49 protein-coding genes, 1 tRNA gene and 3 pseudogenes (1 of these 53 running past the window's edge) are annotated in these 54,891 nt (G+C 68.2%); 30 read left to right on the top strand and 23 right to left on the bottom strand.

All coding sequences use genetic code 11. The annotated features are described in order from the left end of the window. The first annotated feature begins 155 nt into the window (after nucleotides 1-155). From AC07NI_RS20330 to AC07NI_RS20315, 4 genes are all read left to right on the top strand, one after another. Nucleotides 156-386 (top strand): CC0731 family SpdR-regulated protein, encoded by a 231-nt coding sequence (locus tag AC07NI_RS20330; protein WP_492837214.1) that lies wholly within the window; start codon nucleotides 156-158, stop codon nucleotides 384-386. Beyond that, nucleotides 383-1,030, top strand: coding sequence for a TetR/AcrR family transcriptional regulator (locus AC07NI_RS20325; RefSeq protein WP_494622466.1), 648 nt, complete (start codon nucleotides 383-385; stop codon nucleotides 1,028-1,030). The genes AC07NI_RS20330 and AC07NI_RS20325 overlap by 4 nt, the downstream gene beginning before the upstream one ends. A gap of 79 nt (nucleotides 1,031-1,109) precedes the next feature. Next, complete coding sequence (locus AC07NI_RS20320) at nucleotides 1,110-1,718, top strand: TetR/AcrR family transcriptional regulator (protein WP_494622464.1); 609 nt, start codon at nucleotides 1,110-1,112, stop codon at nucleotides 1,716-1,718. Nucleotides 1,719-1,863: 145 nt separating this feature from the next. Then, the gene (locus tag AC07NI_RS20315) at nucleotides 1,864-2,133 is read left to right on the top strand and encodes a hypothetical protein (RefSeq protein ID WP_494622462.1); all 270 of its coding nucleotides are present in this window, start codon (nucleotides 1,864-1,866) and stop codon (nucleotides 2,131-2,133) included. 3 nt (nucleotides 2,134-2,136) lie between these two features. On the opposite strand, the gene AC07NI_RS20310 is transcribed toward AC07NI_RS20315, so the two are convergent. Beyond that, entirely contained in the window at nucleotides 2,137-4,296 is a 2,160-nt protein-coding gene (locus AC07NI_RS20310; RefSeq protein ID WP_494622460.1) for a TonB-dependent receptor domain-containing protein, read from the bottom strand. A 103-nt stretch (nucleotides 4,297-4,399) separates the two neighbouring features. On the opposite strand from AC07NI_RS20310, the gene AC07NI_RS20305 reads away from it, so the two are divergent. Together AC07NI_RS20305 and AC07NI_RS20300 are read left to right on the top strand one after the other, a co-directional pair. Beyond that, nucleotides 4,400-4,768 (top strand): BlaI/MecI/CopY family transcriptional regulator, encoded by a 369-nt coding sequence (locus tag AC07NI_RS20305; RefSeq protein WP_494622458.1) that lies wholly within the window; start codon nucleotides 4,400-4,402, stop codon nucleotides 4,766-4,768. Next, entirely contained in the window at nucleotides 4,761-6,251 is a 1,491-nt protein-coding gene (locus tag AC07NI_RS20300; RefSeq protein WP_494622456.1) for a M56 family metallopeptidase, read from the top strand. The genes AC07NI_RS20305 and AC07NI_RS20300 overlap by 8 nt, the downstream gene beginning before the upstream one ends. On the opposite strand, the gene AC07NI_RS20295 is transcribed toward AC07NI_RS20300, so the two are convergent. After that, on the bottom strand, nucleotides 6,248-7,870 hold the full coding sequence (locus AC07NI_RS20295) for a serine hydrolase (protein ID WP_494622454.1): 1,623 nt from the start codon (nucleotides 7,868-7,870) through the stop codon (nucleotides 6,248-6,250). The two genes, AC07NI_RS20300 and AC07NI_RS20295, sit on opposite strands and share 4 nt — an antisense overlap. Nucleotides 7,871-7,926: 56 nt before the next feature. After that, nucleotides 7,927-9,615, bottom strand: coding sequence for an acyl-CoA dehydrogenase family protein (locus AC07NI_RS20290; RefSeq protein WP_494622452.1), 1,689 nt, complete (start codon nucleotides 9,613-9,615; stop codon nucleotides 7,927-7,929). 103 nt (nucleotides 9,616-9,718) lie between these two features. Here AC07NI_RS20290 and AC07NI_RS20285 point away from each other — a divergent pair, with 103 nt between their 5' ends. After that, nucleotides 9,719-10,345 carry a glutathione S-transferase family protein gene (locus AC07NI_RS20285; RefSeq protein ID WP_494622450.1) on the top strand — a complete coding sequence of 209 codons (627 nt, stop codon included), beginning with the start codon at nucleotides 9,719-9,721 and terminating at the stop codon, nucleotides 10,343-10,345. On the opposite strand, the gene AC07NI_RS20280 is transcribed toward AC07NI_RS20285, so the two are convergent. Continuing rightward, a complete protein-coding gene (locus tag AC07NI_RS20280) occupies nucleotides 10,342-10,665 on the bottom strand; it encodes a DUF2322 family protein (protein WP_494622448.1) in 324 nt (107 codons plus the stop codon). The genes AC07NI_RS20285 and AC07NI_RS20280 overlap by 4 nt on opposite strands. 168 nt (nucleotides 10,666-10,833) lie before the next feature. Between AC07NI_RS20280 and AC07NI_RS20275 the strand changes: the two genes are divergently transcribed. After that, nucleotides 10,834-11,391, top strand: a complete 558-nt coding sequence (locus AC07NI_RS20275) for an SH3 domain-containing protein (protein WP_494622446.1) — start codon at nucleotides 10,834-10,836, stop codon at nucleotides 11,389-11,391. Nucleotides 11,392-11,564: 173 nt separating this feature from the next. Here AC07NI_RS20275 and AC07NI_RS20270 read toward each other — a convergent pair whose 3' ends face one another. Beyond that, nucleotides 11,565-12,077 (bottom strand): CPBP family glutamic-type intramembrane protease, encoded by a 513-nt coding sequence (locus AC07NI_RS20270; RefSeq protein ID WP_494622444.1) that lies wholly within the window; start codon nucleotides 12,075-12,077, stop codon nucleotides 11,565-11,567. A gap of 8 nt (nucleotides 12,078-12,085) precedes the next feature. On the opposite strand from AC07NI_RS20270, the pseudogene AC07NI_RS20265 reads away from it, so the two are divergent. After that, nucleotides 12,086-12,206: pseudogene (locus AC07NI_RS20265) on the top strand (hypothetical protein); the annotation flags it as partial. A 4-nt stretch (nucleotides 12,207-12,210) separates the two neighbouring features. Here AC07NI_RS20265 and AC07NI_RS20260 read toward each other — a convergent pair. Further along, the gene (locus AC07NI_RS20260) at nucleotides 12,211-13,332 is read right to left on the bottom strand and encodes a Rieske 2Fe-2S domain-containing protein (RefSeq protein ID WP_494622442.1); all 1,122 of its coding nucleotides are present in this window, start codon (nucleotides 13,330-13,332) and stop codon (nucleotides 12,211-12,213) included. Nucleotides 13,333-13,506: 174 nt separating this feature from the next. Continuing rightward, entirely contained in the window at nucleotides 13,507-14,982 is a 1,476-nt protein-coding gene (locus tag AC07NI_RS20255) for a M20 family peptidase (protein ID WP_494622440.1), read from the bottom strand. Between the two features lie 142 nt (nucleotides 14,983-15,124). Here AC07NI_RS20255 and AC07NI_RS20250 point away from each other — a divergent pair, with 142 nt between their 5' ends. After that, a complete protein-coding gene (locus AC07NI_RS20250; RefSeq protein WP_494622438.1) occupies nucleotides 15,125-15,661 on the top strand; it encodes a hypothetical protein in 537 nt (178 codons plus the stop codon). 53 nt (nucleotides 15,662-15,714) lie between these two features. On the opposite strand, the gene AC07NI_RS20245 is transcribed toward AC07NI_RS20250, so the two are convergent. The 4 genes and pseudogenes from AC07NI_RS20245 to ccrA all read right to left on the bottom strand — a co-directional run bounded on the left by AC07NI_RS20245 (nucleotide 15,715) and on the right by ccrA (nucleotide 19,353). Then, a complete protein-coding gene (locus AC07NI_RS20245) occupies nucleotides 15,715-17,241 on the bottom strand; it encodes a tryptophan halogenase family protein (protein WP_494622436.1) in 1,527 nt (508 codons plus the stop codon). A gap of 66 nt (nucleotides 17,242-17,307) precedes the next feature. After that, nucleotides 17,308-17,946: a glutathione S-transferase family protein gene (locus tag AC07NI_RS20240; protein WP_494622434.1), complete on the bottom strand. Its 639-nt coding sequence runs from the start codon at nucleotides 17,944-17,946 to the stop codon at nucleotides 17,308-17,310. 12 nt (nucleotides 17,947-17,958) lie between these two features. Beyond that, nucleotides 17,959-18,082, bottom strand: a pseudogene (locus AC07NI_RS20235) (hypothetical protein). A 14-nt stretch (nucleotides 18,083-18,096) separates the two neighbouring features. Beyond that, entirely contained in the window at nucleotides 18,097-19,353 is a 1,257-nt protein-coding gene (gene ccrA, locus AC07NI_RS20230; RefSeq protein ID WP_494622432.1) for a crotonyl-CoA carboxylase/reductase, read from the bottom strand. Nucleotides 19,354-19,542: 189 nt separating this feature from the next. Here ccrA and AC07NI_RS20225 point away from each other — a divergent pair, with 189 nt between their 5' ends. Continuing rightward, nucleotides 19,543-20,274, top strand: coding sequence for an enoyl-CoA hydratase/isomerase family protein (locus AC07NI_RS20225; RefSeq protein ID WP_494623325.1), 732 nt, complete (start codon nucleotides 19,543-19,545; stop codon nucleotides 20,272-20,274). 7 nt (nucleotides 20,275-20,281) lie between these two features. Here AC07NI_RS20225 and AC07NI_RS20220 read toward each other — a convergent pair whose 3' ends face one another. Continuing rightward, entirely contained in the window at nucleotides 20,282-22,363 is a 2,082-nt protein-coding gene (locus tag AC07NI_RS20220; protein WP_494622430.1) for a multicopper oxidase family protein, read from the bottom strand. A 20-nt stretch (nucleotides 22,364-22,383) separates the two neighbouring features. Then, nucleotides 22,384-23,946 carry an FAD-binding oxidoreductase gene (locus tag AC07NI_RS20215; RefSeq protein WP_494622428.1) on the bottom strand — a complete coding sequence of 521 codons (1,563 nt, stop codon included), beginning with the start codon at nucleotides 23,944-23,946 and terminating at the stop codon, nucleotides 22,384-22,386. Nucleotides 23,947-24,145: 199 nt separating this feature from the next. Here AC07NI_RS20215 and AC07NI_RS20210 point away from each other — a divergent pair, with 199 nt between their 5' ends. Then, nucleotides 24,146-26,134 (top strand): methylmalonyl-CoA mutase family protein, encoded by a 1,989-nt coding sequence (locus tag AC07NI_RS20210; protein WP_494622426.1) that lies wholly within the window; start codon nucleotides 24,146-24,148, stop codon nucleotides 26,132-26,134. On the opposite strand, the gene AC07NI_RS20205 is transcribed toward AC07NI_RS20210, so the two are convergent. Continuing rightward, the gene (locus AC07NI_RS20205) at nucleotides 26,131-27,507 is read right to left on the bottom strand and encodes an MFS transporter (protein WP_494622424.1); all 1,377 of its coding nucleotides are present in this window, start codon (nucleotides 27,505-27,507) and stop codon (nucleotides 26,131-26,133) included. The genes AC07NI_RS20210 and AC07NI_RS20205 overlap by 4 nt on opposite strands. A 126-nt stretch (nucleotides 27,508-27,633) precedes the next feature. On the opposite strand from AC07NI_RS20205, the gene AC07NI_RS20200 reads away from it, so the two are divergent. Beyond that, nucleotides 27,634-28,386 carry an extensin-like domain-containing protein gene (locus AC07NI_RS20200; RefSeq protein WP_494622422.1) on the top strand — a complete coding sequence of 251 codons (753 nt, stop codon included), beginning with the start codon at nucleotides 27,634-27,636 and terminating at the stop codon, nucleotides 28,384-28,386. Between the two features lies 1 nt (nucleotide 28,387). Here AC07NI_RS20200 and AC07NI_RS20195 read toward each other — a convergent pair whose 3' ends face one another. Continuing rightward, a complete protein-coding gene (locus tag AC07NI_RS20195) occupies nucleotides 28,388-28,885 on the bottom strand; it encodes an SRPBCC family protein (protein ID WP_494622420.1) in 498 nt (165 codons plus the stop codon). A 205-nt stretch (nucleotides 28,886-29,090) separates the two neighbouring features. Here AC07NI_RS20195 and AC07NI_RS20190 point away from each other — a divergent pair, with 205 nt between their 5' ends. The 4 genes from AC07NI_RS20190 to AC07NI_RS20175 all read left to right on the top strand — a co-directional run bounded on the left by AC07NI_RS20190 (nucleotide 29,091) and on the right by AC07NI_RS20175 (nucleotide 33,785). Then, a complete protein-coding gene (locus tag AC07NI_RS20190; protein WP_494622418.1) occupies nucleotides 29,091-30,011 on the top strand; it encodes an alpha/beta fold hydrolase in 921 nt (306 codons plus the stop codon). Between the two features lie 91 nt (nucleotides 30,012-30,102). Further along, nucleotides 30,103-30,285 (top strand): hypothetical protein, encoded by a 183-nt coding sequence (locus AC07NI_RS20185; RefSeq protein WP_494622416.1) that lies wholly within the window; start codon nucleotides 30,103-30,105, stop codon nucleotides 30,283-30,285. An 85-nt stretch (nucleotides 30,286-30,370) separates the two neighbouring features. Next, complete coding sequence (locus AC07NI_RS20180) at nucleotides 30,371-31,135, top strand: SDR family oxidoreductase (protein ID WP_494622414.1); 765 nt, start codon at nucleotides 30,371-30,373, stop codon at nucleotides 31,133-31,135. Between the two features lie 97 nt (nucleotides 31,136-31,232). Further along, nucleotides 31,233-33,785 (top strand): hybrid sensor histidine kinase/response regulator, encoded by a 2,553-nt coding sequence (locus AC07NI_RS20175; RefSeq protein WP_494622412.1) that lies wholly within the window; start codon nucleotides 31,233-31,235, stop codon nucleotides 33,783-33,785. Here the strand turns inward: AC07NI_RS20175 and AC07NI_RS20170 are convergent. Continuing rightward, entirely contained in the window at nucleotides 33,782-34,942 is a 1,161-nt protein-coding gene (locus tag AC07NI_RS20170) for an aminotransferase (protein WP_494622410.1), read from the bottom strand. The two genes, AC07NI_RS20175 and AC07NI_RS20170, sit on opposite strands and share 4 nt — an antisense overlap. An 87-nt stretch (nucleotides 34,943-35,029) precedes the next feature. On the opposite strand from AC07NI_RS20170, the gene AC07NI_RS20165 reads away from it, so the two are divergent. After that, entirely contained in the window at nucleotides 35,030-35,275 is a 246-nt protein-coding gene (locus AC07NI_RS20165; protein WP_494623323.1) for a GlsB/YeaQ/YmgE family stress response membrane protein, read from the top strand. 139 nt (nucleotides 35,276-35,414) lie between these two features. On the opposite strand, the gene AC07NI_RS20160 is transcribed toward AC07NI_RS20165, so the two are convergent. The 4 genes from AC07NI_RS20160 to AC07NI_RS20145 all read right to left on the bottom strand — a co-directional run bounded on the left by AC07NI_RS20160 (nucleotide 35,415) and on the right by AC07NI_RS20145 (nucleotide 43,147). Continuing rightward, nucleotides 35,415-37,811, bottom strand: a complete 2,397-nt coding sequence (locus AC07NI_RS20160; RefSeq protein WP_494622408.1) for a putative bifunctional diguanylate cyclase/phosphodiesterase — start codon at nucleotides 37,809-37,811, stop codon at nucleotides 35,415-35,417. A 282-nt stretch (nucleotides 37,812-38,093) separates the two neighbouring features. After that, the gene (gene typA / locus AC07NI_RS20155; protein ID WP_494622406.1) at nucleotides 38,094-39,929 is read right to left on the bottom strand and encodes a translational GTPase TypA; all 1,836 of its coding nucleotides are present in this window, start codon (nucleotides 39,927-39,929) and stop codon (nucleotides 38,094-38,096) included. 572 nt (nucleotides 39,930-40,501) lie between these two features. Next, a complete protein-coding gene (locus AC07NI_RS20150; RefSeq protein WP_494622404.1) occupies nucleotides 40,502-42,118 on the bottom strand; it encodes an amino acid permease in 1,617 nt (538 codons plus the stop codon). 105 nt (nucleotides 42,119-42,223) lie between these two features. Next, on the bottom strand, nucleotides 42,224-43,147 hold the full coding sequence (locus AC07NI_RS20145) for an N-formylglutamate amidohydrolase (protein ID WP_494622402.1): 924 nt from the start codon (nucleotides 43,145-43,147) through the stop codon (nucleotides 42,224-42,226). A 157-nt stretch (nucleotides 43,148-43,304) separates the two neighbouring features. Between AC07NI_RS20145 and cpdR the strand changes: the two genes are divergently transcribed. From cpdR to AC07NI_RS20130, 3 genes are all read left to right on the top strand, one after another. After that, entirely contained in the window at nucleotides 43,305-43,661 is a 357-nt protein-coding gene (gene cpdR / locus AC07NI_RS20140) for a cell cycle two-component system response regulator CpdR (protein ID WP_004616083.1), read from the top strand. A gap of 102 nt (nucleotides 43,662-43,763) precedes the next feature. Then, nucleotides 43,764-43,838, top strand: a tRNA-Val gene (locus AC07NI_RS20135). A 117-nt stretch (nucleotides 43,839-43,955) separates the two neighbouring features. Further along, on the top strand, nucleotides 43,956-44,324 hold the full coding sequence (locus tag AC07NI_RS20130; protein ID WP_494622400.1) for a hypothetical protein: 369 nt from the start codon (nucleotides 43,956-43,958) through the stop codon (nucleotides 44,322-44,324). Between the two features lie 6 nt (nucleotides 44,325-44,330). Here the strand turns inward: AC07NI_RS20130 and AC07NI_RS20125 are convergent, their stop codons facing one another. Continuing rightward, the gene (locus tag AC07NI_RS20125; protein WP_494622398.1) at nucleotides 44,331-45,191 is read right to left on the bottom strand and encodes a 3-keto-disaccharide hydrolase; all 861 of its coding nucleotides are present in this window, start codon (nucleotides 45,189-45,191) and stop codon (nucleotides 44,331-44,333) included. Nucleotides 45,192-45,314: 123 nt separating this feature from the next. On the opposite strand from AC07NI_RS20125, the gene AC07NI_RS20120 reads away from it, so the two are divergent. After that, nucleotides 45,315-46,079 carry a 3-keto-disaccharide hydrolase gene (locus AC07NI_RS20120; protein ID WP_494622396.1) on the top strand — a complete coding sequence of 255 codons (765 nt, stop codon included), beginning with the start codon at nucleotides 45,315-45,317 and terminating at the stop codon, nucleotides 46,077-46,079. On the opposite strand, the gene AC07NI_RS20115 is transcribed toward AC07NI_RS20120, so the two are convergent. After that, nucleotides 46,076-47,083, bottom strand: a complete 1,008-nt coding sequence (locus AC07NI_RS20115; RefSeq protein WP_494622395.1) for a LacI family DNA-binding transcriptional regulator — start codon at nucleotides 47,081-47,083, stop codon at nucleotides 46,076-46,078. The two genes, AC07NI_RS20120 and AC07NI_RS20115, sit on opposite strands and share 4 nt — an antisense overlap. Nucleotides 47,084-47,219: 136 nt before the next feature. Here AC07NI_RS20115 and AC07NI_RS20110 point away from each other — a divergent pair, with 136 nt between their 5' ends. The 7 genes and pseudogenes from AC07NI_RS20110 to AC07NI_RS20080 form a co-directional block, all read left to right on the top strand. Beyond that, the gene (locus tag AC07NI_RS20110) at nucleotides 47,220-48,461 is read left to right on the top strand and encodes an MFS transporter (RefSeq protein WP_494622394.1); all 1,242 of its coding nucleotides are present in this window, start codon (nucleotides 47,220-47,222) and stop codon (nucleotides 48,459-48,461) included. Between the two features lie 24 nt (nucleotides 48,462-48,485). Beyond that, complete coding sequence (locus AC07NI_RS20105) at nucleotides 48,486-49,409, top strand: sugar phosphate isomerase/epimerase family protein (RefSeq protein ID WP_494622393.1); 924 nt, start codon at nucleotides 48,486-48,488, stop codon at nucleotides 49,407-49,409. Beyond that, nucleotides 49,409-50,542: a Gfo/Idh/MocA family protein gene (locus AC07NI_RS20100; protein WP_494622392.1), complete on the top strand. Its 1,134-nt coding sequence runs from the start codon at nucleotides 49,409-49,411 to the stop codon at nucleotides 50,540-50,542. Before AC07NI_RS20105 ends, AC07NI_RS20100 begins: the two co-directional genes overlap by 1 nt. After that, on the top strand, nucleotides 50,539-51,594 hold the full coding sequence (locus AC07NI_RS20095; protein ID WP_494622391.1) for a sugar phosphate isomerase/epimerase family protein: 1,056 nt from the start codon (nucleotides 50,539-50,541) through the stop codon (nucleotides 51,592-51,594). The genes AC07NI_RS20100 and AC07NI_RS20095 overlap by 4 nt, the downstream gene beginning before the upstream one ends. A 26-nt stretch (nucleotides 51,595-51,620) precedes the next feature. Then, entirely contained in the window at nucleotides 51,621-51,980 is a 360-nt protein-coding gene (locus AC07NI_RS20090; RefSeq protein WP_494622390.1) for a c-type cytochrome, read from the top strand. 24 nt (nucleotides 51,981-52,004) lie between these two features. Then, nucleotides 52,005-52,487, top strand: a complete 483-nt coding sequence (locus tag AC07NI_RS20085) for a cupin domain-containing protein (protein ID WP_494622389.1) — start codon at nucleotides 52,005-52,007, stop codon at nucleotides 52,485-52,487. A gap of 31 nt (nucleotides 52,488-52,518) precedes the next feature. Next, nucleotides 52,519-52,638 (top strand): annotated as a pseudogene (locus AC07NI_RS20080) (hypothetical protein); the annotation flags it as partial. 10 nt (nucleotides 52,639-52,648) lie between these two features. On the opposite strand, the gene AC07NI_RS20075 reads toward AC07NI_RS20080, so the two are convergent. Beyond that, nucleotides 52,649-53,467: a 3-keto-disaccharide hydrolase gene (locus AC07NI_RS20075; RefSeq protein ID WP_494622388.1), complete on the bottom strand. Its 819-nt coding sequence runs from the start codon at nucleotides 53,465-53,467 to the stop codon at nucleotides 52,649-52,651. Between the two features lie 178 nt (nucleotides 53,468-53,645). On the opposite strand from AC07NI_RS20075, the gene AC07NI_RS20070 reads away from it, so the two are divergent. After that, nucleotides 53,646-54,891: the 5' portion of an FAD-dependent oxidoreductase gene (locus AC07NI_RS20070; RefSeq protein WP_494622387.1), read on the top strand. The gene runs 503 nt beyond the window's last position; 1,246 of the gene's 1,749 nt are visible here — the first part of the coding sequence; it begins with the start codon at nucleotides 53,646-53,648; the stop codon falls past the right edge of the window.

Here is a 54,891-nt window from a genome sequence, read left to right as displayed (position 1 = left end):
TTTAGTTCGTTTTCGCGGTTGCAAAGCTCTTCCCCTAGCGTTATTGCGCCCGCTTCCTATTTTACAGTGCGCGTTCGTTGAACATGATCAACCTCCCCCACCGCGGATCGTTCAACGCCTTTCACTCACCCCAGCGGGGGTAGGAGTTAACTGCAATGGCCCAGAGCGCTCTGCTCTCGACCAACGCTGCGCTTTCCGCGTCCGATCGCGAAGAAGCCATGGCCGAAGTCCGCCAACTGATCACCGACCTGCGCGACGCCGCGCAGGATGGCCGCCAGCTGGCCCGTCGTTACGCCGACGTCCTTCAGAACGTCGTCGATGAGTACTGCATTGAATTCGAGAAGCGGGCCGAAGCCGCTCTCGCCCGCCTGGAGGCCGCCGCATGAGCTTTGTGTCCGTAAACATCGAGTCCGCCACCGACTCTCCGGTGAAGCTGACTCGCCGGGCCCTGGCCAAGCAGCGCACGCGTGAACGCGTCCTGGCCGCCGCTCGCCAGCTGTTCAGCGAGCGCGGCTACGAAGGCGCCACGATCCGTGACATCGCCCAGGCCGCCGGCATGTCGACCGGCGCCGTGTTCGCCAGCTTCGCCGACAAGTCGGAACTCTTCGAAGAGATCCTGACCGCCGACTACGAAGTCATCTACGCCCAGATGGTCCAGGCCGCGCGCAACGCCAAGACGATCGACGAGGCCCTGCTGGGCCTGTTCGCGATCGGCTACGGCTTCCACGTCGAGCAACTGCCGCTGCTGCGCGCCAGCATCGCGGTGTCGTGGACCCGTTCGGAAGCCGCCGAGCGTCGCGCCCGCGCCGACATCAAGCACATCTTCCGTCTGATCGCCGACGCCCTGCAGCGCGGCATCGATCAAGGCCAGTTGAAGGCCGATATCGACGGCAAGCTCTTGGCTGAAATGACCTGGGACGTGTATGTCGCCAACTATCGCCGCGCCGTCTATGACGGCTGGTCGGTGGAAGCTCTGCTAGCGCGTCTTTCGGATCAACTGAAAGTCATCTTCGCAGGCGCTCGCGCCTGACGAACGAAACTGGGCGCTCCGTTCGGGGGAACGGAGCGCCTTTGTAACAACGACGCTAGCGTGTTCGAGGGGGACGTGCGTGGGCGTAAGAGATGATCAGAAGGCGGCGACCCGGGAACGGGTGCTTGAGGCCGCCAGGGATCTCTTCAATGAGGTCGGCTACGAGGAGACCACCATCCGCGCCATCGCGGAACGGGCTGGGGTCTCGGTCGGTAGCGTGTTCACCACCTTCGCCTCCAAGGCCGAGGTGCTGAGCCATGTCATGAATCACCGGCTGGCCGAGCTCTATGGCGAGTTCGACCGGGTGGTGCCGTTCCTGCGCGGCAGTACGGCCGACAAGCTGTGCTCGATCTTCGCGATCCACTACGAGTTCGAGACCCGGCGGGTGAAGCTGTTCCTCGCCCACGTCGCGGCCTCGTACAATCCGAACAACGATCCGGGCGTCACGCCCTATGGCCGCAATCCGCGCCTGAACCAGATGCTGCTCGACATCCTGGACGAGGGCGTGCGCAAGGGCGAGGTGCGCGGCGATCTTGATCTGCAGCTGGCCGTCGACACTCTGAAGGCCTCGTACGCCTGGAACTACCGCATGGCCGCGGCGGCCGGCGGGAACATGCCGGCGGCCGAGATGTCGGCGGTGATGGACAAGCAGATCGGCATGATCGCCGAAGGCTGGAAACCGCGCTGAACGCCGTAAGTCGGACTACGGGCGTACCCAAGACGGGCAACCTTCACGGGGTGTTCTTAAAAATGCAATTTCCAAGAACGTTTTAGTTCTCCACTGTCCTCGTCCAAGGGCGGAGGGGAGAACGCCGCCCCAGTATCGTGGGAGTGTGCGTAGCGTGACGGAAGAGGGGCGTGAAATCCGGCTCGCCGAGGCGGCGAACCTGAGATCACAGGTCAACGAGAAACTGCTGCAGGCTCTTCTGGGTCTGCTGGCCTTGAAGGACGAACACTTCCTGCAGGAGCTGTGCATCGTGTTCGACGCGGCCCAGCAAGGCGAAGGCGCGATCCCGCCGGAGGTCTGGCGCGGCGTCCATCAGCACCTGGGCGCGCTGAAGGCGCTGGCCGTCGCCGACGACGACGACCAGGCCACGCACTAGGGTCTACTGCGGTCCCGCGCCCGGGGCGCCGAAGTCGAAGCCCGGGTCCTTGCGGCCTTTGCCGGTCCCGAAGGTCCAGGCCAGGGTGGCGCGGATCATGCGGGCGTCGGGATCGCGGACGACCAGGCTCTTCAGCGAGGGCGTGTCGATCACCTGCTTCTCGCGGAAGATGCCCAGGGCGTCCTGGACGGTGACCAGCAGCGACAGCTGCTCGTTGACCTTGCGGCGATAGCCCAGATCGACGCCGGCGAACGGCAGGGCGTAGCCCTGCGGCGTCAGGCGCTTGCCGACCATGAAACCGTTGACCTGCAGCAGGTCCTTGGGCGTGGCCTGCCAGCTGAGGCTTGCGCGGCCCTGGGCCGTCGTGCCCGTGCGCTTGTCGGTGAAGCCCAGGTTCGAGCCGTCCAGCTGCGCCCAGAACAGGGTGCTGCTGAGATTGTAGGTCAGGGTCTTCGTCATCTTGCCGTTCAGGACCAGTTCCAGGCCGCCGTTGCGGGTGTTGGCGACATTGGCCTTGGTGGTGACGAAGACGCCGCCGCCCTGGTCGGTGACCACGTCGGTCACGACCTTGTCGTTCTCGCGGTAGAACAGGGTGGCCAGGGCCATGACCGGCGCCTTGCGGTACTGCCAGCCCAGTTCGAACGAGTGGGTCTGCTGGGGTTTGAGGTTCGGATTGCCGATCCGGTAGTTCAGCGGGTCCAGCAGGAACGGCACGGGATTGAGGTCGAACGGCCCGGGGCGCTGCAGGCGCTCGCTGTAGCTGGCGGTCAGCTTCTGCTGGTCGTTCAGCTTGTACGACAGGTGCAGGCTGGGCATCAGCTTGGTGGTGTCGTTGTCGTTCTTGCCGCCGGTCGAGGTCAGATCCAGCTTCGACTGCTCGTAGCGCAGGCCGGCCAGCGCCGTCAGCTTGCCGCCCAGTGGCCGCTCGTAGGTGACGTAGGCTTGGCTGAGCTGCTGCTCGTAGAAGAACTTGTTGGTCAGGCCGGGATCGACGACCAGGCCGCCCAGCGAGCCGCCGCGCAGGCCGACATTGTCATAGACGTTGTCGTCGAACTGCAGGTCGAAACCCATCTTCAGGGTCTGGCCTGGGCCCATCGGCCGGACATAGTCGCCCTTCAAGTCGGTCTGGCGGGTGTCGTAGCCCAGCCGCTGCTGGTCATAGGCGCTGGAGGCCGTCGGCACGGTCGCCGTCGTGTGGCCCGTCCGCGTGCGGTTGTCGTCCGTGACATCGTAGCTGAGCCGCAGCGACAGCTCATGGCCGTCGCCGCCGAACTTGCGGCGCAGGCTGCTGACGATGGCGGCGTTGTCGCGCTGCTGGCGGATGGTCAGGTCGCGGCCATAGGCCTGGATCAGGGCGCCGGTGGCGTTCTCGCGCGTGGTGCCGGCCGTGCTGTCGATCGCCAGGTTGAAGCGCGATAGCCGCGCCTCGCCGCCGATCCGCAGCTTGTCGGAGACATCATAGTCGACCGTGGCCTGGCTGGTGACGCCATCGAAGTCGAAGTCGGTGGTCCCCTTGGTCTCGCTGTCCAGATTGGCCTGCTGGCGGCGCTCGTAGTCTTCCTGGTTGAAGACGTCGCGACGGTAGTTGATGTCGCCCGAGGCCGACAGTTTGCCGGAGTTGTAGCCGATATTGCCCGACAGGCCGTTGCGGCCGTGGTCGCCGCCGGTGACGCGGATCGAGCTGGTGCGGCCCGCGCCCTTGGCCTTCTTGGTGATCAGGTTGATGACGCCGCCGGTGCCGTCGGCGCGGAACTCGGCCGAGGGGTTGGTCATGACCTCGACGCGGTCGATGCGCTCGGCCGGCATCTGCTGCAGCGCCTGGCCGCGGCTGTCGCCGCTGAACAGGCCCGAGGGCTTGCCGTCGATCAGGATGGTGACGTTGGGATCGCCGCGCAGGCTGACCTCGCCCGACACGCTGACCTCGACCGAGGGGACGTTGCGCAGGGCGTCGGCGATGCCGCCCGACTGCGCGCCCAGGTCGCCCGACACGCTGTAGCTACGACGGTCGATCGAGGTGCGCACGGCGGGCGCGTCGGCGGTGATGGTCACGGCGCTGACGCCGTTGGTGGCCTCGGCGGGTTTCTTGGCCGGAGCCTGCGGGGCGGGGGAAGCGGCTGCGGCGGCTTGCGCGGCCAGCGCGATCGAGACGGCGACGATAGACACTTGAACTCCCCCATAAGTCGCTGGCGTCGGCGACGGACTGAGGTAGGATACAGCTGTATTCTCGCGTAGAATACAAATGTAATTTCGGTAATGGAGTGGGCGCATGCGGATTTCCGGCGCCGAGAGCCAGATCATGGAAGCGCTGTGGCGCCAGGGTCCCCTGACGCCCGAGGGCGTGGTCGCCGAGGTCGGCGAGGCCCATGACTGGGCGCCCGGGACGGTGAAGACCCTGATCACCCGCCTCTTGAAGAAGGGCGCCATCGCCGGCGCGCGCGAGGCGGGCGGCTATCTCTATCGGCCGCTGGTGTCGCGTGACGACTACGTGCAGTCCGAGAGCCAGAACCTGGTCGATCGCCTTTTCGGCGGCGAGGTAGCGCCGTTGGTCGCACACTTCGCGCAGCACCGGTCGCTGACGGCTAAGGACGTCAAGCTGCTGAAGGATCTGATCGCGGACATCGAGGACGATGGCTGATCTGTTCACCGACCTGCTGAACCTCAACCTCGCCCTGGCCGTCGCGGTCGCGGCGGTGATGGCCCTGCGCCTGCCGGCGCGGCGATTGTTCGGAGCGCGGGTCGCGTACGGTCTGTGGAGCCTGCCGCTGCTGGCGGGGCTGGCCATGCTGCTGCCGGCGCGGGTGATGACGGTGCGGATCCCGGCGGCGACGGCGACCGAGGCAGGGCCGGCGACGGTTGCGGGCGGAGCGGCTCTGGCCAGTGCGCCGGTCGATATCCGGCCCTATCTGGTGGCGTTGTGGCTGCTGGGCGTGGTCGCCAGCCTGGCCTGGCTGGTCTGGAACCAGGCGCGGTTCGCGCAGGCCGCCAAGGCCGGGAAGGCCGGGCCGGCTGTGGTCGGCGTGCTGCGCCCCCGCGTGGTGGTCCCCGACGATTTCGAAGGCCGCTACACGCCGCGCGAGCGTGAGGTCGTGTTGGCGCACGAGCAGACGCACCTGAAGCGCCGCGACCCGCCGGTCAACGCCCTGGTGGCCGTGGCGACCTGCATCAACTGGTTCAACCCGGCCGTCCATGTGATGGGCCGCTGGCTGCGCATCGACCAGGAGCTGGCCTGCGACGCCGGTGTGGTCGCCGCCTATCCCAAGGCTCGCCGGGCCTATGCCGAGGCCATGCTCAAGACCCAGCTGGCGGCGCGGCCGCTGCCGCTGGGCTGCCACTGGGCGAGCCATCCGCTGGCCCAGCGCGTGAAGCTGTTGTCGCGTCCGACGCCCAGCCGCTTCCGCCGTCTGGCCGGCCTCTACTGCATCGCCCTGCTAGGCCTGGGCGGGGCATCGGCCGTCTGGGCCTCGCGTCCGCCGGAAGTGGTGATGGCGGTCGACCCGCCGCGCTTCGTCGAGGCTCCGCCGGCAGCGCCGCGTCCGCCGCCAGCCCCGGTCGCCCCGCGCGCGCCCAAGGCCTCGCCGCATCGCGCCGTCGTGGCTCCGGCCCAGGTCGCCGTCGCCGAGCCTGTCCTGCAGCCGATCGCCGAGCCGCCGCCCGTCGTGATCCAGCCGCCGATGCAGATGCGCCGCGCCCGATTCGTCTACGCCATCGCCGACCGCTCGCAGGTCCAGCCCGGCTCGGCGGTGCAGGTCGTGGCCAGTGGCGTCGCGCCCGATGGCGGCCTGCTGTGGGCGGACTTCACCGCCTTCGGCTCGCAACGCCTCTACCGCAAGGGCGCCTACGAGCGGGACGGCAGCCGCTATTCGCTGTTCACCAGCGTGGTCCAGCACGGTGGCCACCTGCTGGTCACGGTCAGTCTGGGGCGGAGCTTCCGGCCCGAGCAGACCGCCTCGATCGACCTGCTGCCCAACCAGACCGGCGTCGTGCGCCTGCCGAGCGGCCAGGACATCGTCGTCACCGCCAGCGTCCGCGCCGAGACGCCGGACGAGATCGAGGAAGGCCGCCAGCTGACGGCCTACCAGACGATGTTCGAGGGGATGCGCCGCTCCGAAAGGGGCTAGGCCTCCTTCGCCAGGCGCAGGTCCTGGTAGTCGTAGCTGAAGTCGGCCAGCGGCGAGACCGCCTTGACCAGGCACGAGACGACCTTGCCGTCCTTCAGGTCGAAGGTGAAGAAGGCGTCTTCCTGGGTGCGGTCGTCGAAGACGGTCTTGAAGGTCTCGCCGTCGAAGACCTCCAGCTTGCCCTTCAGCAGCGGGGTCTTGTCGAACGAGACGTGCAGGCCTTGGGTCTTGCCCTTGTCCCCTTTTTTGGGCCCGACCACGCTCACCGTCACCGTGCCGTACCAGGGATCGCGATAGACCCCGGCATAGGCCGCCAGCGGCAGGCTGGGCTTCGCGCCCGACGAGGGCGTCGTGGCCTTGGCCGCGTCCTTGATGGTGTCGGCGTCGTTCTGGGCCTGGACGCGCTTGGACGAGGCGATCCAGTCGAAGTCGCTGCGGCCTTGCAGGCGGTCCGGTCCGCCGTAGCGCATCGAGCGCAGGACCGGGTTCTCCTCGGCGTTGGTCATCACCATGATGCCTGACTTCCGGCCCGGCAGCAGGCCCGTATACGAGATGAAGCCGGCCAGGCCCCCGGTGTGCCACAGCAGCCGCTCGCCGCGGTGGTCCTGGACGAACCAGCCTAGGGCGTAGGCCTGGATCGACGGGCGCGAGGGGTTCTCCGTGATCGGACCATCGCTGGAGGCGGTGATGGTCTGCGGCTTCCACATCTCCTTGGCCGACTCCTCGCTCCACAGCCGCTTGCCGTTCGGCGACTGGCCCAGGCCCAGCTGGACCAGCAGCCACTGGGCGATGTCCTTGGGCGTGGAATTGACCCCGCCGGCCGGACCGGCCGCGTCGAAGCTTGAGTCGAACGGCAGGACGGTCTGGGGGCCCAGGCCGCGCACGGGCGGACCCAGGCGGCAGTGCGGCTGGGCGCGATGGGCCAGGTTGACCAGGGCCGGGCTGGAGACGGTGTCGGCCATGGCCAGCGGCTGGAAGATGCGGGTCTTGATGACCTCTTCCCACTTCTGGCCGGTGACGGTCTCGATCAGCACGCCGGCGGCGACATAGAGCACGTTGTCATAGGCGTAGCCGCCCCGGAACTGGCCGCCGATCGGCAGGTACTTCAGCCCCGCCACGATGTCGGCGCGGGTGTGGGTCGGCGAGGGCCAGATCATCAGGTCGCCGGCGCCCAAGGTCAGGCCGCTGCGGTGGACCAGCAGGTCGCGGACGGTCATCAGCTTGGTGATCACCGGGTCGCTCATCTGGAACGACGGCATGTACTTCGTAACCGGCGCGTCCCAGGCCAGCTTGCCTTCCTCGACCAGCATGGCGATCAGGGCGGCGGTCATGGCCTTGGTGTTGGAGGCGATGCCGAAGGCGGTGTTCTCGTCGACCTTGTCCTGGGTCCCGAGCTTCTTGACGCCATAGCCCTTGGCCAGGGTGACCTTGCCGTTCTCCACCACCGTGACGCCCAGGCCCGGCTGGTCGGGGAAAGCGGCCATGACGTCCTGCGCAAACTTGTCGACGGCCGCGCCGACGGCCCCGGTCTCCTGGGCGAAGGCCCGGTTGCCGAACGCCGCGAGACCTCCCGTCGCCAGAGCCGAGACGAGGGCGGTGCGGCGAGTGGTGGCGAGCATGGAGGCGTCCTTGTTGGGGCGCGAAGCTAAGCCTAGCGTCGGCCTAGGGACAAGCCTCAGTTACCCCCGTCCAGCAGCCTTCTCGCGATCACCTGCGCCTGGATCTCACCGGCGCCCTCGAAGATGTTCAGGATGCGGGCATCGGCGAGCAGGCGGCTGGCCGCGTACTCCATCGCGAAGCCGTTGCCGCCGTGGATCTGCAGCGCGTTGTCCGCCGCCGCCCAGGCGACCCGCGCCGCGATCAGCTTGGCCATGCCGGCCTCCAGATCACACCGCTTGCCTTCGTCCTTCTGGCGGGCGGCGTAATAGGTCAGCTGGCGCACGCCCATGATCTCGGCGGCCATCATGGCCAGCTTGTTGGCCACGCGCGGGAAGTGGAAGATCGCCTGGCCGAACTGCTGGCGATCTAGGGCGTAGCCCAAGCCGGTCTCCAGCGCGGCTTGCGCGACGCCGATGGCGCGGGCGGCGGTCTGGATGCGGGCGCTCTCGAACGTCGCCATCAGCTGCTTGAAGCCCTGGCCCGGGACGCCGCCCAGCAGGTTCTCGGCGGGCACGGTGAAGCCGTCGAAGCCCAGTTCGAACTCCTTCATGCCGCGATAGCCGATCACCCCGATCTCGCCGCCGCTCATGCCGTCGGCGGGAAAGTCGTCGCCCTCGACGCCGCGCGGCTTGGGAGCCAGCAGCATGGAGAGGCCGCGATAGTCGGTGGTGGCCGGGTCGGTGCGGACCAGCAAGGTCATGACGTCGGCGCGGGCGGCGTGGGTGATCCAGGTCTTGTTCCCGGTCACGACGTAGTTGTCGCCGTCCAGCGTCGCCCGTGTGCGCAGCGAGCCCAGATCGCTGCCCGTGTTCGGCTCGGTGAAGACGGCGGTCGGCAGGATCTCGGCGCTGGCGATCTTTGGCAGCCAGTATTCCTTCTGGGCCTCCGTGCCGCCGGTCAGGATCAGTTCGCCGGCGATCTCCGAGCGGGTGGCCAGGGAGCCGACGCCGATCCAGGCGCGAGATAGCTCTTCGGACACCACGCACATGGCGGTCTTGCCCATGCCGCTGCCGCCGAACTCCTCGGGGATGGTCAGGCCGAACACGCCCAGCGCGCCCAGCTCCTCGACCAGCTCGATCGGAATCAGTTCGTCCTTCAGGTGCCATTCGTGGGCGAAGGGCGTGACCTTCTCCTCGGCGAAGGCGTGGAACTGGTCGCGGATCATCTCGAAGGTCTCGTCGAGACCGGTCTGTTCGAGCGTCGGCTTTCCGCGTGCGTCGGCCAGCAACTGGGCGACGCGGGTCTTCACCGCCTGTGTCCCGCCCTCGACCATCAGCTTCATCAGGCCGTTGGAATAGAGCCGGTTCAGCACCGCGCGGTCTTCCACGAGGTGCGCCGGGCGGACGATCTCGCCCTGGTTCATCGGCACGCCGCCGACCAACTGGGCGCAGTATTCGGAGAACAGCAGCTGGGCCAGCAGGGCCTCGATCTCACCGAACTTGCCCTCGTCCTGGAGCCGCTCGGCCCAGCCGGCGACCTGGTTCATCAGCTCGGCATAGGCCGCGTACCAGCCATAGCCGTGGACGCGGTGCTGGTGGATGTCGGCCAGCTTGCGGTCGATCTTGCCGCCATCGGCGGCGATGTGGGCCAGCACCTGCGGCTTGGCCTCGGCGACGAACAGGCTAGCGGCGTCGGCGGCCTCTCGGAGAAGGCCCAACAGGCCGGGCAGGATCAACGTCTCGGACGGGCTTGCCGTATGCGTCATGCTTGCTCCCCTGCGCCAAACAGTTGTTTTCTTTCACCCTGGCGCTTTTCGCATCTGCGAGCAATGCCGCAGCGCAGCGTAAAATCATAAAAGGGGAAGAGACATGCTGACGGTTCACCACCTCAACGAGTCGCGCTCGCAGCGGATCCTGTGGCTGCTGGAGGAGCTGGGCGTTCCCTACGAGATCGTCTTCCACACCCGCGATCCCAAGACCCGCCTGGCTCCGCCGTCGCTGACGGACATCCACCCGCTGGGCAAGTCGCCAGTCATCGTCGATGGCGATCTGACGGTGATCGAGTCCGGCGCGATCATCGACTACATCATCCGCCGTCATGGCGAAGGCCGTCTGGCCCCCGATCCGGCCAGCGCCGACTACGACCGCTACCAGCAGTGGCTGCACTATGCCGAGGGCTCGGCCATGCTGCCGCTGATGCTCAACATGTATGTCGGCCGGCTGGGCGAAGGCGGCGCGCCGCTGCATCCGCGTATCCAGTCGGAGATCACCAACCACCTGTCGTTCGTCAACGACCACCTGGCGGGGCGTGCGTTCTTCGTCGGCGACAGCCTGACCGGCGCCGACATCCAGATGAGCTTCGTGCCCGAGGTCGCCAAGGCGATGGGCAAGTTGCCGGAATACCCGCACATGGCCGCCTGGATCGAGCGGATGCACGCGCTGCCTGCCTGGAAGGCGGCGCTGGAGAAGAGCGGCCCCTACGCGCTGGGGGCCTAAACGATCTCGATAGCCAACGGCGCGCCGCCGGCCGCGATCGCCAGCAGGCGGTCGATGTTCGGATGCGCGCCCGGACGCTCGCGGGCGTCCGCCGTGTGCTCGCCGAACACCAGCAGGCCGTGCTCGGCCGCCTTGGCGTCCAGCGCGCCGAAGGCCTGCTTCAGGTACTGATAGACGGCCAGCGAGCCCTGCTTGCCCGGCTGGTTCTCGATGCTGGCGACCACCGCGCCCTCGGCGTCGACGAGGTCGATGCGCTGCACGCCGTCGATCGGCGGCAGGTGCTGAAGGTTGTCCTTGAAGGTCGCGCCAGGTTGGATCATCGCCAGCTTTCCGAAGTCGTTGCGGGCGGCCTGTAACACCCCGAACGAACTTTTTTCAACATGAACGAAATCTGCTGAACGGGTCCGCGCAACCGTTCAGCTTGCCCCTGTCATGGTCTGTCTCACGGGGTTGCTGACCCCGAAGACTTTTCAAAGGGACATACGACCATGACCATCTCGATGAAGATCAAGACCATCACCCTGACCCTGGGCGCCGCCGCCGCCGCTCTGTCGCTGGCCGCCGCTCCGCAAGCCAGCGCCGGCGTCGTCGGCTGCAAGGCCTCGGGCTCCAAGCAGGAAGTCGGCGCCGTCGTCGGCGGTCTGCTGGGCGCCTTGGCCGGCAACAAGATCGCCGGCAAGGGCGATCGCGGCACGGGCACGGCCATCGGCGCCGTGGTCGGCGCGGGCGCCGGTTCGGCGGTCGGCTGCGGCATGCAGAAGAAGGACGCGGCCCAGGAGGTCGGCGGCATCTACAAGTCGGGCGGCTATCGCTACGCCCAGACGGTCCAGGCCGCCCCGCTGGTCAAGATGGACAAGAAGTACGTCGCCCGCTCGACCCTGAACCTGCGCTCGGCCGCCTCGGCTCGTGGTGAACGTCTGGGCGCGGTCAGCTCGGGCAGCACCTTCCAGGCCCTGGGCCGCACCGGTGACGGCAAGTGGATCCTGGTCGGCCAGGACGGTGTCGGCGTCGGCTATGTCAGCAGCGCCTACGTCTACCGCGCCTAACTTTTAGCTTTCGAGGGTGACGGGCGCCGAAACCGGCTTCCACTTTCGGCTGTCACCCTCGCCGAGCTTTCGGGGCGCGTCCGCTCCGTCCCTCTGGCCGCGCTTCGAAAAGAGAGCCCGTTCGGTCGCCCCCATGACCGGACGGGCTTTTTCGTTGTTACGAGAGGGGGCGGCTAGCTGAGCGCGCTGACCCCGCCCAGCCAGGTCTGCCAGACCACCACCAGCGTCCAGTGCAGGATCACCGCCGGCCAGATCGAACCGGTCTGCCGCTTGGTGATCGCGCAACCCAGGCCGAGGACCGCGCAGCACAGCAGGAAGTCCGGACGCAGGAAGATGCCGGCGGCGGACTTCAGGAAGGTCACGGCCTCGAAGACGTGCCAGACGGTGTAGAGGGCGGTGGAGGTGGCGATCTCGAGCTTTGGCCGGTTGCTCTCGCTGGGTCCGGGTGTCAGCACGCCCCGGAACGGCAGCTCCTCGCCAAGGGCGGGGACGAAGAAGACCACGAGCATCCGCAGTGGTAGGCCCGGTTCGGTCGGCTGGAGCTTGTAGAGGCCCGTCACGAAACCGATGACCATCATCAGCGCCAGAGTCGCGGCGGAGACGGCGAGACAGAACAGCCAGCCGCGCGCGGTGGGCAGGGTGCGGAGGCTGTTGAGGAGGCGGTGGCGGTAAATCGTGAAAGTCATCGCACCCCTCTTGTCATCCCGGCCGTAGCGTAGCGGAGAGCCGGGACCCAGGGGCCGCCGCACGGGGCTTGGCCCCTGGGTCCCGGACAAGCGCTGCGCGCTTTCCGGGATGACAAGCTTTTGGGCTGAACCCCTAAGTCCGCCACCGCAGTGTCTGATCCTTCACCGGGTTCACAAACGCCCGGCCCTCGCGCCGGCTGGCCGTCCATTCCCGCTTGCACTGGTGGTACCAGCGCGCCTGCTGGTCGGCGTCGCCCACCCACATCAGCGGCGGGTTCTGCTGCAGCCCCGGCGTCTGGGCCGCGACGATGGCGCCGTCCTGGCGCAGGAACGCCCGGGCCGCCACGCGGATGATCGGATAGAAGGCCGTGAAGGCCCAGTGATCCGACCACATGATCTGGTTCATCCGGGTCTTGCCGGCGTTGATCGGGGTCATGGCCGACAGGGCCAGCACCTGCTTGTCGCCGACCGTCACGTGCTCCCAGCGCAGGCCCGGCAGGCGGAAGGTGATCTCGGTCAGCGGCTCGCCGCCCAGGATGGCGTAGGCCTTGGAGTTCTTGGAAGGCTCGTGCCGCACCATGGTGAAACCGGCCTCGGACGGGCTGAAGGTCTTCTTCTTCTCGTGCTGGCTGGTCTTGGTCCGCCACCACCACTGCTGGTGCACGAACGGGCCGTGCGCGGGGTCGATCAAACCGAGCACCGCGTGGTCGATGTGGATGTCGTAGTCCAGGTGGTCGACCAGCTTGGGCTTGCCGCCCACCACGCCGGGGATGGTCGGCGGCGGCTCCGGCGGCTGGCCGTCGAAGCGCGGGTCCGAGGCCATCCAGATCCAGACGAGGCCCTGGGCCTCGACCGTCGGATACTTGCGCACCCGCACCTTGGAGATGTCGAAGTCGCTGTCGGCGGTCAGGGACGGGATCGACTTGCAGGCCCCGTCCGGCCCGAAGCGCCAGCCGTGATAGGGGCACTCGATGCTGTCGCTGCCGTCGGCCTCGCGGTGCACGCGGCCGGCCGACAGGGCGGCGGCGCGGTGGGGGCAGATGTCGCGGATGGCGTAGACCTCGCCCTTGCGGGTGCGGCCCAGCAGGATCGGCTCGCCCAGGTATTCGCGCTTCTCGGCCTTGCCCGGCTTGATGTCCGGCGACAGGCAGGCGACGTACCAGGCGTCCCAGACGAAGCCCTCGCCGAACTTGTCGGTGAGGGGCTTGGCCGTGGGTTTGGCCTTCAGGAGCGAGGCGTCGTCGGCGGGCGGCATGGGGTCGCTTCTAACGGTCTTGGGTGAACGCTGTAACTTGAGGCGCAGTGTCGCAGTGATCTGCGACAGCCGTACACGGACTCAGAAAAGCGCCAGCCAGCGGCCTGGGCGGACTGTCACCGCCAGACCCCTTGACCGAATTCCCCCGAACTCACGCCCCGCCCGGGACAGGCCTCACCGCGACGCGGCGGTCTCCACCAGGCGCTGATAGAAGCGCACCATTCGCCCGACATTGTCCAGGCTGATGTGCTCGTCGGTGCCATGGATGATCTTGGTCTCGTCGACTTTGAGCACCAGCGGCTGGAAGCGGTACACGTCGCTGGCGACGCCGCCGAGATAGCGGCTGTCGGTGCCGGCGGTGACCAGGCCCGGCACGACCGGGGCCTTGCTCTCGTCGGCGGCGAGGCCGGCCAGGGTCTTCCAGGCATCCGAGCTGGTCGAGGAGACGGCCGAGGGCTCGTCGGTCTTGGTCCAGGACAGTTCGACCGGCAGCTTGCCGACCGCGTCCTTGGCCCGCGCCATCACCTTGGCCGAGCTGTCGCCCGGCGCGATGCGGTAGTTGATCCAGGCGGTGGCGTCCTGCGGCAGGACGTTTTCCTTGGGCGAGCCCTTCAGCATGGTCGGGGCGATGGTGGTGTGCAGCATGGCCGCGCCAGCCGGGGTCTTGGCCGTGACCTTCACCAGCAGCGGCGCGAACAGCCAGGTGTTGGCCGCGAAGATCTTGACCACCGGCGAGGCGTGCGGGGCGATGGCCTTCAGCATGTCGGCGCCCGGACCCTGGAACTTCATTGGGGCCTGGTGCTCGTCGATGGCCTGCACCGCCTTGGCCAGGGTGACGACGCCGCCGCCGTCGGCCGGCGGGGCCGAGGAGTGGCCGCCGACCGCCGGGGCCACGACCTTCATGGTGCCGTAGCCCTTCTCGGCCGTGCCGATGATGGCGGCGGGCTTGCCGGTGACCGGGTGGTCGGCGACCACGGCCATGCCTTCGTCCAGCACGAACTGGGCCTTGATGTTGCGCGATTTCAGCAGGGCGGCAGCGGCGCGGGCCCCGACGCCGCGCACCTCCTCGTCATGGCCGCTGACCACGATGACGGTGCGTACGGGCTTGAAGCCGCTGGCGGCCACCGCGTCGATCGCCTCGAACAGCGTGACCAGCGAGCCCTTGTCGTCGATCGAGCCACGGCCCCAGACCGCGCCGTCGGCGACCACGCCGTCGAACGGCGGGTGGGTCCAGGCGCCCTCGCTGCCCGGGGTGACCGGCACCACGTCCTGGTGGGCCATCAGCACGATCGGCGGCAGGGCCGGGTTCGAGCCGGGCCAAGTGTAGACCAGGGTGTGCTCGGCGATGACCTCGCGGGTCATGACCTTGTGGGCTTCGGGATAGGTGACCTGCAGCCAGGCGTGCAGCTTGTCCCACTCGGCCGGCTGGTCCTCGGCCTTGTCCTGGTGGCTGATGGTCTGGAAGCGGACGGCTTCGGCCAGGTGGCCGGCGACCTTGTTGACGTCGACAGGACGGGCGGAAGCCAGCTTGACGCTGGCGGGATCGACAACGGCCGGCGCCTTGAAGGTGGCGGTCCGCACCGCGACCACGGCCGTCACGGCCAGGACCAGACCCACGGCCGTCAGCGCGACCTTACCCCCGACACCCATCACGCAACTCCCTAAACGCTTGTTGGGAAGGACTGTGCGTCGGCCAAGCTCGGCTGGCAATGCTGCCGTAGCGTGGGGCTTGCAAAACGGATGCTCATGGCCAGCATGGGCAAGCGGCGAAGGAGCCGCTGAGGGGGAGAAGATGAAGACAAGGGCCATCATCGCAGGGGCTTTGCTGGCGGCCGCCGGCTCGTCCGTTCTGGCCAAGGACAGCGAGACCTACGCCGACGTCGGCGGGTGGTCCGTGATGAGCACTGAAGGCGCCTGCAGTATGATGACGACCTATGAAGACGGCTCGGCGCTGTACTTCAGATATACGGTCGGGAAAAATCAGGTGAAGGCCGTGGTCAATGATCAGGCCTTCAAGTCGATCAAGGACGGCGAGGAATACCCCCTCACGGTGTACTTCAGGAAGAGCGGGAAGCTCGATAGCGGTTGGGGCGAGGTGAAGGCCGTCGGAATCGTGTCGGAAACGGTTCGCGCCATCAGCATGAATTTCAACGCGACCGAGTTCCTGAAGGATATCAAGGCGTCCACCACCTTCGCCCTGATGCGGGACAATGACCGCGTGGTCGTCACCAGCCTCAGCCTGTCGGGCAGTGCGGCCGCCGCCGCCAAGCTTGAGCAATGCGCGCGTGAGGCTCACCGGATGAATCCCGGCGACCCCTTCGCGAACTGAGGGGCGTCATCCGGGCTCTCCGCTTCGAGGCCTCCCGGGGTGACAAGTGTGGGTCAGGCCGCGCCGTTCCGCCCGAACCGCTCCAGCGCCTTCCCATGCGGCGGCATCCGTTCCGCTGTCTGACGATAGAGCGCGCGGATCTGCTCCAGGCGCTCCAGCATGGCTCCCTCGTCCATCAGCTCGGCCAGCGGATCGTAGCCCTCCGGCTCGGCGCTCTGGCCGATCATCACCGCCAGCCAGTTGGCTTCCTGGAAGATCGACGGGTGCGGGAAGATGGTCATGCCGCGCGTGCGGAACAGCGCCATCTTGTGACGCAGCGAGTCCGGGACCTCCATGTGCCGCATCCGGTCCCACAGCGGCTGACCGACGCGCTGGTTGGCGTGGTAGTGGAACACCAGGAAATCCCGGATCTGCTCCATCTCCTCGGCCATCATGTCGTTGTAGAGCTCGGCCGCCGCCGGGTCGTTCCTGGCGCGCGGGAAGCTGCCGGCCAGCTTGATCAGGCCGTGCTGAATCAGGTGGATCGAGGTCGATTCCAAGGGCTCCATGAAGCCGCTCGACAGGCCCAGGGCCGCGCAGTTCCTGAACCGCGACTTCTTTCGCCGCCCGGTGGTGAAGCGCAGGAAGCGCGGATCGGCCAGCACCTTATTGTCGGGATGCTCGGCGGCCAGGCTCTTGAGCAGCACGTCGGCGGCGTCGTCGTCGCCGATGTGGTCGCTGACATAGACATAGCCGTTGCCGGTGCGGTGCTGCAGCGGGATCCGCCAGCGCCAGCCGGCGGTGTCGGCGATGGCGCGGGTGTAGGGGACGGGGTCCTCGTAACGCGCCGAGGGGACCGCCACCGCCCGATCGGCCGGCAGGAACGACGACCAGTCCTCGTAGCCGACGCCAAGCGCCTTGCCGATCAAGAGGCCCCGGAAGCCCGAGCAGTCGATGAAGAAGTCGCCTTCCAGGGCTTGGCCGTCGTCCAGGGTAACCGACGCGATGGTCCCGTCCAGCGGGTCGAGGTTCACACCCTTGATGGTCTGCTCGATGCGCCGCACGCCCCGACCCTCGGCCACCTCCCGCAGCAGCTTGGCGTAGAGCGCCGCGTCGAAGTGATAGGCATGAGCCATGGTCGCGCGCGGATCGCGCGGGTCGTCCGTGCGCCAGTCGAACCGCCCGGCCTTGGCGGCCATGTTGCTGAGCGAGAACTCTTCGAGCCCGGCCTGGTAGCCCAGCTTCCGCGCCCGCAGCCAGTACGAGTGGAACGACACCCCGCCGCCCATCGGCCCGCCGAAATTGCCGAACGGATGCAGGTAGCTCTTCGCCGGATCGCCCCAGCCGACGAACTCGATGCCCAGCTTGAACGAGCCTTCCGTGGCCGCCAGCATCCGGCCTTCATCGACGCCGACGATCTGGTTGAAGAAGGTGATAGGCGGGATCGTGGCCTCGCCCACGCCCACCGTGCCGATCTCGGCCGACTCCACCAGGGTGATGCGCATCTGCGGGGCTGCGAAGATCTTCGAGAAGAACGCCGCCGCCATCCAGCCGGCCGTACCCCCGCCGACGATCACCAGGTGTGAGATCTTGCCGTCCATGTCGTCCCCCCGCCGACTCCCCAGTCAGCGGGCAGGAGCCAAACACTCCCTGGGCGGATCGTCCAGCTAGGGTTTCAGGCTCTCGACCCAGCCCCGGGTGGCGTGGCAGGCGGCCATGGCCCGCTGGTAGCCCTCGCGGGCGGTGGTGCGGGCGACGTAGGCCCGCTCGGCCTCGCCCAGGGCGTAGCCATGCCGCTGGGCGAACTCCAGGGCGTAGGTCACCGAGATGTCGGCCGCCGTGAACGCCTCGCCAGCCATGTAGGGCGCGCGGGCCAGCTGACGGGTGACCAGGCCAAGGCGGCTCTCGAACACCGACCGGGCCTTGCGAGCCCCCCAGTTGTCGCGCTCGGCCGGCGGCGCGAGGTTCTTGCTGACGACCACGAAGTACCAGGACGCCGCCAGCCCCGCCTCGCCCAGGTGCAGGAACTGCAGGTATTGGCCGAAGCGCGGATCGTCCGGGTCCGGCGCCAGCGGCGTCGGGCCGTGACGGGCGGTGAGGTACTCCATGATGGCGATCGACTCGACCAGCGTGGTGTCGCCGTCCCGCAGCGCCGGGATGAAGCCCGCCGGATTGATCGCCAGATATTCCGGATCGTGCTCGACCCCGACCAGCAGGTCCACGGGCCGCAGCCGATAGGGCAGCGCCATCTCCTCCAGCAGCCAGACAACCCGGAACCCCCGGCCTTCGCCATAGACGGTGATCATGCGCGGGGCTCCTTATGCTTCTCCCTCTCCCCTTGCGGGAGAGGGTGGCCGCCGAAGGTGGTCGGGTGAGGGGTTTCTCGGCGTGTCCGGCGCGACCCCTCATCCGTCATCCTGCGGATGACACCTTCTCCCGCAAGGGGAGAAGGAGAGCTAGAGGCCCTCGCTGAGCTCCTGCACTTCCTCGAACGTCCGCAGGCCCGGACGCTGGGCGCAGACCAGCACCGCCATGTTCCCGGGCAGATGCTGATTGGCTAGCATCTTCTCGTGGGCGGCGGGGATGTCGTTCCAGGGGAAGACTTCCGACAGGCACGGGTCCACGCGCCGGTCGACGACCAGTTGGTTAGCCGCTGAAGCCTGCATCAGGTTGGCGAAGTGCGACCCCTGCACGCGCTTCTGGCGCATCCACAGGAAGCGAGCGTCCATGGTCAGGTTGAAGCCGCTGGTGCCGGCGCAGATGGCGACCATGCCGCCGCGCTTGACCACGAACACGCTGACCGGGAACGTCGCCTCGCCGGGGTGCTCGAACACCAGGTCGACGTCGCGGTTGCCGGTGATCTGCCAGATGGCTTTGCCGAACTTGCGGCTCTCCTTCATGTAGTCGGTGAACTCGGGGCCATTGACCTTGGGCAGTTGGCCCCAGCAGTCGAACTCGTTGCGGTTCAGCACCGCCTTGGCCCCCATCGACAGCACGAACTCGCGCTTGTCCTCGGAGGAGACCACGCCGATGGCGTTGGCCCCGGCCACGGCGGCCAGTTGCACGGCGAAGACGCCCAAGCCTCCGGACGCGCCCCAGACCAGCACGTTCTGGCCGGGCTTCAGCTCATGCGGCTTGTGGCCGAACAGCATGCGGTAGGCGGTGGCGAGGGTGAGGGTGTAGCAGGCGGCCTCTTCCCAGGTCAGGTGCTTGGGACGCGGCAACAGCTGGCGCGACTGCACCCGGCAGAACTGGGCGAAGCTGCCGTCCGGCGTCTCATAGCCCCAGATGCGCTGGCTGGACGAGAACATCGGGTCGCCGCCGTTGCACTCCTCGTCGTCGCCGTCGTCCTGGTTGCAGTGGATGACGACCTCGTCGCCCAGCTTCCAGCGCTTCACCTTCGAGCCGACCGCCCAGACGATGCCCGAGGCGTCGCTGCCGGCGATGTGGAAGGGCTGCTTGTGGCCGTCCAGCGGGCTGATCGGCTCGCCGAGCGCGGCCCAGACGCCGTTGTAGTTGACGCCGGCGGCCATCACGAGGACCAACACCTCGTCTTCGCCGATCTCCCAGGTGGGGACGACCTCGACCTGCATGGCCGTGGACGGCGGCCCGTGGCGCTCCTTGCGGATGCTCCAGGCGTACATGGACTTGGGCACGTGGAAGGCCGGCGGGATCTCGCCGATCTCGTAGAGGTCCTTCAGGACAGCGCTCATCTCACTCCCCGTTCCTGCCGCGTTGCAACAACGCGCGAGCGTCAAACTCGGCTATGCGCGCCCGATTGTTTCCGGGTCTCGGAAGCGAGGCTGAGACAACTGTTTGAAACTGGCAAGGGAAATCTTGTGCGGCGCAGCATGGCGCTGCGGAAGGTTGCCCGGCGCGGCGGCGCGGGCCACGCTGGCGGCATGATCCACCTGTCGCATCCCGATCCCGCCATCGCCCTGGTCGAACTGGACACCGCTCCCGCCAACGTCCTCGCCATGGCCGAACGGGCCCGGCTGCTGGAGGCCTTCGCCGAGATCGAGGCGGCCAAGGCGGTCCGGGTTGTGGTGCTCACAGGCCGCAACGCCGCGTTCTGCACGGGCGACGACCTAGCCGAGTCCCTCATCCGCGACGTCGAGACCCAGAGCGCGGCGATCCTCCACTTCCTGGCCATGGCCGACACGGTCGCCGCAGCCCGCGTCCCGGTGATCGCGGCCATCGACGGCTGGTGCATCGGCGGCGGCCTGGAACTGGCCCTGGCCTGCGACATCCGCCTGGCCAGCAACCGCGCCAGCTTCGCCTGCTCGGCGGTGCGGATGGGCCTGACCGCCTCGGCCGGACGGCTGACCCAGCTGATCGGCGAAAGCCGCGCCAAGCCGCACCTGCTGACCGGCGCGCCGTTCGACGCGGCGCGGGCGCTGGCCGACGGGACGGTGGCCGAGGTTCATCCGGCCGACGTCCTGCTGGACGCCGCGATGGCCATGGCCCGCACCATCGCCTCCCGCGCCCCGCTGGCCATCGCGGCGACCAAGCGCGTGGCCTCGGGGGTCTCGACCACCGAGGCCGAGACGCCTGGCCTCGCCGCCACCGCCGACCACGCCGAGGCGCGGGCGGCGTTCATGGGCAAGCGGGCGGCGGTCTTCTCGGGGCGCTAGGCCGCCCCTAGTGCTCGTGCGTTTTCCCGGGAGCCGCCGGCGCGTGGGCGCTGGCGATGCCGCCGAAGCCGTCGGGAATGCCGATCGAGATGTTCTGCATCATGCCCTGGTCCTCGTGGTCCAGGATGTGACAGTGCAGGACGAACTCGCCGATATAGCGTTCGTAGCGGGTGCGGGTGGTGACGATCAGGCCCGGCTTGACGAACAGGGTGTCCTTCCACTGGCCGACCATGCCGCCGTAGTCGGCGTCGAAGGACCCGCCCTTGGGATCGGTGACGTCGACGCCGGCCTTGGTCTTCACCGAGACGACCTGGAACGGGTTCACGTGGATGTGGAACGGGTGGCTGGCGGTGTCCGAGGTCAGATGCCACTCCTGCACGTCGCCCAGCTTCAGCTTGCGATCGACGCGGGCCGGGTCGTAGGGCTCGCCATTGACCTCGAAGCGGGTGGTCTTGGGTGTCGAGACGATGTTGAACACCAGCTCCTCGTCCGGGGCGTTCAGCTCGGCCTTGTCGATCGTCTTGTGCCAGACGAAGGCCGACAGGGTCAGGGTGGCCAGGTCGGCGACAACTTTGTCTTGGGTCGGCCCGGTCGGGATGTTGCGCTTGGCCGCGGCGACCATCATGTCGCGCAGCGCCTTCTCCGTATCGATACCCTGAACCGACGGATCGTCCTCGACCTCGGCGATGGCCAGCACGCGGGCGGCCTCGGGCAGCTGCGAAGGGCTGCCGACGGCGGGGGCGGCGACGTCGATGACGCAGTAGCGGCCGCCGGTCGGGAAGTTGACCACCAGGTCGGAGCGGTAGCCGGGCTGCAGGCGCGTGTCGCTGGTGCGGCGCACGGCCTGGCGGGTCAGGCCGTCCAGCGCGATCTCGAACAGCGGCACGGGCTTGGCCGTCTCGCAGTACTTGGCCATCCACGCGGCCTGGTCGGCGGCCTTCACGGCCCGGAAGTCCGGCGCGCCGGCCTTCAGCGGGAAGATCGAGAAGTCGACCGCCTCGCGCACGCCGCCGTGGATCAGCCGCCAGCGTTCGAAGCGGCCTGCCTTCAGGCCGCCGATCATCGGCTGGACGACGCCGTTGATCGAGGTGAAGCGGCCGGAATTGATCCAGGTCGAGCTGGGCGCGAACTGCTGCTTGTAGTCGCGGATCTCGCCCACCTGGTCCGGATGGCAGACCCAGGGCTGCTTGCCGTCGGTGGTCTGGATCTTCCCGTCCTTGTCGAAGCAGGCGTACTGCACCTGCTGGAACAGCAGCACCTTGTCGGCGATGGCGCGGTTGTCGGCGTCGGTCAGCAGGATGTCGATGTCGCCCGGCGTGACGGCGGTCGGCACGCGGTCATCCTTGATGATCAGCGCGCCGTCCATGCCGCTGGACACCTGCAGCGCCGTCGAGCCGTGCTTGTGCGGGTGGTACCAGAAGGTGCCCGCCGCGTGGTCGGCCGGGACGTTGTACTCGTACTCGAAGGTGACGCCCGGATTGATCGAGATCAGTACGTTGTCGCTGTTGCCGGTCGGCGAGACCCACAGGCCGTGCGAGTGCAGGTTGGTCTCGTTGAAGCAGTGCGGGACGTTGACGTCCTCGTGGGTGCAGGGCTTGGGCGGCAGCGGCTTGCCGTCGGGACCCAGGTCGAACAGCTCGTTGGCCAGGCTGATCCGCACCGTCTGGCCGGGGCGCATGGTGATGGTCGGGGCCAGGAACGGCGTCTTCTGGTCGACCTTGGCGCCGCGATAGGACCGCAGCCGGACCTTGTCGTTGCTGAGCGTCCAGGGGTTGTAGATCTCGCCGTCGGTGAAGCGGATCTGGAAGCGGTACTGGATGGTGTCGCGCGGGTCGACATAGCTGTCGACCGCCTTCAGCGCCTCGCTCACGCTGGTCGAGGCGACCGCCTCGGTCAGGCGCGGCGGCGTCGCGGCCGGGACCGCGTCGTCGGGCCGCTCGGCCGGCGGGTTGGCGAAGGACCGGTCGGCGGGCGAGCCGGCCTGGATGGCGGCGGGCTTGGCCGGCTTCTTGTCGGCGGCCTGGGCAACGCCGGCGGCGGTGATCGCCAGGGCGGCGACGCCCAGCAGGAGGAAGGTGCGCGAGCGCATGCTACGGCCTTTCGTGCGGGTCAGATGGATTGCGGGAAGCGGAACAGGTCGGCCGGGTCGGCGCGACGCTTGATGTCGGCCAGGCGATCCAGGTTCAGGCCGTAATAGGCCTGCCGGTAGTCGGCCAGGGACGGGTCGGTGAAGTTCTGATAGGCGCCGCCGCCGGCCAGCGGCCGCATGCGGTCATAGAGGGCGTCCTGCCAGGCGTGGGCGCGGGCCATGCGCCGCGCGTCCTCCTGGTCGTTCTGGTCCCAGTAGAGCCCGACCACCATCAGCCAGCGGCTGTCGCGGTGGACGAAGGCGGTGTCGCGCGCCTTCGGGGCGTTGACCGCCCCGCCGGTCTGGAAGAACCGCAGGTCGCAATAGCCGCTGACCGGCGGCTTGGACCGCAGGTACTGCAGCGCCGCGCCCAGGTCGTCCTCGCCGAACGCGCCGGTCACGAAGGCCGAGCGTTCCTGGTACCAGGTCGTCTCGCCGTCCTCGTGCAGGAATTCCTGGGCCGGCCAGTAGTCGAATTCCTTGATCCCCCGGCCGCCGTTGGGCGGGCACAGGGCGATGACCGGGGCCAGGATGGCGTCCAGCTCGGCGCGCGGGCCGGCATATTGGCCCAGCACGCTGATATTGACGTCGAAGCCGTTGTCGAGCTCGGCGGCCTTGACCGCCTCGAACGACACCCGCGAGCCCAGGCTGGTCGGCGCGGCGTCCAGGGTCGCCATCAGCCGGGCCCCCAGCCGCTCGACCGGGACCTTGCAGGGCGTCTCGGGATCGCGCGTCCATTTCAGGTCAAAGACGGTGACGCGCTGGCCCCGGATGTCGAAGGTCTGCAGGTCGAACGACGTGGTGACGCCGAAATTGCCGCCGCCGCCGCCCTGGCTGGCCCAGTGCAGGTCGCGGTCCAGCTTGTCCTGGGCCTTGGCCGAGGCCCGGCGCAGGCGCGCGTCCGACAGCACGATCTCCGAGCCCAGCACCTGGTCGCCGCCCAGGCCGTGGGCGCGCATGTTGAAGCCGATGCCGCCGCCCAGCAGGAAGCCGGCCGCGCCCACCGACGGACAGCGGCCGTGGGTCATGGCCCGACCGTGCTGGCCCAGCAGGCGATAGAGGTCGCGGTTGCGCGCGCCAGCCCCGACCCGCAGCACGCCCCGGGCCGGATCGTAGGCGGCGCGGCTGATCAGGCTCGTCTCGAGCATCAGGCCCTGGGTGGTGGAATAGCCGGCGTAGGAATGGCCGCCGCCGCGGGTGACCAGCGGCACGTGATGCTCGCGCGCCCAGGCGATGGCGACCGCGACGTCGGCGGCGGATCCGCACCGGGCCACGCCCTGCGGCAGCACGTCGTCGTAGCGAAGGTTGTTGGGCCGGACGATGGCGTGGAAGTCGGGGTCGTCGGGACGCAGCAGTTGGCCGTTGCGCAGGGCCTTGGCCAGTTGGCTCCAATCCGTCGGGGACGCGCCCTCGCCCTTGGGGCGATGATGTTCGCGCCAGGCCCGGGGCGCGGCGGCCGCCGCCTGGCCCGCGAGCAGCAGTCCCGAGGCGCCGACGAGAAAGCCGCGGCGCGGTAGCGTCAGGTGCGATTGTGCTTTGGCCATGTTTCCCCCTTGAGGCGAGCATGGCCGATCCCTTGCGAGATTAAAAGCGGCATAGTTGTATTTTGATCGAATTCTCCCTTATCGAGAATGTGAGCCGAGGCGCCCTCGTTCGCACGCGCGAACCTCATATTGCGTCGCAGCAAGAGCGGGCTCATGATCGTTGGTAATCAAGAACGATAAAGCGCCCCGGGAGCCCGCCATGTCCTCGACGCCGTACCAGCATGCGCCGGATCCGCCGTGGATCTTCCGCACCTATGCCGGCCACTCGACGGCGGAGAAATCCAACGCGCTGTATCGGGCCAACCTGTCCAAAGGCCAAACGGGTCTGTCGGTGGCCTTCGATCTGCCGACCCAGACCGGCTACGACCCCGACCACATCCTGGCGCGGGGCGAGGTCGGCAAGGTGGGCGTGCCGGTCAGCCATCTGGGCGACATGCGCCAGCTCTTCAGCGACATTCCGTTGGAGAAGATGAACACCTCCATGACCATCAACGCCCCGGCCGCCTGGCTGCTGGCGATGTACGTGGCGCTGGCCGACGAGCAGGGGGCGGACCGGGCGTTGCTCCAGGGCACCACGCAGAACGATCTGATCAAGGAGTATCTGTCGCGGGGGACCTACATCTTCCCGCCTGAGCCCAGCCTGCGGCTGATCGGCGACATGATCGCCTGGTGCTATCGCGAGGTTCCGAAGTGGAACCCGATGAACGTCTGCAGTTACCACCTGCAGGAGGCGGGCGCGACGCCGGAGCAGGAGCTGGCCTTCGCCCTGGCCACGGCGATCTCGGTGCTCGACACGGTCAAGGCCGGCGGCCAGGTCCCTGACGAGGACTTCGAGATCGTCGCCTCGCGGATCAGCTTCTTCGTCAACGCCGGCGTGCGGTTCGTCACCGAGCTGTGCAAGATGCGGTCGTTCACCAAGCTCTGGGACCAGATCCTGCTGGAGCGCTACGGCGTGCAGGACAAGAAGGCGCGGCGCTTCCGCTACGGGGTGCAGGTCAACAGCCTGGGCCTCACCGAGCCGCAGCCCGAGAACAACGTCTACCGCATCCTCATCGAGGCCCTCGCCGTCACGCTCAGCAAGGACGCTCGCTGCCGGGCCCTGCAGCTGCCGGCCTGGAACGAGGCGCTGGGGTTGCCGCGTCCGTGGGACCAGCAGTGGTCGCTGCGGATGCAACAGGTGCTGGCCTACGAGACCGACCTGCTGGAATACGAGGACCTGTTCGATGGCTCCCATGTGGTCGAGGCCAAGGTCGCGGAGCTGTCGAAGGGCGCGCTGGAGCAACTGGCGCTAATCGACGCGATGGGCGGAGCGTCCAGCGCCATCGACTACATGAAGGGCGAGCTGGTGGCCTCGAACGCCAAGCGGGTGCGCTCGGTCGAGACCGGTGACTTGACGGTGGTCGGCGTCAACCGCTGGACGGACACCGAGGTCTCGCCGCTGTCGGCCGGCGAAGGTTCGATCGAGACTGTCGACCCGCGCCTGGAAGCCGATGTCGTCGCTCGCCTGAAGGCCTGGCGCGAAGCCCGCGACGACGGCGCGGTGCAAGCCGCCCTGGCCGCCCTGCAAGCCGCCGCCCGCGACGGCCGCAACGTCATGGAGCCCTCGATCGCCGCCGCCAAGGTCGGCGTCACCACCGGCGAATGGGCCGGGGCCCTGCGCGAAGTGTTCGGCGAATATCGCGGCCCGACCGGCGTGGCGATCGTGGTCTCCACCAACGAGGCCGAGGACGTCGAGGCGGTGAAAGCGGAGGTCGAGCGCGTCTCCGAACTGCTGGGCCGCACGCTCACCTATCTGGTCGGCAAGCCCGGCCTGGACGGCCACTCCAACGGCGCCGAACAGATCGCCACCCGCGCCCGCGCCGTCGGCATGGAGGTGATCTACGACGGCATCCGCTCGACGCCGGAGGAGATCGTCCGCCGCGCCAAGGAAAGCCGCGCCCACGTGGTGGGCCTGTCGATCCTGTCGGGCTCGCACCTGGACCTCGTGCAAGAGGTCATCCGCGTCATGCGCGCCGAGGGCCTCGAGCACATCCCGGTCGTCGCCGGCGGCATCATCCCCGAGGCCGACGCCCTGATCCTCAAGCAGATGGGCGTGGCGCGGATTTACACGCCCAAGGACTTCAAGATCACCGAGATCATGGGCGATGTGGTGCGACTGGTGGAGGCGACGGCGCTGGCGGAAGCCTAGGCTCGCGTCAGCCGCCACGCCGCCCACAGCCCCACCAGGGCCAGCGGGGTAAAGGCTCCGAACAGCAGCAGGCCGTCGGTCTGCGCCAGCACCGGGTCGACGCCGTGGCCGAAGCCCAGGAGGTTGGCGAGCGCGCCCGCGCCGGCCGAGCCGACGGCGCCGCCGATCAGCAGGGCGGTGGGGACGGCGGAGGCGGCCATGCCTTGCTCGTCGGCCGGGGCGGCCGCGATGGCGCGGCGGGCGACGAAGGCGTGGGCGAGGCCAAAGCCGCAGCCCAGGACGAGGAAGGCCAGGGCGTTCTCGATCAGCGTCCCGCGCGCCGTGGCCCAGGCGCTGGCGAAGGCCCCCAGGACGATCACGGCCGCACCCAGGCGGATCATGCGGCCATCCTTGTCGGCCGGGACATTGCCGGCGGGCAGGGCGGCCAGGGTCCAGCCCGCGGCGATGGCGCCGGTGACATAGCCGGCCGTCAGCGGCGAGGCGCCGTGACGGGCCTGGATGAAGGCCGCGCCATAGACCGTGAAGCCGATGATCGCCGCCTCGCAGGCGAAGATGTGCGTGAGGCCAAGGCCCGTGGCGGTGCGCAGGTCGGCGACCGTGCGGGGGAGCAGACGGTCCTGCGTGCGGGCGTTAGCGGCCAGCATGGCGGCCATGCCGACGACCCCGCCCACCGCCAGGATGGCCGAGACGGTCGGCGAGGCGACGATGCCGGCGCCGCCGATCAGGGTGACGCCGATCACCAGGAGGATCAGCTGCAGGGTGGGGATGCGGCTACGGCCCTTGTCGGTGTGGTCGCTGGGCAGCATGACCATCACCGCCCCGACGAAGATCAGCGCCTGGACGACGAAGAACCAGAACGTCCCGCGCCAGAAGTGGGCCTCGGCGAACAGGCCGCCCAGCAGCGGGCCCAGCAAGGTGGCCGCGCCCCAGACGCCGGCCACCGCGCCATAGACGCGCGGCCACAGGCTTTCGGGGAAGAGGGCGGTGATGGCCACGTAGCACAGCGCCACGACGGCGCCGGCGCCCAGGCCCTGGATCAGGCGGCCCAGGATGAAGGTGACGAACTCCGGCGCCAGCGCGCTCATCGCGCAGCCGATGGCGTAGACGAGCCCCGTCAGCGCCGTGGCGGTGCGCAGGCCCAGCGCCATCGACAGTTTGCCCGAGCAGGCCCCGGCGACGATCGAGCCGGTCAGATAGGCCGCCACCGACCAGCCGAAATACTGGTAGCCGCCGATCTCCCTGGCGACGCTGGGCATGATGGTCGCCGTCACCAGGGTGTCGGCGGCGTTCAACCAGATGCCCAGGCACAGCAAAGCAAAGCGCGGGGCGAGCGTCCTGTCGACCAGGCGTCCGGAGGGGGCGGGCGTGTTCATGTCGGGGCACATGGCCTTTTTCCGCGCCGTAGCCAAGCCTGCTGGCGCTCGACGGTTGAACCTGTCGCGGAGCTTGTGCTTGGTGAGCGGCGTTAACCTTTTCAGCCTGAGGCCCTTCCGCGTTCCATGCGCTATCGCGTTCCGCACAACCCGCGCATCGAGCACGAAGTCCGGCATCGGGCGCGCCTGGCGCGTTACGCCGGCCTGGTGATCCTATGGTTGATCGTGCTGCTGATGACCTTCGTGGCCGAGCGCAAGATCCCCGACCAGCACCTGCCATGGAAGCCGCTCAGCGTCGTCGATCCGGTCGGCCTGGCCACCCGGGTCAAGGCAGCGCGGGCCGGGGCCGATCCCAAGCTGTGCCGGGGGATCATGGCCAAGGCCGGGGTGGTCTATGCCGAGGTCCCCGAGCGCACCGAGGGCGAGTTCTGCGAGCTGCGCGACGCCGTGCAGCTGGAGTCGGGCCTTGCGCGGTTCGAACCCGCTTCCGCGCCGCTGGCCTGCAAGGAGGCCCTGGCCGTGACCATCTGGGAGCGCCAGGTGGTCCAGCCGGCCGCCGACGAGCTGCTGGGCCAGGGCGTGGTCGGCATCGAGCACTTCGGCAGCTACGCCTGCCGGCGGATGTACGGCCAGAAGGACGGCCCGGTCAGCGAACACGCCCGCGCCGACGCCATCGACATCTCGGGGTTTCGGCTGACCGACGGCCAGGTGGTCAGCGTCGCGTCCGACTGGACCGATCCGGGTCCGCGCGGCCAGTTCCTGCGGCGGGTGCGCGATGGCGCCTGCCGCGTGTTCCTGACCACGCTGAGCCCGGACTACAACGCCGAGCACCGCGACCACTTCCACCTCGACATGAGCGGGTGGACGAAGTGTTCGTGAGCTAGAGCGTCGCCGCCAGCGCGGCCAGTTGGTCCGCCACGATCCCCCAGCCCTCGTGGAAGCCCATCTGCTCGTGGGCGGCCTTGTCCTCGGCGCTCCAGTGACGGGCCACGGCGCGGTAGCGGGTCTTGCCGTCGCCCAGGTCCTCGAAGGTGACGATGGCGACCATGAACGGCTTGGCGGACGGCTGCCAGGTCTCGGTGAAGGCGTCGGTGAAGACGATCTTCTCGTTGGGCACGACTTCCAGATAGACGCCCGGCTGCGGCATGACCTCGCCGTTGGGACCGTTCATCTCGAGATAGGTGTTGCCGCCGGTGCGCACGTCCATGCGGACGTTGGAGACGGTCCAGGGCTTGGGGCAGAACCACTGCGGCATCAGTTCCGGCGTGGTCCAGCACTTGTAGAGCTTCTCACGCGGCACATCGATGATCCGTTCCAGGACCAGTTCCCTATCTTCGGGAAAATTGGCGGCGGGGAAGTTCGCGGTGTCGAGGGGCATCGGGGTGTCTCCGTGTTTGATCAAGTTCTCGCCTCAAGGACGGCCTTGATCCAGTCGTCCCGACAGTCGTCACGAAAAATTCTGACGAACGGCGTTCCGCGATGGAATTCGCCAAATCCCGGTGGCTCCAGCACAGAGGCGCGAGCCCGAAACACCGATGTTGGCCTTCGACGGTCGGACGGTCCGACCTACCAAGGAAACGACCATGACCCGCAAGCTCGCCGGCGCGCTCGCCGCCCTCACCCTCTCCACGCTCTTCGCCTCGACCTCGGCCCACGCGGTCGAGGCCTTCCCGGCCGGCTTCAAGGCCAGCGACATCGCGGTCAACGGCACGACCCTGCACGTCCGCGTCGGCGGGACCGGCCCGGCGGTGGTGCTGCTGCACGGCTTCGCCGACACCGGCGACATGTGGGCCCCGGTCGCCAAGGCGCTGGCCAAGAACCACACCGTCATCGTGCCCGACCTGCGCGGCATGGGTCTGTCGGCCCACCCGGCCGGCGGCTACGACAAGAAGAACCAGGGCGAGGACATCGCCGCGGTGATGGACGCCCTGAAGGTCCAGAAGGCCCAGCTGGTCACCCACGACATCGGCAACATGGTCGGCTACGCCCTGGCCGCCGAGCATCCCGACCGCATCAGCAAGTGGGTGGTGATCGACGCCCCGCTGCCGGGCATCGGCAACTGGACCGAGATCCTGCAACTGCCGATGCTGTGGCACTTCAACTTCCGCGGCCCGGACATGGAGCGCCTGGTCGCCGGCCGTGAGCGCATTTATCTGGACCGCTTCTACAACGAGCTGTCGTTCACCCCGGCCTCGATCACCGAGGACACCCGCCAGCACTATGCCGCGCTCTATGCCCGCCCCGGCGCGATGCACTCGGCCTTCGAGCAGTTCAAGGCCTTCACCCAGGACGCCGAGGACAACAAGGTCTTCGCCGCCAAGGGCAAGCTGCCGATGCCGGTGCTGGCGATCGGCGCCGACCACTCGTTCGGCGCGGCCCAGGGTGAGGTGCTGCGCCTGGTGGCCAGCGACGTCACGCCCAAGATCCTGCCGAACTCGGGCCACTGGGTGATGGAAGAGCAGCCCGCCGCGACCACGGCCCTGATCACCGGCTTCCTCGACTAGGCTTTCGTTCAAGACGTGTCGGTCCGGCTGCGGAACTTTCGCCGGGCCGACGCGTCGTTGGCGTCTAGGACTACAGCCAGGAGCGACCGTGATGCCCGAACGTGAAGACGCTTACGAACCGACCAGCGTCGAGGTCGAACGCAACATCCAGCAAGGCGGCGGCGTCGGCGCCCGAGACCTGGCCCGCCAGGCGGAGCCCAGCGTCGTGGTCCCCGAGGATGATGAAGACGAGGCGGCCGCCGAGCCGATCGGCCGGGCGCATCCGCACGAATAACCTCAGGCGCGCTGCCCGCTTGACCGTTTGAAGCGCTCGCCGCACTGTGGCGGAAATTCAAACAAACGTTTTAGGGTGGCGCGCCATGAGCCTCTTCGACCTCACCGGCAAGGTGGCGATCATCACCGGGTCCTCGCGCGGCATCGGCAAGGCCATCGCCGAGCGGATGGCCGAGCACGGCGCCAAGGTGGTGATCTCCTCACGCAAGCTGGAGCCGTGCGAGGAGGTCGCCGCCACCCTCAACGCCAAGCACGGGGCAGGCACGGCCATCGCGGTCCCGGCCAATATCGCCTCCAAGGACGACCTGCAGCACCTGGTCGACGAGACCCGCAAGGCCTTTGGCCAGGTCGACATCTGCGTCTGCAACGCCGCCAGCAATCCCTATTACGGCCCGCTGGCCGGGATCAGCGACGACCAGTTCCGCAAGATCCTGGACAACAACATCATCAGCAATCACTGGCTGATCTCGATGGTCGCGCCCGAGATGCAGGCTCGCAGGGACGGCTCGATCATCATCGTCTCGTCGATCGGCGGCCTGCGCGGCAACGCCATCATCGGGGCTTACAACATCAGCAAGGCCGCCGACTTCCAGCTGGCCCGCAACCTGGCCCACGAGTTCGGGCCCGACAACGTGCGGGTCAACTGCATCGCCCCGGGCCTGATCAAGACCGACTTCGCCAAGGCGCTGTGGGACAATCCCGAGACCCTGGAACGCTCGACCCGGACGGTGCCGCTGCGCCGCATCGGCGAGCCGGACGAACTGGCGGGGGCGGCGGTCTATCTGGCCTCCAAGGCCGGCAGCTTCATGACCGGCCAGGCGCTGGTGGTTGATGGCGGGGCGACCATCTAGGCGGGTCAAACCCGAAGTCGCGCAACCCGCGCGATGTGCTTAACCCGTCCTACATCTCTCGCCTTGAAGGGTGGCCGCAGTTCCCAGGAAACCGGATTTGCGGCGCCTCCTCGTCTTTCTTGCCTTGATCGGGTCCCTCGTGGCCGGCGCCGCGCAGGCGCAAGGCAATGCGCCCCTGTCTCAGCGTCTCGACCAACTGGCCCAGGAGATCGGCGCCCACGAGGTCCGCAACCCGCCGCGCGACAACGAAGACATCGAACGCGCCGGCCGCCGCGCCCTGCGCGATCGCGGCCAGGCCCGGCTCTACGGCCTGTGGCGCGTGCTCTACGCCTACAAGAGCAACCAGATCGAGGGCCGCTTCGACGAATGGGCCAAGCTGGCTCGTGAAGCCGCCAAGCGCGACCACGACAAGCCGCTGGAGACCCTGGTCGAGCTGGAGACCCTGGCCTATCGCCACGAGACCCACGGTTTCCGCGCCTTCACCGACGGCGACTGGCGCAGGTACCTGACCCAATCGGGTCCCGACATCCGGGTGATGGCCGGGATCGAGCGCGTCCGTCACCTGGGGCAGGTGGGGCGCTGGGCCGAGGCCGCGCGGATGGCCGCCGACCTGACCGTCGACATCGAGCGTCGGGGTCGCGTGGCCCAGCCCGTGCTGGCCGAGCTGCACCAGGTGCACAGCTACACGCTGTCGGACATCGGGGACAAGGAAGGCTCCCTGGACCACATGGCCCAGGCCGTGCGGCTGGACGAGCGCGACGCCTTCCACATCCGCAAGATCGAGCGGATCTACGACATCGCCTACACCGCCGCCGACCTCGGCGAGATGGGCGCGGCCCAGCGGATGGCCGACCTGCACCACAGGATGGTCGTGGCCGACGGCGACAAGGACCTGCTGACTTGGGACCAGCATCTGTGCGGCCGCATCGCCCTGATCCTGAACCAGCCGCGCAAGGTGCTGGACTGCCTGCAGGGCGCAGAGGCCGAGCTCGCCAATCCGACGCGCCGGCTTCAAGTCATTTTGCTGCGCCAACGCGCCCAGGCCGAGGCCCAGCTGGGCATGGCCGCCGCCGCCCGCGCCGACCTGGAGCGCCTGAAGAACGTGCCCAACGTGCTGACCCAGCGCGATCCGCACGTCGAGGCCCTGGTCCAGGCCTATATCGACCAGGCCGAGGGCCGCAGCGATCTGGCCTTCCGCGAGCTGGACGCCTGGCGCCGGACCAACAGCGCCGAGACCGACCGGGCCCATGCCCGCAGCGTGGCCGAGATGTCCGCCGCCCTCGACAGCGAGCTGCGGGCCAAGCGCGACGAGAGCCGCCGCCTGACCGAGGAGGTGCGCCTGTCGCGCAGTCTGGCGCGGGCCTCGGTGGTCATCGCCCTGCTGCTGGGCGTGCTGGTCGCCGGCGGCGTCGCCTGGACCGTCCACCAGCGCCGCGCCTCGCGCCGCCTGAAGGGGGCGCAGGAGCACGCCGAGGCCGCTAACAAGGCCAAGTCGGCCTTCCTGGCGGTGATGAGCCACGAGCTGCGGACGCCGCTGAACGGCATGCTGGGCCTGGCCCAGGCCCTGCGCGCCGGAACCCTGACGGCCGAACAGCGCGAGCAGGTCGACCTGATCATGGACAGCGGTGACACGCTGCTGGTCCTGTTGAACGACATCCTCGACCTCTCCAAGATCGAGGCCGGCAAGCTGGAGATCGCGCCGACGGTCGGCGACCTCGTCCAGACCTGCGCCCGCCTGGTCGGCGGCTACCAGCCCACGGCGCGCGAGAAGGACGTGGCCCTGACCTTCAAGCTGGAGAGCGAGGCGCCCGGGCCGCTGCTGTTCGACGGCGTGCGGGTGCGCCAGTGCCTGACCAACCTGGTGTCCAACGCCCTGAAGTTCACCACCCACGGCAAGGTCGAGGTGGGCCTGGCCTGCTATCCGGACCGCGACGGCCGCATCCGCGTGCGCCTGCGGGTGTCCGACACCGGCATCGGCATGAACGAGGCCACGGTCGCCAAGCTGTTCCAGCCGTTCACCCAGGCCGACGCCTCGACCACCCGCAATTTCGGCGGCACGGGCCTGGGCCTCAACATCACCCGCCGCCTGGTCAAGCTGATGCGCGGCGAGATCCGCGTCGAGAGCGAGGAGGGGGTGGGCTCGGTCTTCACCATCGAGATGCTGGTCGACGCCGCCGAGACGTCCGACGTCCCGGTCTGGGAGGCCGAGACGGGCGACGAGGAGGCCGGCTTCGCGGCGCTGCAAGGTCGCCGCGTCCTGGTCGTCGACGATCATCCGGTCAACCGCCGGGTCATCCGCCTGTTCCTCGAACCGTTCGAGTGCGAGCTGCTCGAGGCCGAGAACGGCCAGCAGGCCCTGGACGCCCTGGACCGCGAACCGGTCGACATCGTGCTGATGGACGTCAACATGCCGGTGCTGGACGGGCTGGAAGCCACTCGCCGCCTGCGCCAGGACCCGCGCTTCGCGCGCCTGCCGGTAATCGCCCTGACCGCGGACGTGATGTCGTCTCAGATCAAGACCTGCCTGGAAGCCGGCTGCGACGCGCACGTCGCCAAGCCGATCGACCTGCGGAACCTGCTGTCGGCCATGGACCGCTGCCTGGCGCGAGGCGTGGCGCGTGAGCTGGCCGCGGGGCTGAGCGCGCTCTAGGCGAAGGCCGCTTTCGCCGCCGCCAGCCGCTGCAACGCCTCATCCAGCGTCGCGTCCGCCTTGGCGAAGCACAGCCGCACGACGTTGGTCACCGGATTCTCGGCGAAGAACGCCGACACGGGGATCGCCGCGACGCCGAACTCCACGACCGTCCGTTCACAGAAGGTCACGTCATCGACCGTGATCCCCGACGCCGTCAGGTCGACGTTCAGGAAGTACGTGCCCTGGCTTTCCAGCACCACATAGCCGGCCGCCCGCAAGCCAGCGGTCAGCCGGTCTCGCGACCGTTGCATCTCCACCGGCATCTCGTCGAACCAGGCGCGGTGGTGCTCCAGGCCCCAGGCCACGCCCGCCTGCAGGTTCGGGGGCGTGGTGAAGGTCAGGAACTGGTGCGCCGCCGCCAGGGCCTTGGTCAGGGCGGGGGCGGCCATCAGGAAACCGACCTTCCAGCCGGTCATGCCGAACAGTTTGCCAGCCGAGCCGATCTTCACCGTCCGCTCGCGCATGCCGGGGAAGGTGATCAGCGGCCGGTGCTCGCGACCGTCGAACACCACGGCTTCCCAGACCTCGTCACAGACGGCGATGGTGTCGTGCTTGACGCAGAACTCGGCCAGCAGGGCCAGATCCTCCTCGGGCGTGACGACGGCGGCCGGGTTCAGCGGGCTGTTCAGCACCACCATGCGGGTCTTGTCGCTGAACACGGCCTCAAGCATCGCCCGGGTAAAGCGCCAGTGCGGCGGGGCCAGGCGAACCAGTTTCGGCACGCCGCCCGCCCGGCGCACCAGCGGCAGGTAGGCGTCGTACAGCGGCTGGAACAATACCACCTCGTCGCCGGGCGAGATCAGCGCCGTGAACGCCGCCGCCAGGGCCTCGGTGGCGCCGGAGGTGACGACGATCTCCGTATCGGGATCGAGCGTCAGGTCCTGGGCCCGCCCATAGTGCCCGGCCACGGCGGCGCGCAGCTCGGGCAGGCCGCGCATCGGCGGATACTGGTTGGAGCCCTCGATCAGCGCCCGCGCCGCCGCCTCGCGGACGGGCAGGGGGCCTTGGTCGTCGGGAAAGCCCTGGCCCAGATTGATCGCGCCGTGCTGGCGGGCCAGGCCGCTCATGCGCTCGAAGATCGTGGTGGGCAGGTTGTCGAAGACGGGATGGACCATGCCTTTGCCTAACACGACGCGAGATTTCTGAAACCCGGCCCCGACTCGTGCATTTCTACGGCGCAGCTTCCACAGGAGGGCATGAGCATGCACGGCGTCGGATTTATCGGAGCCATCATCATCGGCATCTTCGCCGGCTGGATCGCCGAGAAGGTGATGAACCGCGATCACGGCTTCTGGACCAACCTCATCGTCGGCCTGGTCGGCTCGCTGCTGGGCGCGTTTCTGGCCGGGATGCTGGGCATCCACTTCTGGGGCTGGGTCGGCAGCCTGGTGATCTCGACCCTCGGCGCGATCCTGCTGCTGTGGCTGCTGGGGTTGATCAAGAAGTAGAATTTCCCCTTCTCCCCTTGCGGGAGAAGGTGTCAGCGAAGCTGACGGATGAGGGGTTGAAAAGCTTGTCCGACAGGGCGGCGCGACCCCTCACCCGACCCGCTGCGCGGGCCACCCTCTCCCGCAAGGGGAGAGGGAACTACCCCGTCACTGCCTCGCCAGCTTCCGTATCGGCCTCGCCCCGCATCTGCCGCGCCAGGTTCGACAGCAGGAAGCTCGGTATATCCCCCACCGGCATCGGCCGGCCGTACAGGAAGCCCTGGAAGGTGTCGCAGCGCATGTCGGCCAGCAGGCGGGCCTGGGCGGGGGTCTCGACGCCTTCGGCGGTGACCTGCAGGTTCAGGGTCTGGCCCAAGAGGGCGATGGTGCGCAGGATGTCGGCGATGGCCGTGTTGTCCTGCATCTCGGCCACGAACGAGCGGTCGATCTTGATCTTGTCGAACGGGAACCGCCACAGATAGGCGAGGCTGGAATAGCCGGTGCCGAAGTCGTCCATGGCGATCTTGACGCCCAGGGCCTTCAGGGCGGCCAGCTGCTCCAGGGTCTTGACGCTGTCGTGCAGCAGCAGGCCCTCGGTGATCTCCAGCTCCAGGCGGGCGGGCGCCAGGCCCGAGGCCTTCAGGGCGGCGCGGACCTGGGCCACCAGATCGCCCGAGGCAAATTGATTGGGCGACAGGTTGACGGCGACGGTCAGGTGCGCGGGCCAGCTGGCGGCCGTGCGGCAGGCCTCGTGCAGCACCCACTCGCCGATCTTGTTGATCAGGCCCCACTGCTCGGCGCATTCGATGAAGTCGGCCGGCGGCACCAGGCCCCGGCGAGGATGCTGCCAGCGCAGCAGGGCCTCGAAGCCGGTGGTCTCGTGTTCGTGGGCGCCGATCAGCGGCTGGAAGAACAGCTTCAGCTCGTGATTGGCCAGGGCGTCGCGCAGGTCCAGTTCCAGCGCCCGGCGCTCCTGGGCCCAGACGTCCATGGCGGTCTCGAAGAAGCGATAGGCTCCGCGTCCGTCGCCCTTGGCGCGGTAGAGGGCCAGATCGGCGTTCTTCAGCAGGCCGTCGGGATCGTCGGCGTCGAACGGGGCGACGGCGATACCGACGCTGGCCCCGATCAGCACATTGTGGCCGCGCACGTCGTAGGGGTCCGAGAGGGTGTCGACGATGGCCTGGGCCAGGTCGCCCAAGGCCTCGGCGCCGGGCGAGGGGGCGATGACCACGGCGAACTCGTCGCCGCCCAGGCGCGAGACCAGACCCTGGCCGCCGACGCAATCCCGAAGCCGGGCGGCGGCCTGGATCAGCAGGGCGTCGCCGATCGGGTGCCCCAGGCTGTCATTGACGCCCTTGAAGTGGTCGAGGTCCAGGCACAGCACCGCGCAACCCGTCCCACCCGGCTTGCCATGCTCGGTCCAGGCCTTGGAGAGGGCCTGAAGGAACGACAGGCGGTTGGGCAGCTGGGTCAGCACGTCGTAATGGGCCAGGCGCGAGATGCGGGCCTGGTCCTCGCGGGCCTGGGTGATGTCGGCGCCGACGCCCCGGAAGCCGATGAAGGCCCCATCAAGGTCGAGCACCGGCTTGGCCGACAGCGACCACCAGTGGGTCTCCTCACCGACGCCGATCGAGACGACCACGTCGCGGAAGGTCTTCTGCTCGGCGAACAGGGCCGAGAGGGCGGCGACCGGGCCGCTCGGGGCCTCGGCCGCGCCGCACAGCGCCGACATCGGATGGCCGATCAGGGCATCCTTGTCGACGCCGGCCGCGGCGGCCATGCGGTCGGAGACGTAGGTCATGGCCCCGTGAGCATCGACCTCCCACAGCCAGTCGCTGGCGCCTTCCTCGAAGTCGCTGAGCAGCAGGGACACGACCTGCTTCTGCTTCTCCAGCTCGTCGGCGGCGACCAGGCGGTCGGCGAAGATCTTGGCGTGCGACAGGCACGAGACGCTGACCACCAGGTGGCAGAAGATCAGCAGGCAGCCCAGGGCGTAGAGGATCGGGTCGTTGCTGGTGGCCAGCACCCACAGCGAGCCGATGACCATCGGGGTCGAATAGGCGATGGCGGCGGCCGGCAGGGTCAGCATGGCGAAGCCGCCGCAGCCGATCATGCCCGCGATCACCGAGGCGACCAGCATCGGCATGGCGCCGGCGAAACCCTGTTCCTTGGGCATGGTCAGGATCGGCAGCACGCCCCACAGCAGGCCAAGGATGCCGGCCTGCAGGACGATGCGGCGAACACCGCGCGCCGAGATGGTGGACTTGCCGCCCTTCCGCCGCTTGGCGGCGTACCAGCCGCGCAGGCCCAGGAACGCGTAGCTCATCACCAGCGTCGCCCAGATGGTCAGGGATGCGCGGTGCGGACCGGTCAGGCCGGCCAGATTGACGAGCAGGGCGATGACGATGTTGGCGCTCATCATCACCGGGGTCATGCGCAGGATGCTCTGCACCTGCTCCATGCGCACGCGGCCGGCCATGGCCTCGGGCACGGCCGGGCTGACGCGCTCAGCGAGCGCGGCCAGGCCGCGGCCGATCGAACTGGTGATGGCGCGCACGCGCGACCCTCGTCTCATCCGGAGTGGAGTCCCCCGAAGAAACCATCGTTCGCCCGGGTAAACCTGCGGTTAAGTCCACGTATCGTTTGAGCAAACGGACGGGTGAAATCGAATGCGTAGCGGTATTCGCGGTCGGATTTGCTGAATATTCCCCGCCGCGATCTTCATGATTAACGCAGGGGAATGGTGTTTGCCGCGCCAAGGCTGGCGTGGCGGGCGCGGCCCAAGAAAAAGGCCGCCGTCCTTGCGAACGGCGGCCCAATTTTCGAAGGCTCGAGAAGCCTACTCTTCCTTGACGCGACGCTTGCGGAACGACGGGTTCAGGATCTGCTTGCGCAGACGGATGTTCTTCGGGGTCACCTCGACCAGCTCGTCTTCCTCGATATAGGCGATGGCCTGTTCGAGGGTCATGCGACGCGGCGGGGTCAGGCGGATCGACTCGTCCTTGCCCGAGGCGCGGACGTTGGTCAGCTGCTTGGCCTTCATCGGGTTGACGTCGAGATCGTCCGAACGGGCGTTCTCGCCGATGATCATGCCGAGATAGGTCTTCTCGCCGGCGCCGACGAACATCACGCCGCGCTCTTCCAGGTTCCACAGCGCGTAGGCCGCGGTTTCACCGTCCGAGTTCGAGATCAGCACGCCCTTGCGCTGTTGGTCGATGGCGCCCTTGTAGGCTTCGTAGTGGCTGAACACGCGGTTCAGCACGCCCGAGCCGCGCGTGTCGGTCAGGAACTCGCCCTGATAGCCGATCAGCGAGCGCGACGGCGCGGTCAGCTGGATGCGGGTCTTGCCGGCGCCCGACGGACCCATGTCCTTCAGCTCGGCCTTACGCAGCGACAGCTTCTCGATGACGATGCCCGAGAACTCGTCGTCGACGTCGATCATGACGTCTTCCATCGGCTCCAGGCGCTTGCCGGTTTCCGGATCGGTCTGGAACACGACGCGCGGACGCGAGATCGAGACCTCGAAGCCTTCGCGGCGCATGTTCTCGATCAGAACGCCCAGCTGCAGTTCGCCGCGGCCCGAGACTTCGTAGGCGTCGCCTTCGCTGGTCTCGGCCACCTTGATGGCGACGTTCGATTCGGCTTCCTTCAGCAGACGGTCACGGATGACGCGCGACTGGACCTTGTCGCCTTCGCGACCGGCCAGCGGCGAGTCATTGACCGAGACGGTCATCGAGATGGTCGGCGGATCGATCGGCTGGGCCGGCAGGGCCTCGGTGACTTCCATGGCGCACAGGGTGTCGGCCACGGTCGCCTTCGACATGCCGGCGATGGCGACGATGTCACCCGCCTCGGCGCCTTCGTCGACCGGCGAACGCTTCAGGCCACGGAAGGCCAGCACCTTGGTGATGCGGCCGCGCTCGATTTCCTTGCCGTCGCGGTCGAGGGCGTGGATGGCCATGCCGGGGACGGCCTTGCCGCTCTCGATACGGCCGGTCAGCAGGCGGCCCAGGAACGGGTCGCTTTCGATCAGCACGTTCAGGATCTGGAACGGCGCGTCCTTCTTGGCGATCTGCTTCGGTTCCGGCACGTGGCGGACGATCAGGTCGAACAACGGGCCGAGGTTGTCGCTGGGCACATTCATGTCCAGCGTGGCCCAGCCGGCGCGGCCCGAGGCGTAGATGTGCGGGAAGTCCAGCTGCTCGTCCGTGGCGCCGATGGCGGCGAACAGGTCGAAGGCGGCGTTGTGGACGCGGTCCGGATCGGCGTGCGCGCGGTCGACCTTGTTGATGCAGAGGATCGGCTTCAGGCCCATCTTCAGCGCCTTGGTCAGCACGAACTTGGTCTGCGGCATGACGCCTTCCTCGGCGTCGATCAGCAGGACGCAGCCGTCCACCATGCCCAGGATGCGTTCGACTTCACCGCCGAAGTCGGCGTGGCCGGGGGTGTCGATGATGTTGATGCGGGTTTCGCCCGCTTCACCGTTCCACAGCACGCTGGTGCACTTGGCCAGGATGGTGATCCCGCGCTCGCGCTCCTGGTCGTTGGAGTCCATGGCGCGTTCGGTCGTGGCTTCGTTGGCGCGGAAGACGCCCGACTGGGCCAGCAGCTGATCGACGAGGGTGGTCTTGCCATGATCGACGTGCGCGATGATGGCGATATTTCGCATGGACATGGGAGCGGACGGACTTTCGGGAGGAATAGGGATGACGCTGTGCGCGTCAGGCGCGCGGCTTTTACGCGACTGCGGCCGATTTATCCACCCCCGACGGTTGGAAAGACTTGTCGCAGGTAACCGGTGTCATCAACAAAGCCTTATGACGCTTGGGTTTGCGCGATGTTCTCATCGGAGACCGTTTCAAACGCAACAAATTGTGCACTGCAACATGCATAAAATTAAGGCAGTTTTGAATAGCGCCGTTCCGCGATCCTTGCCCCACAACGGGTTGCGCTAAACCCCTGTCAAAAAATCGACATTAACGCCGACTTTTTTGCTTGCCTGTTTTTGCGCCGCACCCTATAAACATTCCTGTGAGGCGGCGCTGCCGCTTCTGCCCTTCCTGGGCGTTTCCTCCCTAATGAACTGGCCCGGCGGTTTCGCCGGGCTTTTTTTTGGCCTGTGGCCGGGGAGGGACGCTGTCGCCCTTCCAAACGCGCGGGGCGGCGTGGTGTTTCAGCCGTCCACGAACGAAAAAGGGCGGGAGCCGAAGCGCCCGCCCTCTCTGAACCAAGCCTTTCAGCCCAGGATCAGGACCGCTCTTCCTTCGAGCCCGGGGCCGGCGCGCCCGGCATCGGCGGCACGGGACCGGCCGGCGCGTTGGGATCCAGCTCCGCGACCTCGACCAGGCCGCGCCCGACGTGGCTCTTGCGGAAGCCGTAAGCGAAATAGATCACCAGGCCGATTCCCGACCAGATCGGGAACAGCAGCTTGGCCGCGCTCGGCAGGTTGAAGAACAGCACCACGCAGCCCAACACCGCGATCGGCGCGATGATCCACACCAGCGGCGTGCGGAACGGGCGGTGACGGGTCGGGTCCTTCTTGCGCAGCACCATCACCGCGATCGCCACCATGAAGAAGGCGAACAGGGTGCCGGAGTTGGAGATGTCCACCAGCTGGCCGACCGGGAAGAAGGCGGCGGCCACGGCCACGAACAGGCCGGTGATGATGGTCACCACGTGCGGCGTCTTGAACTTCGGGTGGATGGCGGCCAGGCCTTCCGGCAGCAGGCCGTCGCGGGCCATGACGAAGAAGATCCGCGTCTGGCCGTAGATCATCATCAGGATGACCGAGGGCAGGGCCAGATTGGCCGCCAGGCCCAGCAGGTTGCCGATCAGCGGGAAGTCGATCTGGCGCAACACATGGGCCAGGGCCTCGTTCGAGCAGACCAGGGCCTCCTTGTTGGCGGCCAGATTGCAGGCGGCCTGGAAGGCGGGCGAGCCGGGCTCGGGCACCGAGCCGTCCAGCGCCAGCACCGGCTGGGCGCCCATGGCCCCGATCGCGCCCGAGGCCACTAGCAGATAGAAGACGGTGCACAGCGCCAGGCTGCCGATCAGGCCGATCGGCACATTGCGCTGCGGGTTCTTGGTCTCCTCGGCCGCGGTCGAGACGGCGTCGAAGCCGACATAGGCGAAGAAGATCGAGGCCGCGGCCCCGACAATGCCCATGCCGCTGGTCCCTTGCGCCCCGAACCAGCCGGTCGGCGCGAACGGCGCGAAGTTCTGGCCCTTCAGCACGGGCAGGGTCAGCACGATGAACACGGTCAGCGCCGTCACCTTGATGGCCACCAGGCAGGCATTGACCATGGCGCTCTCGGTCGTGCCGATCACCAGCAGGCCCGTCACGGCCAGGGCCACGACGATGGCCGGGACGTTGACGACGCCGGCGCTGAAGTCAGGAACCGGCAGGATGCCGTGCATGGCCCAGGTCGGTCCGTGTCTCAGCAAGTCAGGCCAATGGAAGCCGAACATGTTCTCAAGCAGGCCCAGGAAGTACCCCGACCAGCCGACGGAGACGGCGCTGGCGGCGACCGCGTATTCCAGGATCAGCGCCCAGCCGACCATCCAGGCCAGAAGTTCGCCCATCACCGCATAGGAATAGGTGTAGGCCGAGCCCGAGACCGGCACCATCGAGGCCAGTTCGGAATAGCAGAGCGCGGCCACGGCGCAGACGGCGCCGGCGATCACGAAGCTCCAAAGCATGCCCGGCCCGGCCTTCTGGGCCGCCGCGGCCGTCAGCACGAAGATCCCGGTGCCGATGATCGCGCCGACGCCCAGCAGCGTCAGCTGGATCGGCCCCAGGGACCGATGCAGGGACTTCTTCTCAGCCGTCGCCAGAATCGCATCCAGCGATTTTACCCGCCACATAGTCGCTCCCCCTTGGGTCGTTGGGACATCCCTCCCCAGGGACGTCTCGCAAAAGACCCGACCGTTATTCGGCCTCGGGAGTTCGTCAAGGTTGCAGCGGGGGCGCTACTTCAGTTCGGCCACGTCCAGGGCCGCCAGCGCCTTGGTCAGCGTCGCCGCGTCCGCCGTCAGCCGCGCCAGGCCCTCGGTCGGCTCGCGCGTGGTCTCGTTCATATAGAGCGCGCGGTTGATCTCGATCTGCAGGGCGTGGGTGCGCTTGGCCGGGCGGCCGTAGTGCTCGGTGGTGTAGCCGCCGGCGTAGGGGGCGTTGCGCACGACGCGGTAGCCCAGGGCCTCCAGCTCGCGCTCGACCAGGCCGGTCAGCTTGGGCGAGCAGGCCGCGCCGAAGCGGTCGCCCAGCACGATGTCGCACGGCCCGCCGTTCCTGGCCCGCTGGCCGCGCGCGGCGGCGGCCGGCATCGAGTGCCAGTCGATCAGGATCGCCGCCCCATGCGCCGCGCGCGCCGCCGCCAGCTGGCGGTCGAGAGCGTCGTGATAGGGGCGGTGAGTCAATTCGACGCGGGCGCTGGCCTCGGCGAAGGTCAGCTTGCGGGCGTAGATCGGCCGACCCTCGCCGGCGATGCGGGGGATCGTGCCCAGCCCCGCCGCCACCCGGGCCGAGCGCCCGTGGGCGTAGTCGGGCAGGTCGCCCTCGAACATCGAGGCGTCCATCTCCCACGGCTCGCGGTTGAGATCGACATAGGCGCGGGCGAAGCGGGCGCGGACCGTGGTCGCGCCCAGGGCGGGCGCGCCGGCGATGATCCGGTCGACGAAGGCGTCCTCGGACGCGCGCAGCGTCTCCACCGGCAGGCGGGACGCGGCGATCATGTCCTCGGGATAGAGGTCGCCCGAATGCGGCGAGGCGAACACCAGGGCCGTCGGCGGCGGGGCGCCGGCCGGCGCGGCGCGCGTCACCTCGAACGCCGGACCGCCGAAGGTCTCCAGCGGCGTGGTCGCGTCTTCAGTGGAAAGGGGCCGCCAGGCGCTCATGCTTCGCATCATCGAAGGCCGGCCGCGCCGGGTCAAACGACAAACAGCCAGAAGTCGGTTCGTCCACAGGCCGCGACGTTTAGGTTCATCCCCGATTTACGGACATCAGGGTAAAGTACCTCTCTGATCGACGAATTTTCCCCTGGAACGTGACCTCATGGCCCGCATCCTTCTCGCCGAAGACGATGATTCCCTCCGTGGCTTCCTGGCCCGGGCGCTGGAACGCGCCGGCTTCGAAGTCCAGGCCTGCGCGGATGGCGAGGAAGCCGTCCAGCACCTGGAACATCCCTGGGACCTGCTGCTGACCGACATCGTCATGCCGGGCATGGACGGCATCGAGGTGGCCCGCCAGGCCGCCGCCCGCGATCCGTCCCTGCGCATCATGTTCATCACCGGCTTCGCCGCCGTCGCCCTGTCGGCGCAAGACCGCGCTCCGGCCGGCGCCAAGGTGCTGTCCAAGCCCGTCCACCTGCGCGATCTGGTCGCCGAGGTGGAAAAAATGATGGCGGCCTAAAAATCTGTTTTTGGCGGCTTGCGCACCAGCCAAGCCGCCGCTATACCCCCACACCTTCCCGGCCGGGACGTCTTCACCAAGGCGCTTCCGGTTCGCTTCGGCGGACGCGTAGCTCAGCGGGAGAGCACTACGTTGACATCGTAGGGGTCACAGGTTCAATCCCTGTCGCGTCCACCATTCCCTCCCTGAAAATCAGAGACTTGCGGCGAGATCGGTCATCCGGTCCGCGACGGGTTCTGGGCGTTTTCCCGCGCCGGCTTGGCCGCGTGGCGATCGCCGCCTAGGCTCGACGGCATGGTTCAACCGAGCGGTCCGTCCTGGTGGTCGAAGGCCGAGCGCGCCGCGCTGGCCTTCAAGGCCACGACGCGCAAGGCCAGGGGCGCCAAGCACTCGGTCTATGTCGTCCTGCTCCACGATCCGCGTCGCGCCGATCCCTGGGGGCTCTATGTCGGCCAGACCTCCCGCGATCCGGACCTGCGCTTCGACCAGCACAAGACCGGCTACAAGGCCAGCGGCGCGGCCAAGCGGTTCGGCGTCCGGCTGGTCCCGGCGCTGACCGAGCATCTCAACCCCATGCGCCAGTGGGAGTCGCTGGACCTGGAGGCCGCGCTGGCCGAGGCCTTCCGCGCCGCGGGCGTGCCCTGGGTGGAAGGCGGTCACTAGGCTGGCCTAGCGCGCCGGCTTTACCTTCGGCAGGGCGGTGATCGGCTCCAGGACGATGTCGCGGAAGAAGGTCTCGGCCCCTTCGGATTGCAGCTGGATGGCACCGTGGGTCAGGGGCTGGCCGTCGGCCTTCAGGTCGCGGACCTCAAGGACCGGGACGCCGTTGACGACGTGCACGGCGCGGTCGCCCAGGACGTAGAGGTCCAGGGTGTTCCATTGCCCGGCCGGCTTCTCGGCGTCGGCATAGGCCTCGACGTTCCAGTCGGCCGTGCCGCCCTTGGCGGTGGTGGGCTTGCCGGTCGGCGAGAAGCGCAGGTTGGGCTTGATCAAGGACGGGTCGTTGACCGCGTCGGTGACGACGCTGATCGCCTCGCCGACCGGCACGACCATGCCGATCGAGCCGGTCATGATCTCGAACTCGACCGCCTGGCTCCAGGTGCCCCAGACCACGCCCGGCGCGCCGTGCGAGTGGTAGAGCAGGCCGTTGTTGGGTGCCTGGGTCTCGCGCGGCGCCCAGCGGCCCTTGCCCCACTTGTACTGCAGCCGCAGGTGATAGTTCTGGAAGTCGCCGGTGTGGACCAGGCTGCCCCAGGTCTTGCCGTTGACGTAGAGCCCCGGGCGGCCGTCCTCGGTGACCACCTTGAAGATCTCGGCGCTCTGAGGCGTGTCGCCGATCGGCGCGACGGCGGGGCGCTTGTAGGTCACAGCCGGGTCGGCATAGCCGAGCCAAGGGCGCCAGTCCTTCAGGTCCTTGCCGTTGAAGAGCACGGTCTTCGGCCCCGTGGCCTTGGGGACGTCGGTCAGCGCCAGGGGCGGACGGGGCTCGGCGAGCGCCAGCGCCGCCATCAGGGCCAAGGTCTCGAGCATGCCGTCCTCCCACGATCTTGGCCTCTAGTCGCCGATTGAGCGACAGCGTTGTCAAGGATGTCATGGTCGTATTGGCGGGCGCGGAACGGCAACCTAAGGTCCGGGGTTCGACAGGGAGGTCACATGCCACTTCGCTCCGTTCTCACGCTCGCCGTCGGCCTGTGTGTGGCCTCTTCCGCGATGGCCCAGACCAAGCCGGAGGAGACCGAGGTCTGGAAGCCGGCCGTGCCCGTCGTGGCGACTTCCGGGGCCGCGCCGTCCGACGCGATCGTGCTGTTCGACGGCCATGACCTCGGCCAATGGGTCGCCACCAAGGACAAGTCGCCGGCCGCCTGGGCGGTGGCGGACGGCGTGCTGACCGTCGACAAGGCCAAGGGCAATATCGAGACGAAGAAGAGCTTCCGCGACTACCAGCTGCACCTGGAATGGCGCATCCCGGAGGGCATCACCGGCTCGGGCCAGGCGCGCGGCAACAGCGGCGTGTTCCTGGCGTCCACGGGCGTGGGCGACAAGGGCTACGAGGTGCAGATCCTCGACAGCTATGAGAACCCGACCTACGTCAACGGCCAGGCGGCCAGCGTCTACAAGCAGCATCCGCCCTTGGCCAACGCCAGCCGCAAGCCGGGCGAATGGCAGACCTATGACATCGTCTGGCATGCGCCGGTGTTCGGGGCGGACGGGACGCTCGTGACGCCGGCCGATGTCACCGTGATCCACAACGGCGTGCTCGTGCAGGACCATACGATCCTGGCCGGCGAGACGGTCTATATCGGCAAGCCGTCCTACAAGGCCCACGGCCCCGCGCCGATCAAGCTGCAGGCGCACGGCGATCCCAGCGCGCCGATCAGCTTCTGCAACATTTGGGTCCGCGAGCTGGCCCCGCGCTAGACGGGTGGCGGGGCGGTGCTGGACCGCACCACCAGCTGGTGGGGCAGGGTGACGTTCTGAAGGGCGGTGGCGCGGCCGCTGAGGATGTCCATCAGCAGGCGCACCACCTCGTGGCCGATCTGCTCCTTGGGCTGGCTGACCGTGGTCAGCTGCGGGTGCAGGTACTGGGCGAAGCGGATGTCGTCGAAGCCGACCAGTGAGACGTCCTCCGGACAGCGCAGGCCGCGCTGGCGGATCGCCTCCAGCGCGCCCATGGCCATCTCGTCGCTGAAGCAGAAGATCGCCGTCGGCCGGCCGGGCTCGTCCAAGAGCTCGCCGGTCTGGCGCACGCCGGACTCGATCGAGAAGTCGCCGATGGCCATGCGCAGGGCGCTGGCCCGGCCGTGGCGCTGGGCGGCGGCCAGCACGCCGGCCAGGCGGTCGCTGCTGATGGGGCTGGCCAGCGGGCCCGTCACCACGCCGATGCGGGCGTGGCCCAGGCCGTAGAGGTAGTCGACGACCTCGGCGGCGGCGGCGGCGTTGTCGATATGGGCGCTGGAGACGGCCAGGCCGGGCCGGAACTCGCAACCATTGACGATCGGGGTCTTGGGGCCCTTGGCGGCGACCATCTCGGCCAGCACGTCGGGCAGGCGATGGCCCAGGAAGATCAGGCCGTCGGCTTCCTTGCGGCGGAACATGGCCGCGTACTGTTCCTCGCGCGTCTCCTCGTGGCGGGTGTCGCCCAGCAGCACCGAATAGCCGGCGGCCAGCGCGGCTTCCTCGACGCCCCGGATTACCTGCGAGAAGAACGGGTTGGAGATGTCCGGCACCGTCACCAGGATCTTCTCGGTCCGCAGGGTGCGCAGGCTCTTGGCGGCGAAGTTGGGCTCGTAGCCCAGGCGGTTGACCGCCTCCATCACCTTGTTGCGGGTGGTCTCCAGCACCAGTTCCGGCGCGCTGAACACCCGTGAAACCGTCGCCGTGGAGACGCCCGCGTCGCGCGCTACGTCTTGAATCGTCGCCATTGGCCGGACACTGGCGACATGCCGACAGCTTGGCAAGCTGGCGGACCCCTGTTATCGATGATTTCGATTACATCGGAGCGGAGGGCGTCCAAAAGGACGAAACCAGCCGCCCAAACTGGTCGGGGAGGCCAGATCCATGAACACGAGCTTCCGGCTCTTCGTGATGATGGTGCTGCAGCTGGCGATCTGGGGCGCCTGGGCGCCGAAGATCTTCCCCTACATGGGGATGCTGGGCTTCGCGCCATGGCAACAGTCGCTGGTCGGCAGCTCGTGGGGCGTGGCCGCCCTGGTCGGCATCTTCTTCTCCAACCAGTTCGCCGACCGCAACTTCGCGGCCGAGCGGTTCCTGGCCGCCAGCCATCTGATCGGCGGCCTCGCTTTGGTCGGCACGGCGTTCGCCACCGACTTCTGGCCGTTCTTCGCCTGCTACCTGGTCTTCAGCCTGGTCTATGTGCCGACCCTGTCGGTGACCAACTCGATCGCCTTCGCTAACCTGAAGGACCCGGCCGCCGGCTTCGGCGCGGTGCGGATGGGCGGGACGGTCGGCTGGGTGCTGGTCAGCTGGCCGTTCGTGTTTCTGCTGGGCGCTCAGGCCTCGGTCGAGCAGGTGCGCTGGATCTTCCTGGTCGCGGCGATCGTCTCGTTCGCCTTCGCCGGTTACGCCCTGACCTTGCCGCACACGCCCGCTCGCAAGGACGCGCCGGGCATCGACAAGCTGGCCTGGCGACGGGCCTTCAAGCTGCTGGCCGCGCCGTTCGTGCTGGTGCTGTTCATCGTCACCTTCATCGATAGCGTCATCCACAACGGCTATTTCGTGATGGCCGACGCCTTCCTGACCAACCGCGTCGGCATCGCTGGCAACCTCTCCATGGTGGTGCTGAGCCTGGGCCAGGTGGCCGAGGTGCTGACCATGTTCCTGCTGGGCCGGGTGCTGGTGCGCCTGGGCTGGAAGACGACGATGATCATCGGCGTGCTGGGCCACGCCGCGCGCTTCGCGGTCTTCGCCTTCGCCGCCGACAGCATCCCGACGATCGTCGCCGTCCAGCTGCTGCACGGCATCTGCTACGCGTTCTTCTTCGCCACCGTGTATATCTTCGTCGATGCGGTGTTCCCCAAGGACGTGCGCTCCAGCGCCCAGGGCCTGTTCAACCTGCTGATCCTGGGGATCGGCAATGTGGTGGCCAGCTTCCTGTTCCCCGAGCTGATCAGCAAGCTGAGCGCCAATGGCGCCGTCGACTACACCCGCCTGTTCATGGTCCCGACCGGCATGGCCCTGGTCGCCGTGCTGCTGCTGGCGATCTTCTTCCGCCCGCCCTCGCGCGGCCCGGTCGCCGAGACCGACGAGCTCCCCGCCACGGCCAGCCCGGCCCAAGTCTAAGCCTTCATGCAAAAGGACAGCCTCGTGCACGAACATCTTTCCCGGCGTGGTCTTCTCGGCGCCGGCGCGGCCCTGCTCGGCGCGAGCCTGGCCGGCGGCGCTCACGCGGCGGCGGCCCCGTTCTTCCAGCGCCACAAGCTGCCGGTCGGCATCCAGCTCTATAGCCTGGGTCCGGACCTGGCCAAGGAGCTGGACGCTCAGCTGGCCACTGTCGCCAAGATCGGCTTCAAGTCTGTCGAGCTGGCCGGCTATCTGGGCCGCACGCCGGCCGAGCTGCGCGCCGCCTTCGACAAGGCGGGCCTGGTTTGCCCCAGCGCCCACATCTCGCCCAAGGGGCCCAGCGGCTTCAGCGGCGACCTCAACAAGCTGGCCGACGAGATGCACGTGATCGGCGTCAAATCGGTGATGATGCCGATCTTCTACATCCCCGATCGCCTGAGCCAGGACCTGCGGGCGGCCGGCGTGCAGATGACCGCCGACGACTGGAAGTGGAACGCCGACTTCCTCAACGAGAAGGCCGCCGTGCTGAAGAAGGCCGGCATCGCCGCCGGCTACCACAACCACAATTTCGAGTTCGCCCCGCTTGGCGACACGAACGGCATGGAGATCCTGCTGAAGGGCACGGACCCCAGCGTGGTCACCTTCGAGATGGACGCCGGCTGGGTCACGGCCGCCGGTCACGATCCGCTGGCCCTGCTGAAGGCTCATCCGGGCCGCTTCACCCAGATGCACGTCAAGGACGTCAAGGCGACGACCAAGACCAATTTCGAGCTCAAGCAGGACCCGACCGAGGTCGGGAGCGGCATGATCGACTGGAAGAAGCTGCTGCCGGCCGCCTACGCCGCCGGGGTGCGGGGCTTCTACTACGAGCAGGAGCCGCCGTTCGCCCATCCGCGCCTGGAGTCGGCCAAGATCAGCTACGACTACCTGGCCAAGGTCGTCGCCTGATGAGCCTTCGGATGGCCATGGTCGGCGGCGGTCCGGGCTCGTTCATCGGGCCCGTGCACCGCATGGCCGCCGAGCTGGACGGCCGCATCCGGCTGGTCGCCGGGGTGTTCAGCCGCGACGCGGCCAAGAACGCCCAGGCGGCCGCCGCCTGGGGCGTCGCCCCCGACCGGGTCTATCCGGACCATCACGCGATGATCGCCGCCGAGCGAGCCCGTGAAGACGGCGTCCAGCTGGTCTCGGTGGTGACGCCCAACCACCTGCATTTCGACGTTTCGGCCGCCGCGCTGAAGGGCGGGCTGCACGTGATCAGCGACAAGCCCGCGACCCTGAACCTGGCCGAGGCCCAGGAACTGGCCGACATCGTCGCGGCGTCGGGCAAGCTCTACGGCCTGACCTACACCTACACGGGCTATCCGATGGTCCGCGAGGCGCGGGAGATCGTGGCGCGCGGCGACCTGGGGGCGGTGCGCAAGGTCGTGGTCGAATATTCGCAAGGCTGGCTGTCCAAGCCGCTGGAGCGCGACGGCGACAACAAGCAGGCCAGCTGGCGCGCCGACCCCAAGCAATCGGGCGTCGGCGGCTGCATCGGCGACATCGGCGTCCACGCCTTCAACATCGCCGAGTTCGTCACTGGCCATCGCGTCGAGCGCCTGTGCGCCGACGTCTCCACCGTGGTGCCGGGCCGCGGCCTGGACGACGACTGCAACGTGCTGCTGCGCTTCGAAGGCGGGGCGCGCGGGGTGCTGATCGCCTCGCAGATCTCGGCGGGCGCCCGTAACGGCTTGCGGCTCAGCGTCTATGGCGAGAAGGGCGGCCTGACCTGGTCGCACGAGGATCCCAACGTGCTGACGATCGACTGGCTGGACGGTCCCAGCCACGTGCTGCACGCCGGTTCGGGCTATCTGGGCGCGGCGGCGCGCGCGGTCACCCGCCTGCCGACGGGCCACCCGGAGGGCTTCATCGAGGCCTTCGCCAACATCTATCGCGACTTCGCCGACGCCATCGAAGGGCGGGACGGCGGGGTCGTGCCCGACATCGGCGAGGGCGTGCGCGGCATGGCCTTCGTCGAGCGCGCCGTGGCCGCCAGCCGCGACGACGCCGGCTGGGTGTCGCTTCAAGGAGACGGGCGATGAAGACGCTCAAAGGCCCCGCGATTTTCCTGGCCCAGTTCATCGGCGACAAGCCGCCGTTCGACAAGCTGGAGACCATGGCCAAATGGGTCGCCGACCTGGGCTATGTCGGGGTGCAGATGCCGACGGGCGGGGCGGACTCGTTCTTCGATCTGGCCCTGGCCGCCGAGAGCCAGACCTATTGCGACGATATCGCCGGCCTGCTGGCCGAGTACGGTCTGGAGATCACCGAGCTTTCGACCCACCTGCAGGGCCAGCTGGTCGCCGTGCACCCGGCCTATGACGAGCTGTTCGACGGCTTCGCCCCGCCGGAGCTGCGCGGCAAGCCGGCCGAGCGCCAGGTCTGGGCCGTGGGCCAGGTCAAGGCCGCCGCCGTCGCCAGCCGCCGCCTGGGGCTAAAGGCCCACGCCACCTTCTCCGGCGCTCTGGCCTGGCCGTACTTCTACCCCTGGCCGCAGCGGCCGGCGGGTCTGGTCGAGGAGGCCTTCGCCGAACTGGGCCGCCGCTGGAAGCCGATCCTGGACGTCTTCGAGGACAACGGCGTCGACGTCGCCTACGAGATCCATCCGGGCGAGGACCTGCACGACGGCGCGACCTTCGAGCGGTTCCTGGACGAGGTCGGCGGCCACCCGCGCGCCAATATCCTCTACGATCCCAGTCACTTCGTCCTGCAGCAGCTGGACTATCTGGGCTACATCGACCGCTACCACGAGCGGATCAAGGCCTTCCACGTCAAGGACGCCGAGTTCCGGCCGACGGCCCAGTCGGGCGTCTATGGCGGCTACCAGGGCTGGGCCGAGCGGCCGGGCCGCTTCCGGTCGCTGGGCGACGGCCAGGTGGACTTCAAGGCGATCTTCTCCAAGCTGGCCCAGTACGATTTCGACGGCTGGGCGGTGCTGGAGTGGGAGTGCGCGCTGAAGCATCCCGAACAGGGCGCCCGCGAAGGCGCGCCGTTCATCCGCGACCACATCATCCAGGTCACCGACAAGGCGTTCGACGACTTCGCCGGCAGCGCCCCGGACGCCGGTCGCAATCGTCGTCTATTGGGTCTGTGACCATCCTCCGACGGAGAGTTCTTTCGATGAAGTATCCGCTTATGCTCGCCGGCGTCCTGGCCGCGATGGCGACCGGCGCCGTCGCCGGGCCCACCGGCCAGCAGGTGTTCGAGCAGCGCTGCACGGTCTGCCACTCGCTGCAGCCCGCGCCGGGCAAGATGGGCCCGCCCCTGGCCGGCGTCGCCGGCCGCAAGGCCGGGACCGCCCCGGGCTTCGCCTACAGCACCGCCCTGAAGGGCTCGGGCATCACCTGGACCCCGGAAGAACTGGACGCCTTCATCAAGGCGCCGGGCAAGAAGGTTCCGGGTACGAAGATGCTGCTGGGCGCGCCGGATGCGGAACAGCGCGCGGCGGTGATCCAGTATCTGTCGTCAGTGAAGAAGTAGGCTGGGAGAGCCGCGATGAAGACGATGGCGAGAGCCCTCATGATCTGCGCGACGGCGTTGCTGCTGGCCGCGCCAGGCATCGCCGGCGCTCAAGCCGCCGACCCGACCGGCTTTGCTACCGGCGCGGATGTCCAGGCGCAAACCCGCGACATGCTCGCCACGATGAAGCCCGACCAGGGGTTCATGTGGCGCCCCCTGGTCCGCGACGGCGCGACCGTGGCGGCGATCGAGATCTGGAAGAAGCCGGGCCGCCCCGCCGTCCACCCCGATCAAGCGGAATACGCCATCGTGCTGGAAGGCGCCGGCACGTTGGTCTCGGGCGGGACGCTCGTCGATCCGAAGGTCAAGAACCCCACGCTCACCGACGGAGACAGGATCGAGGGCGGGACGACGCGGACGCTGGGCCCCGGCGACGTCATCCTGGTGCCCGCCGGCGTCCCCCACTGGTTCGGGATCACCGGCGAGCGCTTGGTCCTGCTGGGTATCAAGCTGCCCGGCGCGAAGTGACGACGCGCCCTTAGGGTTCGGACCCCAAACTTGTCATCCCGGCCGCAGCGAAGCGCAGAGCCGGGACCCAGGGGCAGCCGCACTGCGCCGGCCCCTGGGTCCCGGACAGCCTCTGCGAGGCTTCCGGGATGACAAGATTTTAGAGCGTTGAAGTGCGGTGCTCAGCGCGCCGTCAGCTCCTGAATCTGGATGTTCTTGAACTCGATCGGGTGGCCTTCGCTCTGTAGCGCGATGTAGCCCTCGGTCACCGGCTTCGCGCCACGCGCCAGGATGTAGGGCTTGGCGCCGGCGGCGACGGTGTCGTCGGGGTCCAGCATCACGTCGGCATAGTGGTGGACGGCCACGCCGTTGATCTTCTGGGTGATCTGGCCGTTGGGCAGGACCTCAAGCTCGGCCTGGACCCAGGTCCCATCGGGGATGGTCGGGGCGTTGGCCGAGACGGTGCAGTGCTCCTTCACCTTGGTCCCGTCGATGGTGATGGTCAGGCCCGGCGTGCAGACCGAGCCGGTGGGGCGGGGCGCATCGCCGTCCTTGCCCAGCAGCTGGAACTCGATCGAGACCGGGAAGGGCTGCTCGACCGTCATGCTCTCGGCGCTCTGGCTCAGGAACATGATCCCGCTGTTGCTGCGCGCCCAGGCCGGGGTATCGGCCAGGCCGCCCTCGGTCAGGAAGCGATAGGTCAGCTTCAGGCGATAGGCCTTGAACGGCGTCTTGTAGAAGAGGTGCCCGAACTGGCCGTCCAGCTTGTCGTAGCCGGCGTAGGACACGCGGATCACGCCGTGATCGACGACGAAGGTGTCGTGGTAGTTCTCGCCGACCGGATGCTTGGCGACCTTGGCCGTCCAGCCGTCCAGGGTCTTGCCGTCGAACAGCGACCGCCAGGGGCCGGCCTTCACGTCCTGCGCATTCGCCGCGCCCGCGCACAGGGCCAGCATAAGTCCGATGGTAGCGATACCGGCGCGAATGGTCGATTGGCTCATGGTTTCCTCATCCCCTCCCAGGCGCTCGGCGATTTTGTCGTGAAATGCCGAGCTTTCTTGCAATGTAACCCATTTCATGGAAGCCTCCAGGCAAGAATGAAGGGTTCGCCGAGGTCGGGGCGTCGCGTTGCTTAAGGCTTCCGGCGTGGTCCATCGAGCGACCGCAAAGGGAGCGAACATGGCCAATCTGAACGGCCGCGCGCGGCGTAAGAACACTTACGACGCGATCGTGGTGGGTAGCGGTATCACGGGCGGCTGGGCGGCCAAGGAGCTGACCCAGAAGGGCCTGAAGGTCCTGGTCCTCGAGCGTGGCCGGATGGTCAAGCATCTGGAGGACTATCCGACCGCCGTCCTCGATCCCTGGCAGACCAAGTACCCGCAAGGCCAGCTGCCGAACGCCGAGCTGGACGCGCACTACCAGGTGCAGCGCCGCACCGGCTACACCATGACGGAGTACAGTCAGCACTTCTTCGTCAAGGACGACGAGAACCCCTACACCGAAGAGAACCGCTTCGACTGGATCCGCGGCTATCACGTCGGCGGCCGCTCGCTGACCTGGGGCCGGCAGAGCTATCGCCACAGCCCGATCGACTTCGAGGCCAACGCCAAGGAGGGCATCGGCGTCGACTGGCCGATCCGCTACGAGGAACTGGCGCCCTGGTACGAGCACGTCGAGCGCTTCATCGGCGTCTCGGGCCAGCACGAGGGTCTCAGCCACTTCCCCGACGGCCACTACCAGCCGCCGATGGAGATGAACTGCGTCGAGAAGGCCTTCAAGGCCAAGTCCGAGGCCCGCTTCCCCGAGCGCCGCGTCAGCATCGGCCGCACCGCCCACCTGACCGATCCGACCGAGGAGCAGCTGAGCCTGGGCCGCACCAAGTGCCAGTACCGCAACCAGTGCATCCGCGGCTGTCCGTTCGGCGGCTACTACAGCTCCAACTCCGGCGGGCTGGTGGCGGCCGAGCGCACCGGCAACATGGTCATCCGCCCGAACTCGATCGTCACCGAGCTGGTCTATGACGCCAAGGCTGGCAAGGCGACCGGGGTGCGGATCCTCGACGCCGTGACCAGGCAGGAGGAGGAGTTCCACGCCGACGTCATCTTCCTGTGCGCCTCGGCCCTGAACTCGGCCTGGATCATGATGAACTCGACCAGCTCGCGGTTCGAGAACGGCTTCGGCAACGGCAGCGACCAGCTGGGCCGCAACGTCATGGACCACCATCTGGGCGTCGGGGCGTCGGGCGAGGCGCCCGAGTTCGCGGACATGTACTATTCGGGGCGGCGGCCGAACGGCATCTACGTGCCGCGCTTCCGCAACCTCGGCGACGCGGCCACCAAGCGCACCGACTACCTGCGCGGCTTCGGCTATCAGGGCGGGGCGTCGCGGCCGATCTGGGATCGCGATCTCGGCAATCGGGCCAAGG

Source organism: Caulobacter sp. GW821-FHT10E02 (assembly GCF_059415225.1).
This window is presented reverse-complemented; position numbering and strand designations above follow the sequence as displayed.

Excerpts from the sequence above, each read along its gene's own strand:
- typA (WP_494622406.1), bottom strand. The coding sequence starts at position 39,929 with ATGTCCATGCGAAATATCGCCATCATCGCGCACGTCGATCATGGCAAG.
- AC07NI_RS20115 (WP_494622395.1), bottom strand. The coding sequence starts at position 47,083 with ATGGCGACGATTCAAGACGTAGCGCGCGACGCGGGCGTCTCCACGGCG.
- AC07NI_RS20255 (WP_494622440.1), bottom strand. The coding sequence starts at position 14,982 with ATGGGTGTCGGGGGTAAGGTCGCGCTGACGGCCGTGGGTCTGGTCCTG.
- AC07NI_RS20210 (WP_494622426.1), top strand. The coding sequence starts at position 24,146 with ATGTCCTCGACGCCGTACCAGCATGCGCCGGATCCGCCGTGGATCTTC.
- AC07NI_RS20275 (WP_494622446.1), top strand. The coding sequence starts at position 10,834 with ATGACCATCTCGATGAAGATCAAGACCATCACCCTGACCCTGGGCGCC.
- AC07NI_RS20190 (WP_494622418.1), top strand. The coding sequence starts at position 29,091 with ATGACCCGCAAGCTCGCCGGCGCGCTCGCCGCCCTCACCCTCTCCACG.
- AC07NI_RS20075 (WP_494622388.1), bottom strand. The coding sequence starts at position 53,467 with ATGAGCCAATCGACCATTCGCGCCGGTATCGCTACCATCGGACTTATG.
- AC07NI_RS20290 (WP_494622452.1), bottom strand. The coding sequence starts at position 9,615 with ATGACGCATACGGCAAGCCCGTCCGAGACGTTGATCCTGCCCGGCCTG.
- AC07NI_RS20200 (WP_494622422.1), top strand. The coding sequence starts at position 27,634 with ATGCGCTATCGCGTTCCGCACAACCCGCGCATCGAGCACGAAGTCCGG.
- AC07NI_RS20180 (WP_494622414.1), top strand. The coding sequence starts at position 30,371 with ATGAGCCTCTTCGACCTCACCGGCAAGGTGGCGATCATCACCGGGTCC.
- AC07NI_RS20130 (WP_494622400.1), top strand. The coding sequence starts at position 43,956 with ATGGTTCAACCGAGCGGTCCGTCCTGGTGGTCGAAGGCCGAGCGCGCC.
- AC07NI_RS20195 (WP_494622420.1), bottom strand. The coding sequence starts at position 28,885 with ATGCCCCTCGACACCGCGAACTTCCCCGCCGCCAATTTTCCCGAAGAT.
- AC07NI_RS20110 (WP_494622394.1), top strand. The coding sequence starts at position 47,220 with ATGAACACGAGCTTCCGGCTCTTCGTGATGATGGTGCTGCAGCTGGCG.
- AC07NI_RS20305 (WP_494622458.1), top strand. The coding sequence starts at position 4,400 with ATGCGGATTTCCGGCGCCGAGAGCCAGATCATGGAAGCGCTGTGGCGC.
- AC07NI_RS20285 (WP_494622450.1), top strand. The coding sequence starts at position 9,719 with ATGCTGACGGTTCACCACCTCAACGAGTCGCGCTCGCAGCGGATCCTG.
- AC07NI_RS20170 (WP_494622410.1), bottom strand. The coding sequence starts at position 34,942 with ATGGTCCATCCCGTCTTCGACAACCTGCCCACCACGATCTTCGAGCGC.
- cpdR (WP_004616083.1), top strand. The coding sequence starts at position 43,305 with ATGGCCCGCATCCTTCTCGCCGAAGACGATGATTCCCTCCGTGGCTTC.
- ccrA (WP_494622432.1), bottom strand. The coding sequence starts at position 19,353 with ATGAGCGCTGTCCTGAAGGACCTCTACGAGATCGGCGAGATCCCGCCG.
- AC07NI_RS20325 (WP_494622466.1), top strand. The coding sequence starts at position 383 with ATGAGCTTTGTGTCCGTAAACATCGAGTCCGCCACCGACTCTCCGGTG.
- AC07NI_RS20150 (WP_494622404.1), bottom strand. The coding sequence starts at position 42,118 with ATGTGGCGGGTAAAATCGCTGGATGCGATTCTGGCGACGGCTGAGAAG.
- AC07NI_RS20270 (WP_494622444.1), bottom strand. The coding sequence starts at position 12,077 with ATGACTTTCACGATTTACCGCCACCGCCTCCTCAACAGCCTCCGCACC.
- AC07NI_RS20330 (WP_492837214.1), top strand. The coding sequence starts at position 156 with ATGGCCCAGAGCGCTCTGCTCTCGACCAACGCTGCGCTTTCCGCGTCC.
- AC07NI_RS20125 (WP_494622398.1), bottom strand. The coding sequence starts at position 45,191 with ATGCTCGAGACCTTGGCCCTGATGGCGGCGCTGGCGCTCGCCGAGCCC.
- AC07NI_RS20090 (WP_494622390.1), top strand. The coding sequence starts at position 51,621 with ATGAAGTATCCGCTTATGCTCGCCGGCGTCCTGGCCGCGATGGCGACC.
- AC07NI_RS20185 (WP_494622416.1), top strand. The coding sequence starts at position 30,103 with ATGCCCGAACGTGAAGACGCTTACGAACCGACCAGCGTCGAGGTCGAA.
- AC07NI_RS20260 (WP_494622442.1), bottom strand. The coding sequence starts at position 13,332 with ATGCCGCCCGCCGACGACGCCTCGCTCCTGAAGGCCAAACCCACGGCC.
- AC07NI_RS20085 (WP_494622389.1), top strand. The coding sequence starts at position 52,005 with ATGGCGAGAGCCCTCATGATCTGCGCGACGGCGTTGCTGCTGGCCGCG.
- AC07NI_RS20095 (WP_494622391.1), top strand. The coding sequence starts at position 50,539 with ATGAAGACGCTCAAAGGCCCCGCGATTTTCCTGGCCCAGTTCATCGGC.
- AC07NI_RS20205 (WP_494622424.1), bottom strand. The coding sequence starts at position 27,507 with ATGAACACGCCCGCCCCCTCCGGACGCCTGGTCGACAGGACGCTCGCC.
- AC07NI_RS20100 (WP_494622392.1), top strand. The coding sequence starts at position 49,409 with ATGAGCCTTCGGATGGCCATGGTCGGCGGCGGTCCGGGCTCGTTCATC.
- AC07NI_RS20215 (WP_494622428.1), bottom strand. The coding sequence starts at position 23,946 with ATGGCCAAAGCACAATCGCACCTGACGCTACCGCGCCGCGGCTTTCTC.
- AC07NI_RS20165 (WP_494623323.1), top strand. The coding sequence starts at position 35,030 with ATGCACGGCGTCGGATTTATCGGAGCCATCATCATCGGCATCTTCGCC.
- AC07NI_RS20120 (WP_494622396.1), top strand. The coding sequence starts at position 45,315 with ATGCCACTTCGCTCCGTTCTCACGCTCGCCGTCGGCCTGTGTGTGGCC.
- AC07NI_RS20225 (WP_494623325.1), top strand. The coding sequence starts at position 19,543 with ATGATCCACCTGTCGCATCCCGATCCCGCCATCGCCCTGGTCGAACTG.
- AC07NI_RS20220 (WP_494622430.1), bottom strand. The coding sequence starts at position 22,363 with ATGCGCTCGCGCACCTTCCTCCTGCTGGGCGTCGCCGCCCTGGCGATC.
- AC07NI_RS20295 (WP_494622454.1), bottom strand. The coding sequence starts at position 7,870 with ATGCTCGCCACCACTCGCCGCACCGCCCTCGTCTCGGCTCTGGCGACG.
- AC07NI_RS20280 (WP_494622448.1), bottom strand. The coding sequence starts at position 10,665 with ATGATCCAACCTGGCGCGACCTTCAAGGACAACCTTCAGCACCTGCCG.
- AC07NI_RS20145 (WP_494622402.1), bottom strand. The coding sequence starts at position 43,147 with ATGAGCGCCTGGCGGCCCCTTTCCACTGAAGACGCGACCACGCCGCTG.
- AC07NI_RS20240 (WP_494622434.1), bottom strand. The coding sequence starts at position 17,946 with ATGATCACCGTCTATGGCGAAGGCCGGGGGTTCCGGGTTGTCTGGCTG.
- AC07NI_RS20250 (WP_494622438.1), top strand. The coding sequence starts at position 15,125 with ATGAAGACAAGGGCCATCATCGCAGGGGCTTTGCTGGCGGCCGCCGGC.
- AC07NI_RS20300 (WP_494622456.1), top strand. The coding sequence starts at position 4,761 with ATGGCTGATCTGTTCACCGACCTGCTGAACCTCAACCTCGCCCTGGCC.
- AC07NI_RS20245 (WP_494622436.1), bottom strand. The coding sequence starts at position 17,241 with ATGGACGGCAAGATCTCACACCTGGTGATCGTCGGCGGGGGTACGGCC.